This is a genomic window from Stenotrophomonas genospecies 3 (assembly GCF_054473855.1).
Genome location: NZ_JBTMUR010000006.1, coordinates 212032 through 266221, shown reverse-complemented (window position 1 = coordinate 266221; position 54190 = coordinate 212032). Strand labels below are relative to the sequence as shown.

Here is a 54190-nt window from a genome sequence, read left to right as displayed (position 1 = left end):
TGATACGGGACATAAGGGACCTCCAAGTGCGATCAAAGTATCGCTTCTTGGCGTCCGCTGACGGGGGGCCAGATCAGACACCCCCGCGAACCCACCCCGCCCGGCCTCTGACAGTTTCCGTGTGCGTCCACCCACGGAAGAGGAAAAAGAAAAGCAAGAGCGGAAGCGGGTCGCTTCGCTCGACGGCCATCGGGGTCAGATCCGTTTTCCGCAGGAAAACGGATCTGACCTCTTCGTTCTTCATCCGACACCACACACTGCTTGTGCCTTTGCCATCCGCTCCGCCTCATGAACCTTTCGAGGCCGGGTGGTGTGGGCTGGCAGGGGTATCCGCGCCATGGATGGCGCGGCTAAGCCTCCAGGGACGGATTCACGGCGTCCCCTGCCAGCCCTCACCACCCCGGCCCAGCCCCAGCATCACGAAGCGCCAGCGCTTTGGCCGTTGCCGTAGCTGTTGCAGTTGCTGTGCGCCTCTGCCTGCCGCAGGCATCGACCCCCCACCACCCGCACCCGATACAATGGCCGTCTGCCGCAGCCCGGCATCCCGTCCCTGAGCCAAAGAGTTGCCCATGTCCATCGTCCGCATGACCGACCTCGACCTCTCCGGCAAGCGCGTGCTGATCCGCCAGGATCTGAACGTGCCGATCGAGAATGGCCGCATCACCTCCGAACAGCGCATCACCGCTTCGCTGCCGACGCTCAAGCGCGCGCTGGAGCAGGGTGCGGCGGTGATGGTCACCTCGCACCTGGGGCGCCCGAAGGAAGGCGTGTGGAGCGAAGCCGATTCGCTGGCGCCGGTGGCCCAGCGCCTGTCCGAGCTGCTCGGTCGCGAGGTTCCGCTGGTGCGCGACTGGGTCGACGGTGTCGACGTGCAGCCGGGCCAGCTGGTGCTGCTGGAAAACTGCCGCATGAACCTCGGCGAGGGCAAGGACGATGAAGCCCTGTCGAAGAAGTACGCCGCCCTGTGCGATGTGTTCGTGATGGATGCCTTCGGTACCGCACACCGCGCGCAGGCCTCGACCCATGGCGTCATCCGCTTCGCCCCGGTCGCTGCCGGTGGCCCGCTGCTGATGGCCGAACTGGACGCGCTGGCGCAGGCGCTGGATGCACCGGCCAAGCCGCTGCTGGCCATCGTCGCCGGCAGCAAGGTCAGCACCAAGCTGGAACTGCTGGCCAACCTGGTCGGCAAAGTCGATCAGCTGATCGTCGGTGGTGGCATCGCCAACACCTTCATCGCTGCCGCCGGCTACAACGTCGGCAAGTCGCTGTACGAGCCGGACCTGCTGGACACCGCGAAGAAGATCGTGGCCGATGCCAAGGCGCGTGGCGCCGATATCCCGCTGCCGGTGGACGTGGTCACCGCCAAGCAGTTCATGCCGGACGCGCTTGCCGAAGTGAAGGCGGTCGACGCCGTTGCCGAAGACGACCTGATCCTGGACATCGGCCCGCAGACCGCGGCGCAGTACGCGCAACTGATCGGGAAGGCCGGTACCGTGGTCTGGAACGGTCCGGTCGGTGTGTTCGAATTCGAGGCCTTCAGCAAGGGCACCGAAGCGCTGGCCCGTGCCATCGCCAGTTCGCCGGCGTTCTCCATCGCCGGTGGCGGCGACACCCTGGCCGCGGTCGACAAGTTCGATATCGCCCAGCAGGTCAGCTACATCTCCACCGGTGGCGGTGCGTTCCTGGAATTCCTGGAAGGCAAGACCCTGCCGGCGGTGGCCGCACTCGACGCGCGCGGCGCATGAGTGCCGATCGCAGCAAGGATGTCCTGTTCTTCGACCTGGACGGCACGCTGATCGATTCGCAGGTGGGTATCACCGCCTGCATCGCCTATGCGCTGCAGAAGATGGACCATCCGGTGCCACCGCAGGAGACCCTGCTAGGCTGGATCGGTCCGTCGCTGCGCACCACCTTCGCGCCGCTGTTCGGTGAACCGGCGCGGGTGGAACAGGCGGTGGGCTACTACCGTGAGCGCTTCGACGTCGAGGGCTGGCGCGAGCACACGGTGTACCCGCAGGTGGAAGACACCCTTCGCACGCTGCATGGTCGTGGCCATCGCCTGGCGGTGGTCACTGCCAAGAATGAGCCGCACGCGCGCCGCATCCTTGCCCACCTGCCGTTCGGTGGGCTGTTCGAGGAGATCGTCGGCTCGACCCTGGATGGCTCGCGCAGCCACAAGCCGGAACTGGTCGGTGAGGCGCTGCGTCGGCTGCAGGTGCAGCCCGCGCAGTGCTGGATGATCGGCGACCGCCGCATGGACATTGAAGGCGCGCGTCACCATGGCCTGCGCAGCGTCGGTGTGTTGTGGGGCTTTGGCGGTGAGGCCGAACTCACCGAAGCCGGTGCCGGGCAGCTGGCCCGTGAGCCGGCGCAGCTGGAAACGCTGCTGGCCTAGTCCCCTGCAGAGCCGAGCCCATGCTCGGCTCTGCAGAACTCCCTGCGCCAGCGTATGTCCGGGTGATGTCCGTTCCATGACCCGCGAAGTCAGGCAGCACAAGGCTGTAACCGTATACATGCGGCGTGAAGGATGTGCTAATTTCCGTTCTTTATCGGGAGAGGCCCATCCACCATGTTCGAGCGTCAGCGTCGCACCAAGATCCTTGCCACCCTCGGTCCGGCCACTGATCCGCCGGGCGTGCTGGAGGATCTGTTCCGCGCCGGCGTCAACGTGGTGCGCCTGAACTTCAGCCATGGCGATCCCTCCGGCCAGGCCAAGCGTGCTGCCGAAGTGCGCGCTGCCGCGGCCCGCGTGGGCGTGGAAGTCGGCATCCTGGCCGACCTGCCGGGCCCGAAGATCCGCATCGAGCGCTTCGCCGAAGGCAAGGTACAGCTGAAGGCGGGCAACCGCTTCGACCTGATCGCCAGCACCAGCGCCGGCCCGGGTGACGCCACCCAGGTGGGCGTGAGCTACCTCGGCCTGCCGCAGGACGTGGGTCCGGGCGATGTGCTGCTGCTCGACGACGGCCTGATGCAGCTGCAGGTGGTGGAAGTGCAGGGCGAACGCATCATCAACACCGTACTGAACGACGGTGTGCTTTCCGACCGCAAGGGCCTGAACAAGCAGGGCGGTGGCTTGTCGCTGGGCGCGCTGACCGAGCGCGACAAGGAACTGATCGGCATCGTCGCCAAGATCGGTGTCGACTTCATCGCCGTGTCGTTCTGCCGCAATGCGCAGGACATGAACGACGCGCGTGAGATCGCCCGCTCGCACGGCTGCGATGCCGCGCTGGTGTCGAAGATCGAGCGCACCGAGGCCATCGAGAACCTGGAAGAGATCGTCGAGGCCAGCGACGTGGTGATGGTGGCCCGTGGCGACCTCGGCGTGGAAATCGGCGATGCCGAACTGCCGGGCCTGCAGAAGAAGATCATCAAGGCCTCGCTGGCGCAGAACAAGGTGGTGATCACCGCCACGCAGATGCTGCAGTCGATGGTCGAAAGCCCGATCCCGACCCGTGCCGAAGTGCTGGACGTGGCCAACTCGGTCATCGATGGCACGGACGCGGTGATGCTGTCGGCCGAGACCGCTGCCGGTGCCTGGCCGGTCAAGGCGGTGGAAGCGATGGCGCGCATCTGCCTGGGTGCAGAGCGCCAGTTCCAGACCGAGACCGACTTCAACGCTTCGCCGCGCAACCTGGAACGTGCCGACCAGGCCATTGCCATGGCCACCATGTTCCTGTCGCAGCACGTGGGCGTGCGCGCGATCGTGGCGATGACCGAATCCGGTGGCACCGCCCGCTACCTGTCGCGTTTCCGCGCCAAGGCGCCGGTGTTCGCGGTCACCCGCCACGACGGTGCACGCCGCCAGATGGCGCTGATGCGCGATGTCTACCCGATCAACTTCGACAGCCGTGGCCTGACCCCGCGTGAAGCCGCACGCGGCAGCATCCGCCTGCTGGTGGAAGCCGAACTGCTGCAGGCCGGTGATCGCGTCGTGTTCACCAGCGGTGAGCACATGGAAACCCTGGGCGCGACCAACACCCTGCGCCTGCTGGAAGTGGGCGAAGACGGCCGCGCCAGCGGCCTGGGCGATCTGTAAACCCAGGCGGCCCTGGGTCGGAGCCGCTGCGCGGGTCCGACCCGGGGTCAGATCCCTGAAGGGGTCGTGACCCGGCGCAACAGGACATCGTCTGTCCGGTGCGGACATTGGAATCGTTTCCAGACTGCCCTGCACGTCGGTGCAACGGGCGGCGGGGCTATACTTACGTTTTTCCCGCACCCGCCACAGGAAGTACATGAGCATCGAACAGCTGGCTGAAACCGCCCAGGCCATGGTTGCCCCGGGCAAGGGCATCATCGCGATCGACGAATCCACCGCTACCATCGCCAAGCGTTTCGCAGGCGTCGGTATCGAGAACACCGAGGAGAACCGTCGTGCCTACCGCGAACTGCTGCTGACCACGCCGAAGCTCAACGAGCACATTTCCGGCGCCATCCTGTTTGACGAAACCATCCGTCAGTCGACCAAGGACGGCGTGCCGTTCGCCAAGTACATGGCCGACCACGGCATGATTCCGGGCATCAAGGTGGACAAGGGTGCGCACCCGCTGGCCGGCTGCCCGGGCGAGCTGGTGACCGAAGGCCTGGACGGCCTGCGCGAGCGCCTGCAGGAGTACTACAAGCTGGGTGCGCGCTTCGCCAAGTGGCGTGCGGTGATCAACATCGGCGAAAGCATTCCGTCGGGCACCTGCATCGAGTCCAACGCCCACGCGCTGGCCCGCTATGCCGCCCTGTGCCAGGAATGCGGCCTGGTGCCGATGGTCGAGCCGGAAGTGATCATGGACGGCGACCACGACATCGAGACCTGCTACGAAGTCACCGAAGCCACCCTGCGTTCGCTGTTCGATGCCCTGTACCAGCAGAACGTGCTGCTGGAAGGCACCATCCTGAAGGCCTCGATGGTCATCTCCGGCAAGGGCTGCGATGAGCAGGCCGACGTCGAGGAAGTGGCCGAGTCGACCGTGATGTGCCTGAAGAGCACCGTGCCGGCCATCCTGCCGGGCGTGGTGTTCCTGTCCGGTGGCCAGAGCGACGAGCAGTCCACCGAGCATCTGAACGCGATGAACCAGCTGGGCAACCTGCCGTGGCCGCTGAGCTTCTCCTACGGCCGCGCCATGCAGCAGGCCGCGCTGAAGCTGTGGGCCAAGGACATGAAGGGCAACTACGCTGCCGCCCAGAAGACCGTGTACGAGCGCGCCAAGGACAACGGCCTGGCCGCGCTGGGCAAGTGGAACGGTTGATCCGTCCCATCGCAGGATGAACAGGGCAACGCCGGCATCACGCCGGCGTTTGCTTTTGCGGGTATCTTTTCCGCCCCCACGCACCGGGCCGGTGTGCGGGACATACATGGAAGGCCAAGGAGAAAAAACATGCGTTTGGCAGCAATCACACTGGCCGTCGCCACGGTCCTGATCGCCGGCGGTTGCAACCGCATCAGTGGCGGTGGTGACGCAGGCAAGGCCGCGTCGCTCGATTTCGACAAGCCGGTGTCCGGCGAGATCACCTCGCGCAGCGGCATCAACTTCAACGACGGCAGCCATCACCAGCTGTACCAGATCAAGCTGGAAGACAGGGAACTGGTCGGCCTGAAGCTCACCGGCGCACTGACCGGTTCGATCGCCGTGTTCAACAACGGCAGCCTGGTGTCCACCAGCAATACCGGTTACGAACGCGAAGGCGATGTCTCGCTGGCCTTCCGTGCCAACGGTGGCGGCACCTACCAGGTGGCGGTCAACGCCAACGGTCCGAGTGCCTTTGGTCCGTACCGCCTGCGCGCCGAGAAGCTGAAGCCGTACGACGGCAAGCCGCTGGTGGGCAGTGGTGAGATCGTCGACATGCTGGCCAGCAACTCGCAGGACTACACCCTGCAGGTGGAGAAGGCGGGCCTGTACGAGATCCGCCTGGTCTCGGATGTCTTCGATCCGGTGCTGAAGCTGTCCGGCCAGGGCGTGGATGCCGAGAACGATGATGGCGGCGACAGCACCAACTCGCGCCTGAACCTCTCGCTGAAGCCGGGCAAGTACACCCTGACTGCACGCGGCCTCGGCGACGGCGTCAATGGCATGTTCACCCTGTCGGCCACCCGCATTGAACTGCCAGGCAACCTGGTGGATCGCGATGGCACGGCACTGCCGAAGTCGGGCAGCGCGTACACCATGCTGGACAACGAAGGCCGCCGCCGCTTCCTGCTGACCCTGGATCGTCCGGCCGACGTGCGCCTGGATGCGATTTCCAGCCAGGTCGATACCGTGCTGCGCGTGGTCGGCGGCGCCGTCGAGCTGACCGACGACGACGGTGGCAATGGCACCAATGCACGCCTGGAAGAGACGCTGCCGGCCGGTCACTACACCGTCGACGTGTCCAGCCTGAACAACGGTGCGGGCCTGGTGGAAGTGCGCGTGCAGGTCGAAGGTGCTAGCGCCGACGGTGCTGCCGCCTCGGCCGCACGCGCCGCTGCGGATGCAGCTGCTGCCGTGGCCGATGACGCCGCTGCTGCGGTGGAAGCAGCCAGCCGTTGAGGTGATCCACACGTAGCGTGGATGACCTCAAGGCCGCAACGGGAAAGGCCGGGCAATGCCCGGCCTTTCCTTTTACCGGAAGCGCTGCGGTTCAGTGCGCAGCGGCGAAGCCCGCATCGCCCAGAGGCGGCAGCATCGACCCGCGCGGTTCGTTGTCCGTGCTTTGTCCCGCGGCGCTCAATGCCTGCTGGTAGGCCTTCGCCGTAGCAGTGTTGAACGCCACCAGCACGATGCGCATCGGCTGTGCATGGCTGCGCTGCCACGCCAGTGTTTCCGTCACTGCGATCTGCGCGGCCTGGTACAGCGGATAGCCATACACACCGCAGCTGATCGCCGGGAACGCGATCGACTTCACGCCCAGCGACTCGGCCAACTGCAGCGATTTCCAGTAGCAGTTGGCCAGCAATGCCGGTTCGTCGCGCTGGCCGTCGTGCCAGACCGGGCCCACCGTGTGCAGTACATGCCGCGCAGGCAATGCGTAAGCGTCGGTGGCGCGCACTTCGCCGGTTGGGCAACGCACGCCCGGACGCAGCTCCGGCAACTGCTCGCACTCGGCCAGCAATGCCGGCCCGGCAGCGCGATGGATCGCGCCGTCGACGCCGCCGCCGCCGAGCAGTGTTTCATTGGCCGCGTTGACGATCGCATCCACCGCCAGGGTCGTGATATCGCCCTGCCAAACTTCGATCTTCATGCGTCCGTCTCCTGCCTGTGAGGTGTTCCGCGCAGCATCTGCGCCGGCTGTTCCCACGGTAGGGGACAGGGCATCGATACTGCGTCATGACCGTCTCACGCGCTGCGATCCGACGGCCTTCACGCACGATGGCGGGCGACGCCTTCACGCAGGCTGAAGCAGAAAGGGGGAGGTGGCGAAACGGTAGCGCCGGGCCATGTCCGGCGGATGGTGAACGAAGCGAATGCCGGAAACAGCAACGCCGGGCATGGCCCGGCGCTACCTTGAACGAAAACGGGATCCGACCCTGAGCTCACGGCAGGCCGGCCAGCCAGTCGTCGTCGGAACCCTCATTCACATCGGCGAACAGCGGTGTGGAGAAATAGCGCTCGCCGGTATCGGGCAGCATTGCCAGGATCACCGAGCCCGGTTCAGCGCGGGCGGCCACGTCCAGCGCGCTCGCCACGGTGGCGCCGGCGGAAATGCCGACGAAGATGCCTTCCTCCGCAGCCAGGCGACGCGCGGTGGCGATCGCGCGGTCATCTTCGACCGAGACCAGTTCGTCCACCACATCGCGGTTGAGCACGTCCGGCACGAAGTCCGGGGTCCAGCCCTGGATCTTGTGCGGCTTCCAGTCATCGCCCTTCAGCAGCGCGGCGCCGGCCGGTTCGGTGGCGATGATGCGGGTCTGCGGGCGCGCGACCTTCAGCACTTCGCCCACGCCGGTAAGCGTGCCACCCGTGCCCCAGCCACTGACGAAGTAGTCCAGCCGCTTGCCGGCGAAGTCGCGCAGGATCTCGGCGGCGGTGGTGTTGCGGTGGTAGGCCGGGTTGGCCGGGTTGGCGAACTGGCTGGCCAGGAACCAGCCGTGCTGCTCGGCCAGTTCGGCCGCCTTGCGCACCATGCCGCTGCCGCGCTCGGCGGCCGGGGTCAGGATCACCTTGGCACCATAGGCGCGCATCAGCTTGCGGCGCTCCACCGAGAAGGTCTCGACCATGGTGGCCACGAACTTGTAGCCGCGCGCGGCGGCGACCATCGCCAGTGCCACGCCAGTGTTGCCCGAGGTGGCCTCGACGATGGTGTCGCCCGGCTTGAGCAGGCCACGCGCTTCGGCGTCGAGGATGATCGCCAGCGCCAGACGGTCCTTCACCGAACCGCCCGGGTTGAACGACTCGACCTTGGCGTAGACGCTGACCTGCGGGGGCGCCAGGCGCTGCAGCCTGACGATGGGGGTGTTGCCGACGGTATCGAGGATGGAGTCGTACAGGGCCATGGAAGCGCTCCGGAAACGGGGCCGCGCCGGGCTTCGGCGGGCGAAGGGGGAGGGCTGGCTGTTCAGGCCAGCGGCTGCCGGCTGACCGTAGCGCCGGCATATGACGCCCGGAAATGACCAGATACCTTTCTTAAACAACCTTTGGTTATAAGCTGGTGACGGCAATTGACCCTAGAGTGGACCTCCGCCCCACGCCGCCTGCCTCCCATGACGCTGACCCAGCTGCGCTACCTGGTTGCCATCGCCGACGCCGAGCTGAACATCACGCTGGCCGCCTCGCGCGTGCACGCCACCCAGCCCGGCCTGTCCAAGCAGCTCAAGCAGCTGGAGGACGAGCTGGGTTTCCTGTTGTTCGTGCGCAAGGGCCGCAGCCTGGAGTCGGTCACCCCGGCCGGCACCGAGGTCATCGCCCGCGCTCGTGCGGTGCTGGCCGAGGCCAACAACATCCGCACCTACGCGGCCAACCAGCGCCGCGAGAGCCAGGGCCAGCTGATCCTGACCACCACCCACACCCAGGCGCGCTTCGTGCTGCCGCCGGCGGTGGCAGCGATCAAGCAGGCCTATCCCCAGGTGAGCGTGCACCTGCAGCAGGCCGGCGAAGCCGACGCGCTGGACCGCTTGAACCAGGGTGATGCCGATATTGCGATCATCAGCACCGCTGGCGGTGAGCCCACCGATGGCATCGCGGTGCCGCTGTTCCGCTGGCGGCGCCTGGTGGTGGTACCGAAGGGCCACCCGCTGGACCGCGCCGGCCGCGCCCCAGACCTGGCCGCGCTTGCCCGCCAGCCATTGATCAGCTACGAATCTTCGACCCGGCCGAATTCCTCGTTGCAGCGCGCCTTCGCTGCGAACGGCCTGGTGCCGGATCTGGCGCTGACCGCACTCGATGCCGACCTGATCAAGACCTACGTACGTACCGGTCTGGGCGTGGGCCTGCTGGCGGAGATGGCGGTCAGTTCCAACGACGAAGACCTGAGGTCGTGGCCGGCCCCGGAGCCCATCACTGAGTGCATTGCCTGGGCGGTGCTGCCTCGCGATCGCGTGCTGCGTGATTACGCGCTGGAGCTGGTGCACGTGCTGGCACCGCAGATCGATCCGCGTGATCTGCGCAGGGTGCTGGATGGCAACCAGGCGGCGGCGTGGCCGGTGCCACCGACGTGGGAGTCACTGACCCAGACCATCACGGTGTGAGGGGTTGGTCGAGCAGGGCTTGCAGCCCTGCACCTGCTGCGGACAAAGGCAACAGCAACAGCAACAGCAGAAGCGGCATTCCGTGGGTTGGCGGGGCGGTGTCGGAGTGCGGGGACGCTGCAAGTACGTCCCTGTAAGCTTGGCAGCCGCATCCATGCGGCTGACACCCCGCACTCCGACACCGCCCCACCTCTGACAGATCCTGGCGGCTGTTGGTAGGTGTCGACCTTGGTCGACACGGTAGATCCACGCCATGCGTGGATGCATTTCGATTCCAATTCGAAATATTCGATTCCGATGGAGATTCATCCACGCATGGCGTGGATCTACTGCAGATCGCAGAAATCTGTCGAAGGCGGGGTGGGTCCGGTTGCGGGGGCGTGAGCCGCATGGATGCGGCGACCGAGCTTACATGGACGTACTTGCAGCGGCCCCCGCAACCGGACCCACCCCGCCTACCCACAGGAAGCCAGCTTTTGATGTTGCTTCGGCTCTTGCCGTGGACGTGGCCTCTGCGGGTGCAGGGCGCAGCCCTGCCGAAAAACCCCTCCTGCGACGGTTCGTCGCACGGGCAACCCTGGACCCGGCTCTACACTAGCGGGGTGACCCGCCTGTCCCGCCCGCAGCGCCTCCTGCTCCAGCTCGCCGTCCTGGCGACGCTGCTGATGGTGCTTGCGCCGCTGGTCAGCCGCGCGCTGCAGGCGCAGCCGATGGAGCATGCCGCGATGGCAGGCATGGACCACGCCGCCATGGGCCATGACATGCACGACATGGCCATGGCCGGGCATGATCAGCACGGCGCCGCGCCGGCCGCGCCCAGCCGCCCGCCCGACCCCCACGCCATGCACGGCGAAGCCTGCGAATACTGTGTGCTGGCCATGCGCCTGCTGCCGTGGCTGGCGGTGCTGGTGCTGCTGTTGCCGCTGCTGTGGCGGCCGCGGCTGGTGTTCCCGTGGTCGCAGCAGGTGCTGCCGGCGCTGCGTTGGCCGGCGCATGCCGCGCGCGGGCCGCCGCGCCTCTCCTTCGTCCGCTGATATCCCTATCGAATCTGCCGCACGACGCCTGACCGGGCGCCGTGCGCGCGTGCGTACTTTGGAGCTGTTCCGATGAAAATGACTTCCCGCCCCGCGGGCGCCTGCGCGCGCCTGCCGGTTGCCCTTGCCCTTGGCCTGGCCGTGGCCGCGTCACTGGCCCACGCTGCGCCTGCCGAAGAGGCACGTACCCTCGACACGATGGTGGTCACCGCCGCCGCACCGTCGTCCCCGCTGCACTGGGTGACCGACCCGCGCCTGCCGCGGCAGCCGGTGCCGGCCAGCGACGGTGCCGATTACCTGAAGACCGTTCCCGGTTTCTCCGCCATCCGCAACGGCGGCACCAACGGTGACCCGGTGCTGCGCGGCATGTTCGGTTCGCGCCTGAACATCCTCAGCAACGATGGCAACCTGATCGGTGCCTGCCCGTCGCGCATGGACAATCCGCTGTCCTACATCGCGCCGGAAAGCTTCGACCGGCTGACCATCATCAAGGGCCCGCAGAGCGTGCGCTGGGGGGCGGGCGCGTCGGCCGGCACCGTGCGTTTCGAGCGCGATACGCCGCGCTTCGAGGAGCCGGGCCTGCGTGCCGATGCCAGTGCGCTGGTCGGTTCGCGCAACCGCAACGACCAGGTGCTGGACCTGACCTTGGGCAACCCGACCGGCTACGTACGCGCCAGCGGCAACCGTTCCGAAGCCGATGACTACAAGGACGGCCACGGTGACGTGGTGCCGTCGAAGTGGCGCAAGTGGAACGGCGACGTGGCCATCGGCTGGACGCCGGATGCCGACACGCTGCTGGAAATTTCCGCCGGTGCCGGTGATGCGATCGCGCGTTACGCGGGCCGTGGCATGGACGGTGCCGCGTTCGAACGCACCAGCTACGCGGCGCGTTTCGAGAAGCGCAACCTGCCGGGGGCATGGGACACGTTGCAGGCCAACGTGTACTACAACAACGCCGACCATGTGATGGACAACTACACGCTGCGCACGCCGAACCCGAACAGCATGATGCCGATGCCGATGGCGTCGAACGTGGATCGCCGTACCCAGGGCGGCCGGGTCAGTTCCGAGTGGCGCTGGCAGGATGTGCAGCTGGTGGCGGGTATGGACGGCGAAGACAGCCGCCATCGTGGCCGCATGGGCATGGGCCGCGACACCTACCGCCAGGCCGCCTGGGAAACCGATGCCAACTTCCGCCGCTATGGCGTGTTCACCGAGTTGACCCTGGGTGCGGGCACCGACCAGCGCTGGATCAGCGGCCTGCGCATCGACCGCGCCAGCGTCCGCGATGAGCGGCAGTCGGTGCGCGGGATGATGGGCAACCGACCCAATCCCACGGCCGGGCAAACGCGCAAGGAATGGCTTGGCAGCGGCTTCCTGCGCTACGAGCAGGACCTGGCCGATGGCCTGACCTGGTACGCCGGCCTCGGCCACAGTGAACGCATGCCCGACTACTGGGAGCTGTTCTCGCCCAACCACGGCCCGGCCGGTGCGGTGAACGCGTTCACCGGCGTGCAGCCCGAGCGCACCACCCAGCTTGATGTGGGCATGCAATACAAGGGGCCCCGTGTGCGGGCCTGGGTCTCGGCGTACGCCGGGCAGATCCAGGACTACATTCTGTTCACCTACCACGGCAGCGGCATGATGGGCATGAGCCAGGCCCGCAACGTTGATGCACGTATCGCTGGTGCCGAGGCGGGCCTGGAAGTGAGCGTGGCCGAGCAGTGGAAGCTGGGCGGCACGCTGGCCTATGCCTGGGGCGAGAACCGCGACCAGCATCGCCCGTTGCCGCAGATGCCACCACTGGAAGCACGCCTGAGCGCGAACTGGGAAGGCCAGCGCTGGAGTGCCGGTGCGCTGCTGCGCGCGGTGACCCACCAGCATCGTGTCGCAAATGGCCAAGGCAATGTGGTCGCGCAGGACCTGGGGCCGAGTGCCGGCTTCGCCACCTTCGCGCTCAACGCTGCTTACCGCTTCAGTTCGCAGCTGCAGCTCAGCGCGGGCGTCGACAACCTGTTCGACCGTGCCTACAGCGAGCACCTGAATCTGGCCGGCAGCGCCGACTTCGGTTTTCCGGCTGACCCGGTGCGCATCAACGAGCCGGGCCGCAGCCTGTGGATGAAGGTGAACTACCGGTACTGATCCGCCGGGTGTAAAAAAAAAAACGGGGCCGGATCCCCGCCAGGATCCGCCCCCGCCCGACGCCCTCAGCCGGGCAGCTTCGACTCTACGATGGCAACGCCTGCGGTGCACGGCTGGATACACCTCGACACATGCCGACACCGCTGCGGTCAGCCTTGCACGGAACGGGTTCACGGCGCTATCGCGACGCCGGTTCCACGCCAGTAAACGCTTGGCACATATCGCTTCTGTGGGCGCTTGCCTACACTCGGCGGCCGTGGATCACTCAGGACCGTTCATGTTGGCTCGCATCGCTTCGACCCTGGCCCTTGGCCTCAGCCTGGCCGTGCTGGCCGGGTGCGCGGGCAAACAGGAGGCCGCCGCCCGTCGGCAGGGAGAAGCGGTGCCGGTCACCGCGCAGGTCGTGCAGTCCACGCAGTGGAATGACACGCTGCAGGCACTGGGTACGGCCAAGGCGCGCGAATCGATCAGCGTCACCGCCAAGGTCAGCGAGATCGTCGAGAAGGTGCACTTCGAAAGCGGCCAGCATGTTGCCGCTGGTGCGCCGATCGTGACGCTGCGCGGGCAGGCCCAGGAAGCGGCGCTGGTGCAGGCGCAGGCCACCTTCCACGAGGCCGACCAGTTGTACAAGCGCCAGCGCGAGCTGGCCTCCCAGCGGCTGGTGTCCAGCGCCACGCTGGATACGCAGAAGTCGATCCGTGATGCCGCCGAGGCGCGCGTGATGCAGATGCAGGCCGACATCGGTGATCGCCGTGTACGCGCACCGTTCGCCGGCGTGCTCGGCATCCGCCAGGTCAGCCCCGGCTCGCTGGTGACTCCGACCACGGTCATCGCCACGCTCGACGACATCGAGCACATGCACATCGATTTCCAGGTGCCGGAAGTGGAACTGGCCGCACTGGGCGTCGGTGACAAGGTCAGCGCCACCAGCGTGGCGTGGCCGGGCCGCACCTTCGAGGGCGTGGTCAGTACCATCGACGCACGCATCGACCCGGCGACCCGTGCGGTGACCGTACGTGCCGATTTCGCCAATGGTGACCATGCCCTGCGCCCGGGCATGCTGCTGGACGTGCGCCTGTTCCACCCTGAGCGCCCGGCGCTGGTGATTCCGGAAATCGCCGTGGTCCAGGTCGGTCGCGATACCTTCGTGTACCGCATCACCGCCGACGACAGCGTCGAGCGCGTGGATGTGGTCACCGGCGCGCGCCGTGCCGGCGTGGTCGAGATCAGGCAGGGCCTGGAAGCGGGCCAGCGCATCGTGGTCGATGGCACCGGCAAGCTGCGCCCGGGCCTGAAGGTCGCGGCCAAGGACGCGGCACCGGCCACGGGTGCCAAGCCGGCTGATGCACCGGCGCCGGTCGCGGCCGAGGGCCACGGCGGATGAAGCTGTCCGACATCTCCATCCAGCGGCCGGTGTTCGCCGTGGTGATGAGCCTGTTGCTGCTGGTGCTGGGCGTGATGTCCTTCACCCGCCTGACCCTGCGCGAACTGCCCGCCATCGATCCGCCGATCGTTTCGGTATCGGTGGATTACACCGGCGCTTCGGCCGCGGTCATCGAAAGCCGCATTACCCAGGTGCTGGAAGATGCGCTGGCCGGCATCGAAGGCATCGATACGATCAACGCGCGCAGCACCAACGGCCGCTCGCAGGTCAGCATCGAATTCACCTCCAACCGCGATATCGAAGCGGCGGCCAACGATGTGCGCGATGCGGTCAGCCGCGTCGCCGACCGCATGCCGGAGGAAGCGCGTCCGCCGGAGATCGCCAAGGTCGAGAGCGATGCCGACCCGATCATCTGGTTCAACATGGTCTCCTCGACCATGGACACGCTGGAGCTGAGCGACTACGCCGACCGCTACGTGGTCGATCGTTTCTCCAGCCTCGATGGCGTGGCCCAGGTCCGCATCGGCGGCCGCCAGCGCTATGCGATGCGGATCTGGCTGGACCGCGACCAGCTGGCGGCGCGCGGGCTGACCACCGGCGACGTGGAAACCGCGCTGCGCAACGAGAACGTGGAACTGCCGGCCGGCCGCATCGAGTCGACCGACCGCGATTTCACACTGCGCGTGGAGCGCAACTACATCAAGCCCGAAGACTTCGCGACCATCCCGCTGGGCAAGGGTCGTGACGGTTACGTGGTGCGCATGGGCGATGTGGCGAAGATCGAGCTGGCCTCGGCCGAGCGCCGCGCGTACTACCGCAGCAACGGCGAGCCGGGCATCGGCCTGGGCATCGTCAAGACCTCCACCGCCAACTCGCTGGGCGTGGCGCGTACTGCGCGCGCTGAAGCCGAACGGGTCGCGCTGACCCTGCCCAAGGGCACGCAGATCTTCGTTGCCTTCGACAACACCACCTTCATCGAAGCCGCGGTGGACCGCGTCTACGCCACGCTGGTGGAGGCGATGATCCTGGTGCTGGCAGTGATCTGGCTGTTCCTCGGCAGCTTCCGCGCTGCGTTGATTCCGGCGGTGACGGTGCCGGTCTGCCTGGTCGCGGCATTCATCGCGCTGTATGCGTTCGACTTCTCGATCAACCTGCTGACCCTGCTTGCCCTGGTGCTGTGCATCGGCCTGGTGGTGGACGATGCGATCGTGGTGGTGGAGAACGTGCAGCGCCGCATCGACCTGGGCGAACCCCCGCTGGTCGCCTCCAAACGCGGTACCACGCAGGTCGCCTTTGCGGTGATCGCCACCACCGCGGTGCTGGTGGCGGTGTTCCTGCCGGTCGGGTTCCTGGAAGGCAATACCGGGCGCCTGTTCCGCGAACTGGCGGTGGCGCTGGCGGCGGCGGTGGCGTTGTCCGCCTTTGTGGCGCTGACGCTGACGCCGATGATGGCCTCCAAATTGCTCAAGCCGCATACCGGGCAGGCACCGCGTGGCCTGCATGGCTTCATCAACCGCAACCTGGAACGCCTGGCCGGGGCCTATGGGCGGGTGCTCGACCACCACGTGGACCGCACCTGGATCTACCTGCTGGTGATGGTGGCCGCACTGGCCGCCAGCTGGGGCCTGCTCAAGCTGCTGCCGTCGGAACTGGCGCCGGCCGAAGACCGCGGTTCGTTCCAGATCATGATCGACGGCCCGGAAGGCGCCGGCTACGACTACACCGTGCAGCAGGTGCAGCAGGTGGAATCGATGCTGGCACCGCATGTTGGCCCGGACAAACCGATCGTGCGCGCCAACCCCCGCGTGCCCGGTGGTTGGGGTGCCAGCGAGGAAATGCACACCGGCCGCGTCAGCATCTTCCTGCAGCCGTGGCGCCAGCGCAGCGAAGGCACGCCGGAAGTGGCCAACGAACTGCAGAAGGAACTGGACACCATCCGCGGCGTGCGCGTGCGTACGCAGGTGGGCGGTGGCCTGGTGCGCAGCGGCGGGCAGCCGTTCCAGATCGTGCTGGGCGGCCCGGAATATGCCGAGATCGCGCAGTGGCGCGACCGTATCCTGCTGCGCATGGCCGACAACCCCGGCCTGGTCGGCCCGGACTCGGATTACAAGGAAACGCGGCCGCAGATGCGGGTCAACATCGACCGCCAGCGTGCGGCCGACCTCGGCGTGCCGGTCACCGCGATCGGTTCGGCACTGGAAACCATGATGGGCTCGCGCCGCGTCACCACCTTCGTCGACAACGGCGAAGAGTACGACGTGCTGGTGCAGGCCGGTCGCGATGGCCGTGCCAGCCCGGCCGCCCTTGCCGCGATCCGTGTGCGCGCCACCTCCGGCGAGCTGGTGCCGCTGTCCAACCTGGTCACGCTCAGCGAAGTGGCCGAGGCCGGCACCCTGAACCGCTTCAACCGCCTGCGCTCGATCACCATCAACGCGGGCCTGGCGCCGGGCTATCCGCTGGGTGAAGCCATTGCCTGGGCGCAGCAGGTCACGCGCGAGGAGCTGCCGCAGTACGCACAGGTGAACTGGAAGGGCGAATCGCGCGAATACCAGAGTGCCGGTGGCGCGGTGCTGCTGACCTTCGCCATGGCGCTGCTGGTGGTTTACCTGGTGCTGGCTGCGCAGTTCGAGAGCTTCATCCACCCGCTCACCATCATGCTGACCGTGCCGCTGGGCGTGCTCGGCGCGCTGGTCGGGTTGTGGGTGAGTGGCGGTACCGTGAACCTGTTCAGCCAGATCGGAATCGTCATGCTGGTCGGCCTGGCCGCGAAGAACGGCATCCTCATTGTTGAATTCGCCAACCAGCTGCGTGACGACGGAAGAACCGTGCGCGAGGCGATCATCGAATCGGCGATGGTGCGCCTGCGCCCGATCCTGATGACCTCGATCGCCACCGTGGTCGGTGCGATTCCGCTGGTGGTGGCCGGTGGCCCCGGTTCGGCCAGCCGTGGCACCATCGGCATCGTGATCATCTTCGGTGTGACCCTCTCGACGTTCCTGTCGCTGTTCGTGGTGCCGGCGTTCTACGCGCGGCTGGCGCCCTACACCCGCTCGCCGGAAGCGGTGAAGCGCGAGTTGGAGAAGCAGGAGGCGGAGTCGCCCTCGGTGGGTGGTCATGCCTGATCCGACCACCGTGCTGCGAGGCGACGGCTTCCAACTGCGCCCCTGGCGCCCGGATGATCTGGAATCGCTGCTGCGCCATGCCAACGACGCCGAGGTATCGCGGGGCCTGCGTGATCGTTTCCCTTACCCGTACACGCGCGAGGATGGCGAGGCCTTCCTCGCCGGTCGCGTGCTGGCCCCTGGCACCCTGAACCTGGCCATCGAGATCGACGGCCAGGCCTGCGGCAGCGTCGGGGCCCAGCAGGGCAGTGCCGAGCGCGGGCACATGGCGGAACTGGGCTACTGGCTGGGCCAGGCCTACTGGGGCCAGGGGCTGATGACCCGGGTGGTCGGCCTGTTCGCACCCTGGGTGATGGACGAGCTGCGCCTGTTCAGGCTGCAGGCCGGGGTGGTCGACTTCAACCTCGGCTCGGCCCGGGTGCTGGAAAAGAACGGTTTCCAGGAAGAAGGCGTGGACCGCTGCGCGGTCTACAAGCGCGGGGTGCTGCACGACCTGCGCCGCTTCGCCCGGGTGCGCACGCAGCTGCCCTGAACACGCGGGCCGGCCGCGGTAGAGCCGAGGCCGTGCTCGGCCGCCGTCATCACCACGCCGAGCATGGGCTCGGCTCTACAACACAGCGCTACCGCAGCGGCCTTCGATCAGGGAGAATCGACCGGTCCCCTCCAGCCGACGGGACGTCCTTACAACCCGCCGACTGGAGAGAGCGCGCGTGGAAGCTACCGTACATTTCATCAACAGCATCATCTGGAGCAAGGCACTGATCTTCGTGTGCCTGGGCGCCGGCCTGTTCTTCAGCCTGCGCACGCGCTTCATGCAGATCCGCGGCTTCCTCGAGATGTGCCGCCTCACCGTCAAGGGTGAGAAATCCGACGCCGGTGTGTCGTCCTTCCAGGCCCTGGCCATGTCGATGGCCGGGCGCATGGGTATCGGCAACATCGCCGGCGTGGCCACCGCCATCGCCTTCGGCGGCCCCGGTGCGATCTTCTGGATGTGGGTGATGGGCTTCCTCGGCGCCTCCACCTCGTACGTGGAATGTACGCTGGCACAGATCTACAAGACCAAGGATGCCGAAGGCCGCTACCGTGGTGGCCCGGCGTACTACATCGAAAAGGCCATGGGCCTGAAGTGGTACGCGCTGGTCTTCGCCATTGCCACGATCATTGCGGCCGGTTTCCTGATGCCCGGCGTGCAGGCCAACGCCATCGCCGACAGCATCATCAACGCCTGCCGTGGCACCGCGCTGTGTGGTCCGCTGGATGGCCAGACGATGGGCATGGAGTCGGTGCAGGCGCTGAAGCTGGGCATCGGCATCGTGGTGGCGCTGCTGCTGGGCGTGGTGATCTTCGGCGGCGTCAAGCGCATCGCCAACTTCGCCGAAGTGGTGGTGCCGTTCATGGCGGCAGCCTTCATCCTGACCGCCATCGTCATCATGATCATCAACTACGATCGCGTGCCGGAGATGTTCGGCATCATCTTCAGCAGCGCCTTCGGCACCCACGCCGCGTTCGGCGCGATGATGGGCCTGGCGGTGGAGTGGGGCATCAAGCGCGGCATCTACGCAAACGAAGCCGGCCAGGGCTCGGGCCCGCACGCGGCAGCCGCCTCGGAAGTCTCGCACCCGGCCAAGCAGGGCTACGTGCAGGCCTTCGCCATCTACTTCGACACCATGATGGTGTGCACCGCCACCGCGTTCCTGATCCTGGCCAGCGGCACCTACAACGTGTACTCGCCGGCAGGTGCCGGCGCCCCGCCGATCTTCCAGGGCCTGGCCGGCATTCCGGAAGGCGCGGGCTACGCCCAGGCGGGTGTGGAAGCCGTGCTGCCGGGCTGGGGCTCGGCGTTCGTGTCGATCGCGATCTTCTTCTTCGCCTTCACCACGATCATGGCCTATTACTACATGGCCGAAACCAACCTGACCTACGTCAACCACAACAAGAAGCGCCCGCTGACCGTGCTGGTGCTGCGCCTGGGCATCATCGGCATGGTGGTGTTCGGCGCGTTCCATAATGCAACCCTGGCCTGGGCGCTGGGTGACATCGGCGTGGGCCTGATGGCCTGGCTGAACATCATTGCCATCCTCATCATCCAGAAGCCGGCCATGCTGGCCCTGCGCGATTACGAGCGGCAGAAGAAGCTGGGCCTGGATCCGATTTTCGACCCCGATGCCCTGGGCATCAAGAACGCCGATTTCTGGCGTCAACGCAAGCTGGAGTTGTCCCGTAGTGAATGATCCCTGGAAGAATGCCCGCCGTCCGTCGTCGCGACCGCCGCGGGCCACCCCGCTGCCGCCGCGTGAGGGCGGCACCCCGCCACCGCCGGGGCGGGGCAACGACGAACTGCGCCTGTACGGCTGGAACGCCGTGCAGGCCCTGTTCGCCAAGCGCCCGCAGGCACTGCGCAAGCTGTACCTGGTGGATGCGCTGATTCCGCGCATGCAGCCTGTGTTGAAGTGGTGCGTGGCCAACCGTGTGGGCTACCGCGTGGTGGAGGAGGGCGACCTCAACAAGCTGGCCGCTACCACGCACCACGAAGGCCTGGTGGCCGACGTGCTGCGCGCGCCCGTCGTGCCGCTGGCGCAGTGGCTGGAGGATCTGGGCGAAGGCTCGGCGCTGGCGTTGTGGCTGGACGGTGTCGGCAATCCCCACAACTTCGGCGCAATCCTGCGCTCGGCCGCGCACTTCGGTGTCAAGGCGCTGCTGCTGCCGTCCGGCAGCACGCTGGCGTTGTCCGGTGCCGCCGCACGCGTGGCCGAGGGTGGTGCGGAGTCGGTGCCGCTGGTGCAGTTGCCGGAGACCGCCCAGGCGATGGCGCAGCTGCGTGCAGCCGGCTTCGGGCTGGCTGCGACCCTCGTTGATGGTGGCGACGACGTGTTCCGTGCGTCGCTGCCGGAACGGTTGGTGTACGTGATGGGCGCCGAAGGCGAGGGCATGGACCGCGGCCTGGCCAGTCAGTGTGACCAGCAGCTGTCGATTCCCGGCAGCGGCGCGGTGGAAAGCCTGAACGTGGCCTCGGCCACCGCCGTGCTGCTCGCGCAGTGGGCCAGTCGACGCATGAGGTGAGAACGGCAGGGGGCCAGGTCGAGTTGAGCTGAACCCTGGGCCGTTTGAAGTGTCTCGGCTCGGGAAGTGAACGAGCCGGGACGCTATTCCAGCAACGTACGGGCTAGAACTGCACTTTCGTCTGCCAGGAGGTTACGAGCTCCACGTTGGCGCTCAGCAACGCAAGAGCGCACGCCATCTCTCCAGCCTCGAAACATTGTCCGGGCTGGCAAGTGGTGTCGGCGGGATTATGCATGAGCTGGTTTCTCAGATTGCGCAGATAAGTGAGAGCTGGCTTATGCTGGTCGCTAAGCGGTCCTCCTTCACAAAGATTGTCGATGAGCTTCCAGGTTTTGGGAGATTCCGCGCTTCCCGGATTCTTCATCATCCAGTGCCATCGAAGGGAGGATTCGATGACGAACCACGACAGGACGAACGACATTCTGTAGTCGTTGTCGGAGTATGCAGTTTTGGCTTTGAGTAGATAAGAGAGCCAGGTAACGCGATGTTCGTCGCGTGCAATGAGCGCGAACTTCTGAAGCGCAAGACGCGCAACCTCCACGTCAACTACCTCGTGTGGAATCCTCCAGCCGGGTGCTTCGAGAGGAGACGGGGCCAGTGCGCCGTCGGAAACCCATCGCGACATTGCATGCATGACCGTCGTCAAGGTGCGGGCGCTGCCAAAACTGACGTTCACCGGGAAGCCATCGAGAAATCCGATCTTGCAGATGTCGTTAGCACGGGTTGCTGTAGCGGAAACTTCGTAGGAGTCCGGATGCTTTATCGACTCTGATTCCAGGCACAACTGCAGTGCGTTGGCGTAATCCAGATGTCGATCCATCCATAGCGCGGACTGATCAAAATCACCTGCAACGCTCATGTCTGGTGTGGTTCGAGAAAGGTGATGCACGTGCAAAAGCATTAGACCGTTGACGCAGATTGCCGCATCGAATTGATCGGTCTGAAGGCTTGCCCTCACCTCCGGAATAATGCCGCGCAGGCAATCATTCTGTTCGGGATCGTAGATGTCGATGCGTTCTCCCAGCCAGAATGGATGGGCGCTGTGGAATCCCAAGTGGAATTCCATTTTGTCGAGCATTTCGAAACCTTCCATGGGCATTTTCCTTGATGATGGGATGCCTTCATGCGGGAGGGCGGCAGATGAAAGGAAGAGGAGAAGACGCCAAACCTGAAAATTGGCGTCTTCCGTCGTCACCGCATCATTCGTTCGGCGGCGTGGTCGCCTTGGCTTCGCTGCCGAAGTTGCCATCGGCCTCTGCCGCCAGGTACGCGAACACGGTGTATGCAGCCACGTTCTGCGCCAGCGCCTTCGGGTCGATCTTGTCCAGCGTGTCGTCGGCGGTGTGGTGCAGGTGGAAGTAGTCCGAGCCGTCCTGCGCCAGCCATGCCCACGCGCCACCCTTGGCGGCCAACGGGCCGACGTCCGGGCCCGGGCCACCCTTATCGGCCTGGTACTCGATGCCCAGCGGCTTCATCACTTCGGCAATCTGCTTCGTCGCTTCGCGCGAGCCTTCCGGGTTCGGCGAACCGGTATTGAAGGCATAGATGCGGCCGGCACCGAAGTCACTCTCGGCCGCCAGCTGGTGCAGGGCCACGTCCTTGGCATGCGCCTCGGCGTAGGCCTTGCCGCCATACAGGCCCTGTTCTTCGTTGGCGAAGGCGATCACGCGGATGGTGCGCTTCGGCGCCTGCTTGAGCTGGCCGATCAGATGGCCCGCAGCCATGGTGATGCCCACGCCTGCGCCGTCATCCACCGCGCCGGTGCCCAGATCCCAGGAATCCAGGTGGCCGCCGATCACCACCACTTCCTTCGGCAGGCTGCGGCCGGTGATCTCACCGATCACGTTGTACGAGGTGGCGGTGCCATCCCAACCGCAGTCCAGCGCCACCTTCACCGTGGTGCTGCCACGTGCCAGCAGGCGGGCCAGCTGGTCGGCGTCGGGCACCGACAGTGCTGCAGACGGCACCGGGGTCAGGCCGTCGTCGAAGCGGGTGATGCCGGTGTGCGGCACGCGGTGCGAGTCGGTACCGGCCGAGCGCATCAGGAAACCGACCGCGCCCTTGCGGATTGCTTCGGACGGGCCCTTGCTGCGGATCGCGCCACCACGGCCATAGTCGCGGCCATCGCGGAACGGCAGCATCTGGTAATCGACGAACGCGATCTTGCCCTTCAGCGAACCGGCCGGTGCGGCCTGCAGTGCGGCCAGGTCGGCGAAGCGGACCACTTCGGCTTCAACGGTGCCGCCCGGGCTGCCACCCAGCGCCGTGATCTGCAGCGGCTGCGGGTTCCTGCCGGTCACCGCGGCGTGTTCACTGCGGCGCTCCCACTTCGGGAACGTCACCGGTTCCTTCCACACCTTGTCGAAGCCGAGGGCCTTGAACTTGGCTTCGGCCCAGGCCACGGCGCGGGCGTCGGCTTCGCTGCCGGCGATGCGCGGGCCGATTTCGGTGGTGAGCGATTCAACCACCTTCCAGCCGGTGTCATCGGCCAGCGCCTGGTCGCGCAGCTGTGCGGCGGTGGCCAGCGACGCCGGGGGCAGGGTGGTGGTATGCGGCGCCGCGAAGGCCGGGGCGGCCAGCAGGGCGAGGGAGGATGCGATGGCAAGGACGCGGCGACGCATGGACAGCTCCGGGAAGGGACCAAGCCTTGGAGCTTAACAGTCGTTCAGCCCGGCGCATGGGCGGGAGGTCATGGCTGGCGCGAACGCTGTTTTCCGCCATGTCCGGCAAAGCGAAAGCCCCGCCAGGGCGGGGCTTTCGCGCAGTTGCGGTAGTGCCGGCCGCTGGCCGGCTCCCGCATGTTCCGATGTTGCCGGCCAGCGGCCGGCACTACCGGTAGGCGGCCTTACTTCTTCAGGCTGTCGCGGATCTCGCGCAGCAGCACCACTTCCTCGGCCGGTGCGGCCGGGGCGGCTTCCTGCTTGCGCGACAGGCGGTTGATCGTCTTGACCACCAGGAAGATGGCGAAGGCCACGATCACGAACTGGATCAGCGTATTGATGAAGTCGCCGTAGCCGATCACCACGGCCGGGATTTCCTTGCCGTCGGCACCGATGCTGGCCGGTGACAACGTCCACGCCAGCTGCGAGAAATCCACCTTGCCGATCAGCATGCCCAGCGGCGGCATGATGATCTTCTCGACCAGTGCGGTCACGATCTTGCCGAAGGCCGCGCCGATCACCACGCCGACGGCGAGGTCGATGACGTTGCCGCGCATCGCGAATTCCTTGAACTCGGTGAGCATTCCCATTGTTGTTTTTCTCCGGTGGGGGAAGTGGACAGCGCGCAGGGTAGCGCAGGTGATGTCAGCCGGCGATCACGCCGTGGCGCTCGGCCACGTTTTCCAGGCGGGCACTGAAGCGGTCGCCGGGCTTCAGCGCGGCCACTCCGGACGGGGTACCCATGAACACCAGGTCGCCGGCACGCAGCTGCCACAGCTTGGACAGCTCATGCAGAATCTCCGGCACGTTCCAGATCATCTGGTCCAGCAGCGCCTGCTGGCGCACTTCGCCGTTGACCTCCAGCGACAGGTTCAGCGCGGCCAGGTCGCCGACTTCCTCGGCGTGGACGATTTCACTGATCGGCGCGGAAGCATCGAAGCCCTTGGCCGCATCCCACGGGTGGCCCTTGTCCTTGGCGGCGGCCTGCAGGTCGCGGCGGGTCAGGTCCAGTCCAACGGCATAGCCGTAGACCAGCGCCTCGGCGTCGGCCATGGCCAGCTCGCCCACGGGCGCGTCACGGCCGATCGCCACCACCAGCTCCACTTCGTGGTGCAGGTTGGCGGTTGCCGGGGGATAGGGAATGGCATCGTCGTGGCCGACCACGATCGCATCGGCCGGCTTGCTGAAGAACATCGGACGGCCGCGATCGTCGGCCGCCGGCACTGCTGCGCCCATTTCGCGGGCATGGTCGGCGAAGTTGCGGCCGACGCAGTAGATACGGTGCACGGGGAAACTGCCGCCACCGGCTACCGGCACACGCGGCAGGGCTACGGCAGGGATCACATCGGAGACATTGGACATGCGGGCATCCAGGAAGGGCGTGCCCGCAGTCTAGAACGCATGACGCCCGCCGTCAGCGGGCGCGTAGGGCGTGGATCAACGCGAGGCCGGCAGCACCGGCTTGCGCACCACGCGGTACTCGCCTTCGACCACGGTCGGATCGACCGGACGGGCAACGCCCGGCTTGCGCGAGGCCAGCAGCTTCCACGCCAGGCCGACCAGGATCATCGCCGCACCGACGAACACGCCGATGAACACCATCGCCGCCAGGATCGCCAGGCCGAGCAGGCCCACGGCAACGCGCACCAGCGGGTGACGCGGCTTGCGCGGCGCGAACAGGGTGCGAAACTGGTTGAAGGCGGATGCGCGATTGAACATGGCGGCTCGATAGGCTGGGATCAGCGAAACCAGAGTATCGGGAGGTGCCACTGTCATTGAGTGAAAAACTCGTTAAATATAGCCTGTGCTTATTACGAATCAATGACTTGTGTTCATGTTGCAGCCAGTCACCTGAGCGGGCGTGCGACAATGCGCGTTTACTGTCCGAGCCTTCGCCATGACTGCCGCCGCTGCCCTGATCGCCCTTGATGCCATTGCCGATGGCGCGTTTGCCGAGGTCGAAGCGGTGGTTGATGGCGATGCCGAATCGCTGGTGCTGTACCGCGATGGCGCGCAGGTGCGCGCGTTCCTGAACATCTGCCCGCACGCCGGCCGTCGCCTGGACTGGGCCCCGGGCCAGTTCCTGAAGAGCCGCGAGGGCCACCTGGTGTGCGCCGCCCACGGCGCTTCGTTCGCGCTGGACAGCGGCGACTGCATCGCCGGTCCCTGCAAGGGCGACCGCCTGCGCGCGGTGCCGGTAAACGTGCGCGACGGGCAAATCTACCTGGCCTGACCTATCGGTGTGCGGACCAACGGTCCGCACCCACCGGATCAACAGATATCCAGAGATCCATCCACGCATGGCGTGGATCTACCGTGTCGACCAAGGTTGACATCTACCAAAGCAGTGCAGGACGCCGTTCCGACAGATCGCAGAAATCTGTCGAAGGCGGGGTGGGTCCGGTTGCGGGGGCGTGAGCCGCATGGATGCGGCGACCGAGCTTACAGGGACGTACTCGCAGCGTCCCCCGCAACCGGACCCACCCCGCCATCCCACGGATAGCCCGCTGTTGCTGTTGCTTCGGCCGTTGCCGTTGCCTCTGCGGGTGCAGGGCGCAGCCCTGCCAACAAACCCAACCCTCAGAACATCAGGTTGATCATCAGCACCACCACGCAGGTGTAGATCAGCGACAGCGGGCCGCCGACCCGCCACATCTCGCGCGGGGTGTAGTTGGCCGGGCCGGTGATCATCGAAATCACCGGGTTGGAGGCCGTCATCAGGTTGTTGGACGCCGACAGCGCCACGATCAGCGCGAACGCCGTCGGGTTGCCGCCCGCCGCCAGCGCAAGGTTCACCGCAATGGGCACCATCACGATGGTGGCGCCCACATGGCTGATCACCAGCGAGAACGCCGTGGTCAGCAGCGCCAGCGCCACCTCCAGTACCCACACCGGGATGCCGGTGGGCAGCTTGTCGATGGTATGGCCGGCCACCCATGCCGCCGCACCACTGGAATCCATCGCCCAGCCGAGCGGGATCAGCCCGGCCATCATGAACACGGTCTTCCAGTTGATCGATGCATACGCCTCGTCCATGCGCAGCACGCCGGTCAGCAGCATGCCGGCCACGCCGGTCATCAGCGTCAGCGCCACCGGCAGCTTGCTGGTCAGCGCGATCAGGATGGTCAAGGCGAAGATCGCCATCGCGATCTTGAACTTGTGCGGGCGCTGCTCGCCGGTCGGGTAGTCGGTCACCACCACGAAGTCACGGCTGCGGGCGGCCTGCGCCAGGTCGGTCCAGATGCTGTGGAAGACCAGCATGTCGCCGGCGCGCAGCTGCATGTCGCGCACGTCCTCGCGGATCACCTGCTTGTCGCGGTTGATCGCCAGCAGGCTGATGCCGCGCTCCTTGCGCAGGCGCAGATCGGCCGCGCTCTTGCCGATCACGTTCGAGGTCGGTGGCACCACGGCCTCGGAAATGCCGGCGCGGCTGGGGTTGAACAGGTCGCCCAGGTGCTTCAGCCGCGAAGACATGCGCAGGAACTGGTTCTGCGCGAAATCGTTGATCTGCTCGCGCGGGCCCATCGCGCCGAGCACGCTGCCGACCCAGATGCGCATCTCCGCCGGTGGCGCCAGGCGGGTGTCATTGCCGGTTTTCAGGGCCAGCAGCAGCGGGGCATCGTGCAGGTTCTCGGCCTCGCCCAGGGTCATGCCCACCAGCGGGCTTTCGGCACTGACCACCAGCTCGAACACATCGCCTTCGATGCCATAGGTCTTGGCGAAGTAGCTCTCGGTGCGCGCGGGCGTGACCCCGTCGTTGACCAGGTTCTCTTCCTCGATCAGCTTGCGGTCGCCGTAGTAGCGGAAATACAGCAGCGAAGCGATCAGCAGCGCCACGCCGATCGGCAGCGGCGCGAACATGCGCAGCGGCTCGATCGTGGCCAGGCCGGAAGGCAGGTTGTTGTTGGCCGAGGCCAGCAGATCGTTCAGCAGGATCAACGGTGAATTGCCGACCATGGTCAGCGCACCACCCATCACGATTGCCGCCGAAATGGGCAGCAGCAGGCGCTGCAGGGTCAACCCGGTGCGCGCTGCCAGTCGCGAGGCGACCGGCAGGTACAGCGCCATCACCGACGGGTTCTGCATGAAAGAGGAATTCAGGCCGGCAATGGCCGTGGTCATCATCAGCAGCCGCTGCTCGACGCCATGGCCGCGCCGCAGCAGCCACGCGGCCAGCCGGTTCAGCGCCCCGGTGCGGTCCAGGCCCGCACCGAGGATGGTGGTGGCGATGATGCTCATCACCGCGTTACCGGAGAAGCCGCCGAAGATTTCCTCCGGCGCGATCAGCCCGGTGACACCGAGCACCACCAGGACCACCAGCGCGACCACGTCGGCGCGGATGCGCTCGAACAGGAACATCGCCATCGTGAAGCCGACCAGCCCGAGCACGAGCTTCATGTCGTTGGTCAGCGTCAGCGCGGTATCCATGTGGGGCGCGGTGTCCTCAGGCGATCGTCAGGTGCGGTCGTACAGCAGGTCCCAGACGCCGTGGCCGAGCTTCTGGCCGCGGGTCTCGAAGTGCGTCTGCGGCCGCCAGTCCGGGCGCGGCACGCTGCCACGCGGGCCGGCGCGGTTGACCAGGCCAGCGGTGGCGTCGAGCACGTCCCACATCTGCTCGGCGTAGTCTTCCCAGTCGGTGGCGCAGTGCAGGCGGCCGCCCGGGCGCAGCTTGCGCACCAGCAGCTCGGCAAATGCAGGCTGCAGCAGGCGGCGCTTGTTGTGGCGCTTCTTGTGCCACGGGTCCGGGAAGTAGATGCGCACTTCATCCAGCGCGCCATCGGCGATCTCGTTCTGCAGCACTTCCACCGCATCGTGGTGGTACAGGCGCACGTGGTCGGCGTTGTCGTCGGCCAGCGCGTTCAGCAGCCGGCCCACGCCGGGCGCGTGCACCTCGATGCCGATGTAGTCACGCGACGGATCATGCTGGGCGGCGAAGCGCAGCGCGGCACCGTTGCCGAAGCCGATTTCCAGCACCTTGTGCGCCGGGCGGCCGAAGGTGGCGTCCAGATCACGCGGCTGGCCGTTGTAGTCGATGCCGAAGCGCGGCCAGCGTTCGTCGAACGCGCGCTGCTGGGCGGGGGTGAAGCGGCCCTGGCGCAACACGAAGCTGCGTACCTCGCGGCGGCCCTCGCTCACGGTGAAGGGCTTGGGCGGGGCCTTGGAACCGGCGCTGTCGAAGGGATTGGTCATCAGCCGATCAACCCATCCACCGGGGAGGAGGCGCTGGCGTAGCGCTTGCGCGGGATGCGCCCGGCCAGGAAGGCCTCGCGGCCGGCCTCGACCGCCTTGCGCATGGCGCTGGCCATCAGCACCGGGCTGCGCGCACCGGCAATGGCGGTGTTCATCAGCACGCCGTCGCAGCCCAGCTCCATCGCGATCGCCGCATCCGATGCGGTGCCCACGCCGGCGTCGACGATGATCGGCACCTTGGCGTCTTCGATGATCTGCAGCAGGTTGTACTTGTTCTGGATGCCCAGGCCCGAACCGATCGGCGCAGCCAGCGGCATCACCGCAGCGCAGCCGATCTCTTCCAGGCGCTTGGCCAGGATCGGGTCGTCGGAGGTGTAGACCATCACCTCGAAGCCGTCCTTGACCAGCTGTTCGGCGGCCTTGAGGGTCTGCACCACGTCCGGGTACAGCGACTTCTGGTCGCCCAGCACTTCCAGCTTGGTCAGGTTGTGGCCGTCCAGCAGTTCGCGCGCCAGCCGGCAGGTGCGCACCGCGTCTTCGGCGGTGTAGCAGCCGGCGGTGTTGGGCAGGATGGTGTAGCGCTCCGGCGGCAGCACGTCGAGCAGGTTCGGCTCGCCCGGGTTCTGCCCGATGTTGGTGCGGCGGATGGCCACGGTGACGATCTGGGCGCCAGCGGCCTCGGTGGCCAGGCGGGTTTCTTCCAGATCCTTGAACTTGCCGGTGCCTGTGAGCAGCCGCGAGCCATAGGTCTTGCCGGCGATCACCAGCGAATCGGGGGAGACATGAACGTTCATGGCGCGATTATCGCTTATCCGCCTGAAGATGGGATCACGCAATGGCGTGCAGGCCGTGGATGGGTAGGGTTAGTGCCGGCCGCTGGCCGGCAGATGCAGGGTGCCTGACAGCGTCGGATTGCCGGCCAGCGGCCGGCACTACCCGGGACGGCCTCAGCCCCCACCCAGCGCGTGCACGATCTCCACCACGTCGCCTTCGGCCAGGACATGCTCGCCATGGCGGCTGCGGCTGACGATCTCGCCGTTGACCTCCACCGCCACCCGGCGCTGCAGCAGCTGCTCGGCCTCAAGCAGGTCGTGGAGGGTCGCCGAGGCGGGCAGGGTGCGGGGTTCGCCGTTGAGCTGGATGTTCATCCCTGCATTGTCGCTGATAGCCCGTCGGGATCGGAACGTTTGTAATTTGAACCGGGCGCCAGCTCCGGCACAGCAGGTTTCGACGTGGTCAGGCGACAATCCATGCGGCGGCGCAGCGTGAGCAAACGGCGGCGCGGTGAAACCATTGACCGTGCGCCGGCGTACGTGCGCCGGATTCCAACTTGTTTACCCCACAGGAGTTCCTAGATGCAGCTCAGCAAACACCCGATCCGCTCCCTCATGGCGGCTGCGATCGCACTGGCCGCGCTGCCGGCCATGGCAGGCGAAAATCCGTACTCCAAGGCGGTATTCTTCGGTGACAGCCTCACCGACGCCGGCTACTTCCGCCCGCTGCTGCCCGAGGCCACGCAGGGGCTCTCCGGCCAGTTCACCACCAACCCGGGCTGGGTGTGGTCGCAGCAGGTCGCCAATTACTACGGCCTCAACAAGGACCCCAACGGCAACGGCCAGAACGGCGACAACTACGCTGTCGGCGGCGCCCGCGTGTCGGTCGAAGGCAGCGGTGCCCTCGGCGCGATCCCGTCTCTGAAGTCGCAGGCGGCCCGCTACCTGGCGGCAAACGGTGGCAAGGCTGACCGTAACGCCCTGTATACCGTCTGGGGTGGCGCAAACGACCTGTTTGCCGCCGCCGGCGCTGCCGGTGCGGGTGCGCCGCCGGCCCAGGTGCAGGGCCTCATCGGCGCGGCGGTCACCGACCAGATCGCGCTGGTCGGTGCCCTGAAGCAGGCCGGTGCCCAGTACGTGCTGGTGCCGAACCTGCCGGACGTGGGCATCACCCCGCAGTTCCGCGGCCCCAATGCAGCGGCTGCCACCGCCATGTCGGTCGGCTACAACAAGGCGCTGTATGGCGGCCTGAAGCAGGCGGGCATCGAGTTCATTCCGCTCGATACCTTCAGCATCCTGCGTGAAGTGACCGCCAACCCGGGCATGTACGGTTTCACCAACGTCACCAGCACCGCCTGCAAGATCAACCCGGCCAACACCACGGGCAGCATCATCGGCTGCAACCCGACCACCTACGTCAGCCCCGATGCGTACCAGACCTATCTGTTCGCTGATGGCGTGCATCCGACCGTTACCGGTCACCAGCTGCTGGGCCAGTACGCCGTCTCGGTGCTGGAGGCTCCGCGCCTGCAGCAGGTGCTGAGCCACTCGGCACAGACCGTCGGCCGTTCGCGTGCCGACCAGGTCAGCAACCACTTCGGCGCCCGTCCGGCCGATGGCCTGTCGTGGTGGGGTGGCGTGCGCGGTGACCTGCAGCGCTATGACCACGCCGACCTGTACGACGGCGTGGCGCCGGCCGGCCTGTTCGGTGTCGACTGGGCACGCAACGGTGTGGTGGTCGGCGGCTTCGCCGGCTTCGGTCGCATGAGTGCCGACTTCGGCAACAGCCGTGGCGACTTCACCCAGAAGGACACCACCGCCGGCCTGTTCGCTGCCTGGTATGGCGACCGCGTCTGGGTCAACGGCCAGGTCAGCTACACCTGGTTGTCGTATGACGTGAACCGCAAGGTCCAGCTGGGCCCGGCTACCCGCGAACACGGTGGCTCGCCGGACGGCAGCAACCTGACCGCTGCACTGAATGCCGGTTACGAGTTCGGCACCGAAGGTGGCTTCCGCCACGGCCCGATCGCTGCGGTGATCTGGCAGAAGGTCAAGATCGATGGTTACAGCGAAAGCGCTGCTGCGGGCACGCTGGCCACCGCCCTGGGCTACGACCGCCAGAACGTCGACTCGACCGTCGGCCGCATCGGCTGGCAGGCCCGCTTCGATGGCGGCACCGTCAAGCCGTACGTGCAGGTGACCTACGACCACGAGTTCGAGGACACCAAGCAGGCCAGCGCGTGGCTGCAGACCCTGCCGGAACTGGGCAGCTACCGCGTGCCGGGCCTGGACTTCGACAAGAACTACGCCACCGCTGTTCTGGGTGCGCGCATGGACCTGTTCGGCCTGCAGGGCAACGTTGGCCTGAGCACCACGGCCGCGCAGAAGCGCGCCCGTGACGCGACGATCTTCGCCACCGTGGGTGGCAGCTTCTGATGAATGCAACATCCCGGGCACCGCAAGGTGCCTGGGATGCCTGCACGGCAGCGCCGGGTCATGCCCGGCGGGTGCGGCGGCCACCATTGCGCAACACCGGCCGCTCCGCATAGACTTTCATCCGCAATGCGGGCGTAGCTCAATGGTAGAGCTGTAGCTTCCCAAGCTACTGACGTGGGTTCGATTCCCATCGCCCGCTCCATGTCTCCAGGGTATTCACCCCAGGCAGACGCGGCGCACTCGTTGAACCACACCCCAGTCCAGCGTGTGGCAACGGCGCCAGAACCTCATTCTTCAATGCGTCGGGCTGTGGCTCTTCCGAACCACAGCCCGGATGGCTTATGCGCCCGCTTGCGCAGCCGCGTCCTTGGCCGCGGCAGTGACGGAACTCCCGAAACCGGTATAGGTCGATCCGTTGCAGTGCAGGTATGCGCGGAAGACGACGCCATTCAACTCGGCGTTGTCAAAATAGCAGTGCGTACCGGTCTTGGATGATTTCTTCACAAGCCGCATTGCCATTGCGTTTGAATCGTCGACGCTGGAGCCAAGACCGGCAACGCTCCAGGACTGGCCCGGGCGGTTGCAGGTGTAGGGATACTTATAGCCATGCGCCGACCCATAGTAGTAGTCGACATTGCACCAGGCCTGCGTCGCCGCCAGGTTGATGGCCAGCTCAAGCACGTTCTGTCCCGCAGTGGTGGTCGTCATGCCGTAGGCGGAAAGCGGAGAGGAACTGCATTCCGCTTTGATGCCAACACCCGGTGCCGGGATGCTGACATAGGGATCGCGTGCGAAGACACTGCAGACGGGGCCTTCCTCGGCGACGGCAAGGAAGCCATTGGCGTTGGCCGTCGCAGCATCGATATTGCTGCCAACGCCAGCGACCGTTCCATTCGTGCCGCAGCGCCGGATCACCACCCCTCCGCCGTTCGGCAGCATGTCCATGCCGGGGTCGCAGATGCCAGGCCCGATCGAGGATGCCCCTGCCGGTCCTGTGTAATCACGTTCGGCGTTTGCGGCCATCGGGGCCTGCGCGGAAAGCAGTGCAAGCATCAGCGGAAAAGAAATCGCAGCCATTCAAAACCTCGAATCCATGAGTGAGTCGTGACGCTAGCAGAGGCACCATTCTGGAAAACTGGAATTCGACCAATCCGCCACTGCTGCAAGCCAGTGATCCGATTCAGAATGCCCACGCCTATGGAAATGTGCGGTAGTTCGCGCTGCGTCTCTGGCTGCGCGGCTGCCGCGGCGGGCTCCTGCAATCTCCGCTGTCTGCCGGGCCCGCCGGGCCGCAGGGTTCAGTTGGTGCTGGGCTTGGGGATGCTAAAAGATCGTTAACCCTTGCCTCCCATCGTCCGCTGCCCGGAGCGCGAATGATCCCCGCACTTTTGCCCCTCAGGCGTTGCTTTGATTTTTCAGGGCGATCCAACCGGAAGGAGTTCTGGTCGTACTCCCTGTCTGCTGCCCTTGTGGTGGCAGTGGGCTACACCTTGATGGACGGCGGATACTGGCTGACGGGCACCGTGCTGCTCGACTGGGAGGCCTTCGAGCCATTCCGGACGCTGGGGTGGGTCATGACGGTCTGCGCGGTCATCGTCCTCCTTCCGCCCATGCTGGCCCTGGCCGTTCGACGACTGCACGACATCGACGAGTCCGGCTGGTACGTCGTGATCGCCTTCATCCCGTTGGGTGTGTTCGTCCTCTTCCCGGTCATGCTTCTGCCGGGCAACGAGGAAGAGAATCGATTCGGCGGTGTTTCCGGCCTGCCGGGTGCCTGACTCAACGCCGGGCGAAGTCCACCAGATCGGAAGGGTAGTGGGGGCAGGTGCGCAGCGTGGCGTCGTCACCGCCATACAGCACCACCAGCGCAGCCACTTCAAATGCCCAGTAGCCCCACGCGTTCGGCCCGATCAGGCGCCGGGTCCGCTTCTGAGCCTTTGGCGGCAGCAGGAAGAAGTCGCGGTACTGCACCTGCAGGTAGCCGGCCAGCAGTGAAGGGTCGAACGCTTCACCGTCGCGCAGCGGCGCGAACAGCTCAGCGAACGGTCGCGGATGAAAGACCTCATCACTGGCTTCCACCAGGCCCAGCGCCGGCGCGCTGAGGTAGTCCAGCACGCGGTCGGTGTCGAAACAGAGCACCTTCTCCACCAGCGCCGGCAGGCGTTCCTGCGCATCCAGCAGCACGCCCAGTGACAACAGCTGCAGTGCGTATTCGTAGTGCTGCGTTGTACGCGATTGCAACGACGCAGCCAGCGCGATGTCGTGGCCTTGCTGTTGCAGGCTGTCCCGGGCAAGGGCCAGCAAACGCGCATGCTCGAGCCAGAGATCTGCTACGTCGGCATGCATCTGCTGCAACGCCGTGGGGGCGAAGCCGCGGTCAACGCCTTTCAGCAGCAGGTTGCTGCCGGTCTGTGCAACCGTCTCCCAGCCGTAGGCATGCTCCAGGGCCGCATGTCCCTGCAGCGGTTCCTCCGCAGATTCACCGCCATTGCGCGCATGGCGTGCAAGCAAGGCCATGCCTGCGTTCCAGTCCGCCTGCCAATCCGGCAGGCGAAGCGTGCGGCGCGGCTGGCCCGGGGCCTTGGCCAGTGCTCTCCATCGCGGCAGCATGTCCTGCAGCAGATTCCGGCGATTCGCGGCAGTCATCGATTCCATCATCAGCGAGAGTCTAGCGGCATTGCCGGTTCGAACCCCATTGCCTGGCACAGCGTTGAAGGTTTGAATGGTGCACAGTCGCCGCCACCAAGCCTGCATGACCGTTGATCGAATCGCCCTCCGCCGTTTCACCCAGTGGCTGCCGTTCCTGATATGGGTAGCGATCTGCGTGGTGTGGTGGTCGCCTTGGGGTGTGGTCGTTGGCCTGGCCGCATGTCTTGCCCTGGGCGGCGTGCTGCAGCACTTCGATCTGGTCGGCGATGCCGTAGGGGGCGCACTGCTGCGCTCGCGGGCGAAGCTGCCCTTCGCCACCCGGCCGCCCACGCATGATGTGCTGTTGGATTGGGGCGAGCTGGGCATGGGCGGGCCGGCCTACGGCACCCTGATGCTGCGCGATGGCGCCATTGTCGAGGGCGTATCCACCGCAGGCAGCCACGATGCCAGCGGCGAGTGGCTGGCGCTGGCGGGCAGCGCGCTGCGTGTGGCCAGTGGCTACAGTGATCGCAGCGAAGCGGTGATCGTCTACGACGAAGCGGACAAGAGGGTGATGCACCTGCTGGCGATTGTTCCCAGCCTGTTCTGGCAGGAACTGCACGAGCGCCGGCAGCTTGGCGGGGATGCAGAAGCCGCGATGTGGTTGCGGGATATTCCCAGTCGATCGACCACGCTGCGCCCCTGCCGGGGTCTATGGCTGGAACAGGAGCATCCGGCGCTGGCCGCCGGGGTGCCGCAGGTGTTGCGGCATGTCCTGCCTGATGCCCGGGTGCTGAAGGCCATCCCGCTGCTTCCCGACGACCTGCGCCTGACTGCGCATCCGACCTTGTTCGCGCGCATCTGCCCGTACGCGCTCTGTCTTGATGGCGCGCCCAGTGACCGTCACGCCTGCGATCTGGAGACGGTCATTGCCAGCCCGTCCGGTCGATGCGTGGTGGTGGCGGGCAGCGTGCTTGATGGGGATCTGCGTCCCATCGAGGGCGTATGGCTCGTCCACTGGCAGGGGCGTTGGCAGGCCATTGGCCGCCGTGCGATGGGCGGCACTGGCAAGACCCGGAGTGGGGCCTGGATCGATGTCATCGCGGTCGGCGATGACGGAACGCTTCGCTGCGAAGCCTATGAGGAACACTGGACGTTCGAGGCGATCACACGCGTCCCCACGCCACATACGGCATTGGCGCTGCCTGTGGAATGGCGGGAAACCGCATTGGCCGTGCGTGTCCGCGATGGGGGCTTTTCGCTGCGCCTGCCCCGTGCGGATCAGCGGCCCTCAGTCACAGGTTAGACTGCGTCGAATCAAACAGGGAGGTTCCGGCATGCGTCGTCGATGCAGGCCGGGAAAGCGCTGGAAAAGCTGAAGAAATGGGCTGCGGGCAGTACCGGGTGCGGATGACCGGACTTCCGTAGGGCTCATGCGCCTGCCGCCTGCACCTGTTGCGCATACTCCTCGGTAAACAGCCCTGACAATGCCCGGCGCTGCTCTGCATCGATGGCGCGCGAGGCGTTGGTTGTGTAGTCGAAATGCACCATCACGCAGCGCCCGCTGGCCACCAGGGCCTCGAACTGGAACGCCTGCTGCACGATCGACAGCGAGGAGCGGCCGATGTTTTCGATGCGGGTCTCGATGCGCACTTCGTGTCCCGGCTGTATCTGCTGCAGGAAGTCGATCTCGTAGCGGCGCAGGATCAGCGTCAGGTCGCGCATGCTGGCCTCGCGGCTGAAATGGCGGAAGATCTCCTGGCGACCTTCCTCGAACCAGACGGGCAGGGCGGTGTTGGTGACGTGGCCGAGTACATCCACTTCGGAGAAACGCGGAAGGATCGTCAACGGCATGAAGTCTCCGGGGTGTAGTGGGTGGGGTCTCCGGCGACGATGCTGCCATCGCCGGAGACAGTGCGGCGACTACCGGCTGTCAGTCTGAGTAGAAGCCGTTGCCGAGGGTGCCGGGCAGGCCGGGTTCCGGCCACGGCATCAGTGACGTGCAGGCGTCGTACAGCGTGCAGAAGTCCTGCCGCAGTTGTGCAGGCACCCAGCTGCCATAGGAAACGTCGGTCGAGTCGCCCTGGCAGGCGTAGGAAACATCGATCCAGCGGGTATTGGCGTGTGAGGCAACGCCCTGGTGCTGTGTTTTGCCCGTGCAGTAGCGCAGGCCCTGGCCGATCAGGGTGTTGTTGGCATCGAAGTAGAGCCGGGAGACTGCATGGGTTGGCGCAGCCTGTACGTGTGCGGCGCTCCCCATCAGGCCAAACAGCAACAACAGCGGAATTCCCATTCGCATCTGTGGTTCTCCTTGGGTTGTGTAAGCCGGCCGTGTCCTGTCCTGTAGCCGGCAACAGCCATCTTCGCACAGCCCCGGCAGGCACGCAGATGCGGCGGTCTGCAGGGCATCATCCGCCCGCCACACGCCCGCGCTATGCTGCGCGCCTGCCGCCCGATCCTGCCGCGATGAAGCTCGCCATCCTGTCCCGCAACAGCTCCCTGTACTCCACCCGCCGGCTGGTCGAGGCGGCCCGCGCGCGCGGCCACACCGTTCGCATCCTCGACCCGCTGCGCTGCTACATGCGCATCGCCGCCGATGGTTTTTCGATGCACTACAAGGGCCGGCCGATGACCGGCGTGGACATGGTCATCCCGCGCATCGGCGCCTCGATCACCCGCTATGGCACCGCCGTGCTGCGCCAGTTCGAGCTGATGGGCGCGCGCACTCCCAACCCGTCCGATGCGATCCTGCGTTCGCGCGACAAGCTGCGCGCGCACCAGTTGCTGGCAGCCAAGGGCATCGACATGCCGGTCACCGTGTTCGGCGACAACCCCGATGACACCGTCGACCTGCTGTCGATGCTCGGTCCGCCGCCGCACGTAGTGAAGCTCAACGAGGGCACCCAGGGAAGGGGCGTGATCCTCACCGAGAAGGCCAGCGCTTCGCGTGGCATCGTCGAGGCCCTGCGGGGCCTGTACGCCAACTTCCTGATGCAGGAGTTCATCGGCGAAGCCAAGGGCGCCGACCTGCGCTGCTTCGTGGTCGGTGACCAGGTGGTGGCGTCGATGCAGCGCCAGGCGCCGGAAGGTGACTTCCGCTCCAACCTGCATGCCGGCGGCACCGCGGTGGCGGCTAAGGCCAGCCGCGCCGAACAGCAGGTGGCGGTGCGTTCGGCCAAGGCGCTGGGCTTGTCGGTCTGTGGCGTGGACCTGATCCGCTCCGCGCGTGGCCCGCTGGTGCTGGAGGTCAACTCCACGCCAGGGCTGGAGGGCATCGAAGCCGCCTGCGGGGTGGATGTGGCCACGCGTATCATCGAGCACGTCGAGAAGATCAAAAAGCCATGATTAATCAATGGCTTGAAATTCTCATGAGCAAATGAGGCCAGCTTTAACGCGCCTTTAATCGGCGCCGGCGTAGCCTTCAGCGAACCGCAGCTCTGCCTCTCAGCAGGATCGGTATCGGGATACGACTTCAGACCCAGGCGGGGCACCGTCTGGGTCTTTTTTATGCCGCCGGAAGTCCCTTGTGGAGGCAGCGTGACGGCCGTAGAGTGGCGCCCATCGTTCCTGGATGGATCCGGAGGCTGGCGATGTACCGCATCACGATGATCGCGTTGTTGCTGGGGCTGTCTGGTGCTGTCTCCGCCAAGCCGGAGAAGACCGCCATACAGATGGATGGGCAGGCCCCGGTGGCCGAGCAGGTCCGGCGGGTTGAGAAGGCCCTCGATGACGGCGAGTACAGCGAGATTTCCGCCGATGACCGCGCCCAGGTGCAGCAGGCACTGGCGCGCATCACCCAGCGCATGGGCGACCACCGCACGCTTCAGGAGCTCCCGCCGCAGGTCCAGGCGGAGGTGTTCAACGACCAGGAGCGTATCAATACCGTTCTTGTCCGCGCCCACGAGGACAGCCGCCAGATCTGCCAGCACACCCGCACCACCGGCAGCAACATGCCTAAAAGCCGCTGCCTGACCGTGGCCGAGCGCCGCCGGATCGAAGAAAAGGGCAAGGCCCTGCTCAACGACCAGCGCACCTTCAACAACTTCAACCCTGCCACCAACCACTAGGCCGTCCGATGCCCCTGCGCATGGCACTTGCTGGCGTGAAGGTGGTGCGAATACAGTCAACACTCAACTCAAACAAGGATTCGTTTGTCATGAAGTCCCTCCTGATGTCGGCGGTCCTGATCTCGGGCCTGACCCTGGCCACCGCCGCCTCTGCATCGAACCAGTCCGGTGAGGTCTTTATCCCCGGCAAGCCGCTGCAGCAGCAGATCGAGCGCATCGAAATCGAACTCAACGATGGCGAGACCTACAGCGAACTGAAGCAGGCCGACCGCAGCCGTGTACGCGAGGCGCTGGTGCGCATGCGCACGGCTGTCGAGCAGCATCCTGACCGCGATTCCATGCCTGAACAGGTACGAACCGATGTCTTCAACGACCAGCAGATCGTGAACACGGTTTTGACACAGGCACGTGAAGATAGTCGTCTAATATGCCAACGTGAAAAGGCCACGGGTTCGAACCGGTCCACGACGCAGTGCACTACCGTTGCCGAGCGCGCCCGGCGGAAGGACAAGGCACAGCGTGATATGGGCCAGGCCCAGCGCATCGGCAAATTCGTAAATTAGAGGTGACAGTGAGAATCCTGGTAATCGAAGACAACAGCGACATTGCGGCCAACCTGGGCGACTACCTGGAGGACCGGGGCCACACCGTGGACTTCGCGGCTGACGGGGTTACCGGTCTGCACCTGGCCGTGGTGCACGAGTTCGACGCGATCGTGCTGGATCTCAATCTGCCAGGCATGGACGGCATCGAGGTCTGCCGCAAGTTGCGCAATGAAGCGCGCAAGCAGACCCCGGTACTGATGCTCACCGCCCGCGATTCGCTGGACAACAAGCTGGCCGGCTTCGATTCCGGCGCGGACGACTACCTGATCAAGCCGTTCGCGCTGCAGGAAGTGGAAGTGCGTCTGAACGCCCTGTCGCGACGCGGCAAGGGCGTTCAGACCCGCGTGCTGGAAACCGGCGATCTGGAATACAACCTGGATACGCTGGAAGTGCGCCGCCAGGGCAAGCTGCTGCAGCTCAACCCGACCGCGCTGAAGATCCTGCAGGCGCTGATGGAAGCGGCCCCGGCCGTGGTGACCCGCCAGGAGCTGGAAACCCGTGTGTGGGGTGAAGAACTGCCCGATTCGGATTCCCTGCGCGTGCACATCCATGGCCTGCGCGCGGTGGTCGACAAGCCGTTTGAAGTGCCGCTGATCCAGACCCGCCATGGCATCGGATACCGCATCGCCACCCCGGAAGCCTGATTCGGTGGCAACCAAGGGGGAGCGCCGGCGCACGCCTTATCGGCGGCGCCTGCGCAGCCGCATCATCGTTTCGTTCGTGTTGTTGGGCTTCTGCCTGACGACACTGTTCGCGTTCGCCACCAACTGGGCCCGCCTGCGCGTGGAAAACCAGCTGGTGGAAGAGCTGATGAACCGCAACATCGACGAGTATGCGCGCCGCTATTACGAGCACCCCGGGCATAACCCGGACGCACCGGTACTGCAGATCAAGGCCTATGCCTATTCGAAGGACAAGTTCGACCGGGTGCGCGAAGAGCGCGCGCAGTGGGCGGGCTTCTCCGATGGCATTCACAGCGTCAGCGGCGATGAGCACGGCGAGCCGTACTCCTACAAGCTGGCCGTACGCAAGACGCCCGACGCCTGGTTCTTCCTCGCCTATGACATGACCGACAGCGTGCGCGGTGGCAAGCAGCTCAATCGCGCGCTGGTGCTGTCGGTGCTGGTGTTCAGCGTGCTGTCGCTGGTGCTGGGCTGGTGGTCGGCCTCGAAGGTGATGAAGCCGGTGTCGGATCTGGCCGCGCGGCTGCGTGCCTATCGCGGCGGCACCAGTGATCCCGAGCCGTTGGCGCCACGCTTCCCCGACGACGAAGTGGGGCAGCTGGCCCAGGCGCTGGACGACTATTCCTCGCGGCTGACCGAAGTGGTGCAGCGCGACCGTGAATTCAATGCAGACGTCAGCCATGAGCTGCGTACGCCGCTGGCAGTGATCCGTGGCGCCACCGAGCTGCTGCTGACCCGGCCCGGCCTGGACGAGAAGGTGCTGCAGCGCCTGCAGCGCATCCAGCGCGCCGAACAGCAGTGCAGCGATCTGATCGGCGCGCTGCTGCTGCTGTCGCGCAACGAGCGCGGGCAGGGCACCAGCAACGTCGCCCGCGTGGCCGAGCAGCTGCTGGACGCACACCGTGCGCAGCTGGGTGGCAAGCCGCTGGAGCTGCTGCTGGAAGGTGAGCGCAATCTGGTGATCGACGCGCCCGAGGCGGCGTTGTCGGTGGCACTGGGCAACCTGATCGGCAACGCCGTGAAGTACTCGCAGGACGGCGAGGTGCGCGTGTTCGTCGGCACCAACTCGGTGTCGGTAACCGACAGTGGCCCGGGCCTGAGCGAGGAAGACGCGGCCAAGCTGTTCCAGCGTGGCTACCGCGGCACGCATGCCGGCCACTCGCAGGGCGGCGGCATCGGCCTGTCGATCGTCAGCCGCCTGTGCGACCTGTACGGCTGGCAGGTAAGCGTGCGCCCCGGCGGCCAGCGTGGCGTGATCGCCACCCTGACGTTCTCGCCGAAGCCGTTGTAAGGGCCCCTACTTTGGTGGGTGCCGACCTTGGTCGGCACGAACCCCGCCGACCTTGCATCGCGCCCTGTGTCGCTTGTGCCACCACCGTGATCGCTGCCGCGCCCCGCGCGTGTAGATCCACGCCATGCGTGGATGCACTTCGGTAGTGCCGGCCGCTGGCCGGCAACCAGGCCTCAACCCCCGGCCAACCCCAGATACCGCGCATGCAGCTGTTCCACCTGCACCTGCAGGTCCTCCGGCTGCCCATCATTGACCACCACGTCATCGGCCAGCGCCAACCGCTGTGCGCGGCTGGCCTGCGCAGCAATCATCCGGTCGGCCAGCGCGGCATCAATGCCATCGCGCTGCATCAGCCGCGCGTGTTGCACGGCTTCGGGCGCATCCACCAGCAACACCCGGTCCAGCCACGGGTAGGCTTTCTGCCCGCCCACCTCGGTCAGCAGCGGAATCGCGGCAATCGCATAGGGGCTCTCAGCCTGCTCGCACTGCTGCTGCATCAGCAGGCGGATGGCGGGGTGGGTGATGGCTTCCAGCGCCGTCCGCTCGGCCGGGTCGGCAAACACGTGGGCGCGCAGGCGCCCCCGGTCCAGGCTGCCATCGGCCAGCAGCATGTCGGCGCCGAAACGCTCGGCAATACGGGCCAGCGCCGGGCTGCCGGCAGCCACCACTGCACGTGCGGCCAGATCAGCGTCGGCCACCACGATCCCCAGCGCCTCGAAGCGCCGGGTCACCTCACTCTTGCCGGAGGCGATGCCGCCGGTCAGGCCAACCACATAGCGGCTCATGGGGACTCCCCTCAGCGCAGCCCGCTCATCACCAGGTACTGCTCCACCAGTGGCGCACCCCACATGAAGTACAGCCAGCCGGCGATGGCCAGGTACGGCCCGAACGGGATGGGCGTGGCGCGGTCACGGCCCCGGCTGTACAGCCAGATCGAGCCGATGATGGCGCCCAGCACCGACGACAGCAGGATGATCGGCAGGATGCCCTTCAGACCACACCAAGCGCCCAGTGCCGCCAGCAGCTTGAAGTCGCCGTGGCCCATGCCTTCCTTGCCGGTCAGTTGCTTGAACAGCCACCAGACCGTCCACAGCGACAGGTAACCCACCGCCGCGCCCACCAGGGCGGGCTTGGCCGGCATGTAGAGGTTGTCGATGCTGCCTATCAGCCCCAGCCACATCAGCGGCAGGGTCAACTGGTCGGGCAGCAGCTGCGTTCGCAGGTCGATACCGGACAGGGCGATCAGGAAGCAGGTCAGCACGATGGCGCCGAAGCCCTGCCAGCCGAAGCCGAATTGCCAGACGCAGGCCAGCACCAGCACCGAGGTCAGCGCCTCCACCAGCGGGTACTGCAGCGAGATCGGCGCCTTGCAGTGCCGGCACTTGCCGCCCTGGATGATCCAGCTGAACAGCGGGATGTTCTCGTACCAGCTCAGCTTGTGCTTGCAGTGCGGGCAATGCGACGGCTCCACCACGATCCCCGGTGGGGGTGGTTCATAGAAGTCCGGTTCCTCCAGGACTTCGCGCGCATCGCGCTTCCACTGCCACTCCAGCCGCTTGGGCAGTCGCAGGATGACCACGTTCAGGAAACTGCCCAGCAGCAGTCCCAGGGCGGCCGCGGCGGGGTAGCCGAGGCCGGGGTGCTGGTCGAGAAATGCCATGTATGTTTTATCCGACGACAGAAGCGAGCTTGAAGATCGGCAGGTACATGCCGACGACCATGCCGCCCACGACCACACCAATGAACACCATGATCATCGGTTCGAGCAGGCTGCTCAAGGCGTCAACGGCATTGTTGACCTCCTGCTCATAATACTCGGCAACCTTGAACAGCATGGTATCCAACGCGCCCGCCTCTTCGCCGATGCCGGTCATCTGGATGACCATGTGCGGGAACAGGTTGGTCTGCTTCATGGCCATGTTGACCGGGAAGCCCACCGAGACGTCGTCCCGCATCCGCAGCACAGCCTCTTCATAGACCTTATTGCCGGTCGCGCCAGCCACGATGCCCAGGGCCTCCACCAGCGGGACGCCAGCCTTGAAGGTCACGGCGGTGGTCCGCGCGAAGCGGGCAATCGAGCTGTTGTGCATGATCTGGCCGATTACCGGCACCTTCAGTATCAGCCGATCCATTTTGTGCTGCATGGCTGGTGAGCGCTTGTAGGCCGTCACGAAGCCGACGATGCTGCCGACAACAATGATCGCAATCAGCCACCACCACGAGACCATGAAACGCGAGCAGGACACGATGATCTGGGTGAAAGCCGGCAGATCGGCGCCGAAACTCTTGAACACGTCTTCGAACTGCGGCACCACGAAGATCAGCAGGATCGCGCTGACCAGCAGCGCCACCGCGATGACCATTGCCGGGTAGAACAGGGCCTTCTTGATCTTGCCCTTCAGCGCTTCGATGTTCTCCTTGTAGTTGGCCACCGTGTCCAGCACGGTCTCCAGTACGCCGGCGCCTTCACCTGCCCGCACCAGGTTGCGATACAGCTCATCGAACTGTACCGGGTGCTTGCTGATCGCCTCGTGCAGCGATGAGCCGCCTTCGATGTCGGTGCGCACGCCATCGACCATCTTCTTCATGCGCGGGTTCTTGTGCCCGCTGCCGATGATCTCCAGCGCCGAGACGATCGGCACACCGGATTTCATCATCGTGGCCATCTGCCGGCTGAAGAAGGCGATGTCCTTGGTGCTGATCGCCTTGCCGGCCGCGCCGAACAGCGGTTTAGGCTTCGGTTTCACCTGGCCGGGATTGATGCCCTGCCGGCGTAACTCGGCCCTGAGCAGATTGGCATTCTTGGCCAACTGCTCGCCCTTCATCTTCACGCCCCGCTTGTCGGTCCCCTCCCAGACAAACGGCTGCAGTTCCATCGTGGCGCGGGCCACGGGCTCCTTCTTGATCGCACTGCGACTGACAGACATGTTGGCTCCCCAAGACCCGCCATCCCCAGGCGGGTAACTAGCCATCGATGGTAGCGGGTTCAAGGCCGGATGGGCAGTTGGTAGGCGGCCCAGCGTGCGATTTCGTGCCAGGTGCCGACCAAAGGTGACGCACTGCGTCACATTGCCGCGTCCATCGCAGATTCGGATGCGGGGGGTTCCCATCCGCGAAATTGCTGCCATCATGGGCGCGGGGAAATCCAGGGGGAGGCGTGCCGGGGTTGGCACGCAACCTGCGTTGATCCACCCGCAGGGTGCAGGACCCGCTCAACCGGTCGATGGCCGGCCCGATCCTGTGCGCTGACTCAACCACCACTTATCTTGGGGATGTATCAAATGAAGAACCAGAAGGGCTTCACCCTTATCGAACTGATGATCGTTGTTGCGATCATTGCCATCCTGGCCGCCATCGCGCTGCCGCAGTACAAGAACTACACAGCCCGCGCCAAGATCACCCAGGCCGTCGCCGCTGTCGCCGGCGAGAAGATCAAGGTTGCCGAGAACTATGCTTCGGAAGCCACCGACCTGTGCGCGAGCGTTTCCGGCTGCACCGGCGGCACCGGCGCCACCGGCCTGGCCGCTCTGAAGCTGACCGGCAAGTCGAAGGACAACACCGCCACCATCGAACTGACCACCGGCGTCCCGGCCAACGACAAGGATCCGCTGCAGTGGACCTGCACCGTGACTGCTTCTTCGGTCACCACCTATAAGGACAAGCCGTGCGATGACCTGAACAAGTCATCCTAATCGCGGCGTGATGGCTGGCACCGAGTGTCGGCCCTGCAGCACCGGATGCCCGCGAGAAATCGCGGGCATCTGCATTTGTAATGGGCGCTCCAGGCGCCTATAACCTGCTCACCCCTCCCAGAACCACCACCATGAACGCAGTCACCACCGCCAATCTGGTTGGCATCACCGGGCTGGCCCGCCGCCTGGTCCAGGATGGGGCGCTGGACGAAGCCAGTGCCCGCGACGCGATGGCCAAGGCCGCCGCTGCCCGCCAGCCGCTGCCCACCTGGTTCGCCCAGAACAAGCTGGTCAATGCCGCGCAGCTCGCTGCCGCCAACGCGGTCGAGTTCGGCATGCCGCTGTTCGACGTGTCCACCTTCGACGCCAGTCAGAACGCGATGAATCTGGTGAGCGAGGAACTGCTGCGCAAACACAACGTGCTACCGCTATTCAAACGGGGTGGCAAGCTGTTCGTCGGCACCAGCAATCCGACCCACTCGCTGGATGAAATCAAGTTCCACACCAATCTTGTGGTGGAGCCGATCCTGGTCGACGAAGACCAGATCCGACGCACCCTGGAGCAGTGGCATACCAGCCATGACAGCCTGGGCGACTCGCTGGGTGGGGACGATGAAGGGCTCGCTAACCTGGATATATCCAGCGGCGACGAAGACAACGCAGGGGGCGACTCCGGCATCGACGCCAAGGGCGACGACACCCCGGTGGTCAAGTTCGTCAACAAGGTGCTGGTCGATGCCATCCGCAAGGGCGCATCGGACATCCACTTCGAGCCTTACGAAGACGACTACCGCGTGCGCCTGCGCATCGACGGCCTGCTGAAGATGGTGGCGCGCGCACCGGTGAAGTTGAACCAGCGCATCGCTGCGCGCCTGAAGGTGATGGCGCAGCTGGATATCGCCGAGAAGCGCGTGCCGCAGGACGGCCGCATCAAGCTCAACCTGTCCAAGAGCAAGCAGATCGACTTCCGCGTCAGCACGCTGCCGACCCTGTTCGGTGAAAAGGTGGTTCTGCGTATCCTGGATGGCAGCGCGGCCAAGCTGGGCATCGACAAGCTGGGCTACGAGCCGGACCAGCAGAAGCTGTTCCACGACGCCATCCACAAGCCGTACGGCATGGTGCTGGTGACCGGCCCAACCGGCTCCGGCAAGACGGTGTCGCTGTATACCGCGCTGGGCATCCTCAACGATGAGACGCGCAACATCTCCACCGCCGAAGACCCGGTGGAAATTCGCTTGCCCGGCGTCAACCAGGTGCAGCAGAACAACAAGCGCGGCATGACCTTCGCTGCAGCGCTGCGCTCGTTCCTGCGACAGGATCCGGACATCATCATGGTTGGCGAAATCCGCGACCTGGAGACGGCTGAGATTGCGATCAAGGCGGCGCAGACCGGCCACATGGTGCTGTCCACGCTGCATACCAACGATGCACCGCAGACCATCGCGCGTCTGATGAACATGGGCATCGCGCCGTACAACATCACCAGCTCGGTGACGCTGGTGATCGCGCAGCGCCTGGCGCGCCGGTTGTGCGGCAACTGCAAGCGCCCGGCCAATCTGCCGGAGCATGCGTTGCTGGCCGAGGGCTTCACCCAGGCGCAGCTGGATGCGGGCATCCAGTTGTACGAGGCGGTGGGCTGCGATGAGTGCACCGAGGGCTACAAGGGCCGAACCGGTATCTACCAGGTGATGCCGATGACCGATGAGATCGCCACCATCGTGCTGGCCGGCGGCAACGCGCTGCAGATTGCCGAGGCGGCGCAGCAGATCGGGGTGAATGACCTGCGGCAGTCGGCGTTGAAGAAGGCGGCAGCGGGTGTGACCAGCCTAGCCGAGATCAATCGCGTTACCAAGGATTGAGGTAAATCCACGCCATGCGTGGATGGTGCGATGCATGAGGTTGCCGGCCAGCGGCCGGCACTACCACGTTGGTGGGTAGATCCACGCCATGCGTGGATGACGCGATGCATGAGGTTGCCGGCCAGCGGCCGGCACTACCGCGTTGGTGGGTAGATCCACACCATGCGTGGATGACGCGGTGCATGAGGTTGCCGGCCAGCGGCCGGCACTACCGCGTTGGTGGGTAGATCCACGCCGTGTGTTGATGGCGAGATGCATGGGGGTTGCCGGCCAGCGGCCGGCACTACCGCGTTGGTGGGTGGATCCACGCCATGCGTGGATGGCGCGGCGGCGCACGCCAACCAAGGTTGGCGCCTACCAGGGCCGTTCGGCCCTTACTCCATCCCCAGCTTCTTCAGCTTGTAGCGCAGCGCGCGGAAGGTAATCCCCAGCTGCGCAGCCGTGCGGGTCTTGTTCCAGCGGTTCTCTTCCAGCGCGCGCTGGATGGCGCTGCGCTCCAGCTGCTCGATGTACGAGGGCAGGGCGGCACCGCCCGGCTGCAGGTCGGCCACGGCTTCGGCGGGAGCGGCGCCGCCGGGCGCACGCGGGGCGTGCTGCGGCAGGCGCAGGTCGTCGGCACCGATGCGGTCTTCTTCGGCCAGTGCCAGCGCGCGCTCCAGAATGTTCTCCAGCTCGCGCACATTGCCCGGGAACGCGTAGTGGGCCAGCGCTTCCAGCGCGGACGGCGCCAGCAGCGGTGTGGCACGGCCGTGGCTGCGGGCCAGCCGCGCCAGCACGGCGGCAGCCAGTTCCGGCAGGTCCTGGCGGCGCTCGCGCAGCGGCGGCACCTTCAGTTCAATCACGTTGATGCGGTAGTACAGGTCGTGGCGGAAGCGCCCGTCCTCGACCAGCTCGGCCAGGTCACGGTGCGTGGCCGAGAGAATGCGCACGTCCACCGGTTCTTCGTTGGCCGCACCGACCGCACGCACCGACTTTTCCTGGATGGCGCGCAGCAGCTTCACCTGCATCTGCAGCGGCAGCTCGGCCACTTCGTCCAGGAACAGGGTGCCGCCGTGTGCAGCCTGGAACAGGCCCGGCTTGTCGGCATGGGCGCCGCTGAAGCTGCCTTTGCGGTGGCCGAAGAACTCGCTCTCCATTAGCTCGCCAGGAATGGCACCGCAGTTGACCGGTACGAACGGACCAGCCGCACGCGCGCCTTGGGCGTGGATGGTGCGCGCGACCAGTTCCTTGCCCACGCCCGATTCACCGAGGATGTAGACCGGCGCCTGGCTGCGCGCGACCTTGCCGATGGTGGTGCGCAACACGTCCATGGCCGGCGAAGCGCCCAGCAGGCGTGCAGCCTGTTCGGTGGCGGGGCCGGGCGCAGGGCGTTCGGTGTTGTTGAGTTCCAGCGCGTGCTTGACCAGGCCGCGCAGCACCGAGATGTCCACCGGCTTGCTGACGAAGTCGAAGGCGCCGGCCTTCAGCGCTTCCACGGCCAGGTCCATGCTGCCGAATGCGGTGATCATCGCCACCGGTGTGCGCGGGTAGTGCTGGGCGATCTCGCTGACCAGCTCGATGCCGTTGCCATCCGGAAGGCGCATGTCGGTGATGCACAGGTCGTACGGGTTGCTGGCCAGCAGCTCGCGCGCTTCGGCCAGGTTGGCGGCAGTACTGATGCGCAGCCCCATGCGGCCGAGGGTCAGTACCAGCAGTTCGCGGATGTCGCGTTCATCGTCGACGACGAGGGCGCTGCGGGTTTCGTTCATGGGCGTGAAAGATAAACGAGGGGGCTGGAAGCGACAAATGTTTGACGCACAGAATTGGAATCAAGTGGGCAACAGCGTGTGCGGGCCAGGCAGCACCAGGCGGAAGCAGGAGCCGCCGGCGGGCACCGGGATGTAGTCGAGCCGTGCCTGGTTGGCGCGGCACAACTCGCGGGCGATATACAGGCCCAGCCCGGTGCCGTGCTCGGAGGTGGTGAAGAACGGGCGGAACAGCTGTGCGGCCACGCTCTCGGGAATGCCGGGGCCACGGTCCATCACGTCGATCACCGCGCTGCGCTCGTGCTGCGCCACGCGCAGGCGCACGCGTGCCGGCTGCTGGCCGATGCGGCCGTATTTCAGTGCGTTGTGCACCAGCACGGTGAGCACCTGGTACAGGTGTTTGCTGTCGACCTGCGCCATCACCGCCGTGTCGCTGATGATCGGTTCGATGCTGTCGGTTTCCAGCGTCTGGCCCTGCTTGTACTCCAGCACGAAGCGGCGCACGAAGGCGACCAGGTCGACGTTCTCGGGTGTGGCGCGCTCGCGCCGTGCCAGCCCCAGCACGCTCTCGACGATGCCGTTGGTGCGCTGGCATTGCTGGCGGATGATCTGCAGCAGGCGGCGGTCGCTTTCGTTGAAACCGGTGCCTTCCTCCAGCAGCTGCACGGCGTAGTTGATCGCCGCCAGCGGATTGCGGATTTCATGGGCGAGGCTGGCCGAGAAGCGGCCCATCGCCGACAGGGTGAGCGATTCGGCGCGCCGCGAGACCACGCTGGAGTCGTCCAGGAATACCAGCGCCAGTTCGCTGCCGGCCAGCAGGCGGGCGAAGCGCGGTTGCACTTCCGGCTGGTCGGGGTTGAGCTGCAGCGGCAGTTCGTCCTGGGCCCAGCCGTTGCGCCAGCGCTGCAGGCGGCGCGCCAGTTCCGGCGCGGCACTGGCCAGATCCAGGCGTCCCGTCTCACCGATGCCGTCGTTGTCGCCGAGCAGCATCGAGGCCGCTTCATTGGCCAGGGTGATGCGGTTGTCGGCGTCCACCACCAGCACGCCGGTGCGCATGCGGCGGATGATCAGTTCGTTGATCTGGAACAGGTTGGCCACTTCGTCGCCGCGCTGGTTGGCCAGCTGCTGGTTGCGGCGCGCGCGGTTGCCCACCTGGTAGCTGATGAAGGCCAGCGCCAGGTAGCTGGTGGCGAACATGGCCAGCTCGGCCAGCGTGCGGGTGGGGTCACCGCCTTCGAGCACCTTCCAGAGGTATTCGATGCCGGTGGCCAGGCTGGCAGCAACCGCCAGGCCCAGGCCCCAGCTCAGCGGCAGCAGGGTGGCGGCGGCGATGTTGAACAGCAGCGACATCGAGATGCCGGCGCTGGCACCGGGCAGGGCATGCGCCAGCAGGGTGGCGGCGATGATGTCCACCAGCACGCTGCTGACCACGATCGGGCGCAGCCAGCGTTCGTTGCGGCCGATCGCCAGGGCCAGCAGCGACAGCAGCAGATAGATCGCCGCGACGGTATCGGCCAGACGCGGGTGATGGGCCTCGCCGACCATGCCGGACAGGGGGCTGTAGAGCAGGCCGGCGATGACCGCGGCGATCAGCACCCGGTACAGCGCGAAGAAGTACAGCTCACGCCGCGGAATCGATTCGATGCGGTCGATCAATGAAGCACTGGGTGACACGCCGGAACTCCCCTTCTGGCTGCCTGGGTCTGGAATCTGCGGCGGCCCTGCCTGGCATCCCCTGAAGCCGGGCGGGTTCGTCGCTTCTATGTGGCCTACGGCGGAAGCCGCCGGGCAAGCCCGACACTACACACCTTGGTTGACCAGTATAGGGCCCCCGGCAGGACGCCGCCGGAGCCGCCCGGATCGCGCATTTGGCCTGCCGTGGATACCGGTGGTCAGCGCCGGCCCGGGCGCAACTGCCTGAATGGCGGTGGAAATCTGGCCGGGTGTGGCGTTTTGTACAGACTTCTTTGCGCCCCGGCGCTGGCTCGGCCACAATAGTGGGCCCGCCGCGGTCCATGCCGGCGCCCCGCCGGGGCCCTGAGGAATTGCGTGCGGTCGTTCCTATTCCCACGGTGACGCATGAATTTCCACGAATACCAGTCAAAACAACTGCTTGCCGAGTACGGCATCCCGGTCCCGGCCGGCAAGGTCGCTGCGACCCCGGACGAAGCGGTTGCCGCTGCCAACTCCCTGGGCCAGGGCCCCTGGATGGTCAAGGCGCAGATCCACGCTGGCGGCCGCGGCAAGGCTGGCGGCGTCAAGTTCTGCAAGACCACCGACGACGTGAAGGCCGCTGCGGCCAAGATGCTCGGCACCAAGATGGCCACCTACCAGACCGCTGGCGTTGAACTGCCGGTCAACCTGGTGCTGGTGACCACCGCCGGCGAGATCGTCAAGGAACTGTACCTGTCGGTGCTGGTCGACCGTGGCACCAAGACCATCACCTACATCGCCTCTTCGGAAGGCGGCGTGGAGATCGAGCAGGTCGCTGCTGAAACCCCGGAGCTGATCCACTCGCTGAACGTCGACTTCGTCGAAGGCGTGCAGGGTTACCACGGCCGTGATTTCGGCTTCAAGCTGGGCCTGACCGCCAAGCAGGCCGGCCAGTTCGCCAGCATCATGGTGAACCTGTACCGCCTGTTCAACGAAAAGGACCTGGCACTGGTTGAAATCAACCCGCTGGCCATCCTGGACGACGGCAACCTGTACGCGCTGGACGGCAAGTTCGACAGCGACGACAACGCCGCCTTCCGCCAGAAGGCCCTGGTCGCCATGCGCGACAAGACCCAGGAAGATCCGACCGAAGTGATCGCTTCGGAGCTGGACATCAACTACGTCACCATGGACGGCAACATCGGCTGCATGGTCAACGGCGCAGGCCTGGCCATGGCCACCATGGACGTCATCAAGCTCAACGGCGGCGAGCCGGCGAACTTCTTGGACGTGGGTGGCGGTGCCAACAAGCAGCGCGTCATCGAAGCGTTCAAGCTGATCCTGTCCTCGGACAAGGTTGAAGGCATCTTCGTCAACATCTTCGGCGGCATCGTCCGCTGCGACATGATTGCCGAAGGCATCATCGCCGCCGTGAAGGAAGTGGGCGTCAAGGTTCCGGTCGTGGTGCGCCTGGAAGGCACCAACGTGGAAGAAGGCAAGCAGCTGCTGCGTGACAGCGGCATGGCCATCATCCCGGCTGACAACATCAACGATGGCGCCAAGAAGATCGTTGAAGCTGTCAAGAACGCTGCCTGATTCGACACCAAGGAATTCCCATGTCTGTTTTGATTAACAAGAACACCAAGGTGATCGTGCAGGGCTTCACCGGCCAGCAGGGCACCTTCCACGCCACTCAGATGATCGAGTACGGCACCCAGGTTGTTGGCGGCGTGACCCCGGGCAAGGGTGGCACCACCCACATCGACCTGCCGGTCTTCAACACCGTTGCCGACGCCGTGCAGAGCACCGGTGCCAACGCTTCGGTCATCTACGTGCCGCCGCCGTACGCGGCCGACGCGATCCTGGAAGCCGCTGCTGCCGGCATCAAGGTCATCGTCTGCATCACCGAAGGCATCCCGGTGCTGGACATGCTGCGCGTCAAGAACGTGCTGACCCGTTCGCATCCGGACACCGTGCTGATCGGGCCGAACTGCCCGGGCGTCATCACCCCGGGTGAGTGCAAGATCGGCATCATGCCGGGCCACATCCACCAGCCGGGCAAGATCGGCATCGTGTCGCGTTCGGGCACCCTGACCTATGAAGCGGTCAAGCAGACCACTGAAGTCGGCCTGGGCCAGTCCACCTGTATCGGCATCGGTGGTGACCCGATCAACGGCCTGAACTTCGTCGACTGCCTGAAGCTGTTCAACGAAGACCCGCAGACCGAAGGCATCATCATGGTTGGCGAAATCGGCGGTGACGCTGAAGAAGCCGGCGCCGAGTACATCAAGAACCACGTGAAGAAGCCGGTCGTCGGTTTCATCGCCGGTGCGTCGGCTCCGGCCGGCAAGCGCATGGGCCACGCCGGTGCGATCGCCTCGGGCGGCAAGGGCACTGCCGAAGGCAAGTTCGCCGCCATGGAAGCTGCCGGTGTTGTCACCGTCCGCTCGCCGGGCGACCTGGGCGCTGCCATCGCCAAGCTGGTGAAATAAGACCGCTTGTGTAGAGTCGAGCCATGCTCGACTGACGCTCTTGCTTCAAACAGAAGGGCCGCCTCCGGGCGGCCTTTCTGCGTCTGGTGCCCTGACCATCCCGGTAACCCCATCCACGCATGGCGTGGATCTACTGAGCCGGGGCTGTCCACGCAGTGAGCGCGCCCGGCGCGCGCATGGCGCAGCGCTACAATGGGCACATTGCAACCACAGGCTGGATTCCCATGGCTTCGATCCGCATCGCGATGGCGCAGTTCGACTTCCCGGTCGGCGATGTCGCCGGCAACACCGAGCGCATCATCGAGATGATCGGCCAGGCGCGCGACGAGTACGGCGCCGAGCTGGTGATGTTCCCCGAGCTGGCGGTGAGTGGTTATCCGCCGGAAGACCTGCTGCTGCGCCCGGGCTTCCTGTACGAGTGCGAGCAGGCGATGGCCCGCATCGCTGCTGCCTGCCGTGGCATCACCGCCGTGGTTGGTTGGCCGCAGGCGGCCGGTGCGGTGGTCTACAACGCAGCCAGCGTGCTGCGTGACGGCCTGGTCGAGCAGACCTATCGCAAGCGCGAGCTGCCCAACTATGCGGTGTTCGACGAGCGCCGCTACTTCGATGTCGATCCGGATGGCGGCAGCTGCGTGTTCGAGGTCAACGGCATTCCGGTCGGCCTGCTGATCTGCGAGGACTTGTGGTTCGCCGAGCCGCTGGCCGATACCGTGCGCGCCGGTGCGCAGCTGGTGGTGGTGCCGAATGCCTCGCCCTATGAGCGTGGCAAGCATGCCCAGCGCGATGCAGTGCTGGCCGCACGCACCCGTGAGAGCGGGGCGGCGATCGCCTACCTCAACGTGGTCGGTGGGCAGGACGCGCTGGTGTTCGACGGCGCCTCGGTGGTGGCCGATGGCGACGGCACCGTGCACCCGGCCGCCGCCGCCTTCGTCGACCAGTGGCTGGTGGTGGAGTACGAGGGTGAAACCCGCCGCTTCATGCCGCACGTGTGGATGGACGACGGCGACGAGAGCATGGACGCGCTGGCCTGGCGTGCGGTGACCCGTGGCATCCAGGACTACTGCCGCAAGAACGGCTTCAAGAAGGTGTGGCTGGGCTTGTCCGGCGGCATCGATTCGGCGCTGGTGCTGGCCATGGCCGTGGACGCGATGGGCGCGGAAAACGTCACCGCTGTGCGGTTGCCGTCGCGCTATACCGCGGGCCTGTCCAACGACCTGGCCGCCGAACAGTGCCAGGCACTGGGCGTGAAGCTGGAGGCGGTATCGATCGAGCCGGCGTTCAAGGGCCTGATGGAATCGCTGGCGCCGATGTTCGAAGGCACTGCGCCGGACGTGACCGAAGAGAACCTGCAGTCGCGCAGCCGTGGCGTGATCCTGATGGCGCTGGCCAACAAGTTCGGTGGCCTGCTGCTGACCACCGGCAACAAAAGCGAATACGCGGTCGGTTACGCCACCATCTACGGCGACATGTGCGGTGGCTATGCGCCGCTGAAGGACCTGTACAAGACCGAAGTGTTCGGGCTGTCCAAGTGGCGCAACACCGTGGGCGGCGCGCCGGTGATCCCGCCGGCCGTGATCAGCCGCCCGCCGTCGGCCGAGCTGCGCGAGAACCAGCTGGACCAGGATTCGCTGCCGGCCTATGACGTGCTGGACGGCATCCTGTATCGCTACATCGACCAGGAGCAGTCGCGCACGGAGATCGTTGCGGCCGGCTACGACGCGGCCGTGGTCGACCGGGTGCTGCGCCTGGTGCGCATCAGCGAGTGGAAGCGGCACCAGGCCGCGCCGGGGCCGAAGGTCTCGCGCCGGGCATTTGGCCGCGAGCGTCGTTACCCGATCAGCAACGGCTACAAGGGCTGAAGCTGCGGTTGGCGGGTAGTGCCGGCCGCTGGCCGGCAACCCGTATACCGCGCATCCACGCATGGCGTGGCTCTACTGCGTTCGGTAGTGCCGGCCGCTGGCCGGCAACCCCGTATACCGCGTATCCACGCATGGCGTGGCTCTACTGCGTTCGGTAGTGCCGGCC

General features: G+C 66.0%; 47 protein-coding genes and 1 tRNA gene. 28 read left to right on the top strand and 20 right to left on the bottom strand.

Going from position 1 to position 54190, the window contains the following annotated elements; genetic code table 11:
* Positions 1-569 precede the first annotated feature (569 nt).
* From ACX9OT_RS10550 to ACX9OT_RS10530, 5 genes are all read left to right on the top strand, one after another.
* Positions 570-1745 carry a phosphoglycerate kinase gene (locus ACX9OT_RS10550; protein WP_049463105.1) on the top strand — a complete coding sequence of 392 codons (1176 nt, stop codon included), beginning with the start codon at positions 570-572 and terminating at the stop codon, positions 1743-1745.
* Positions 1742-2395 carry an HAD hydrolase-like protein gene (locus tag ACX9OT_RS10545; RefSeq protein WP_049463104.1) on the top strand — a complete coding sequence of 218 codons (654 nt, stop codon included), beginning with the start codon at positions 1742-1744 and terminating at the stop codon, positions 2393-2395. Before ACX9OT_RS10550 ends, ACX9OT_RS10545 begins: the two co-directional genes overlap by 4 nt.
* Positions 2396-2569: 174 nt before the next feature.
* Complete coding sequence (pyk, locus tag ACX9OT_RS10540; protein WP_032127871.1) at positions 2570-4036, top strand: pyruvate kinase; 1467 nt, start codon at positions 2570-2572, stop codon at positions 4034-4036.
* Between the two features lie 196 nt (positions 4037-4232).
* A complete protein-coding gene (locus ACX9OT_RS10535; RefSeq protein ID WP_010481439.1) occupies positions 4233-5237 on the top strand; it encodes a class I fructose-bisphosphate aldolase in 1005 nt (334 codons plus the stop codon).
* 129 nt (positions 5238-5366) lie between these two features.
* A complete protein-coding gene (locus tag ACX9OT_RS10530; RefSeq protein WP_459001982.1) occupies positions 5367-6515 on the top strand; it encodes an ABC transporter substrate-binding protein in 1149 nt (382 codons plus the stop codon).
* Between the two features lie 91 nt (positions 6516-6606).
* On the opposite strand, the gene ACX9OT_RS10525 is transcribed toward ACX9OT_RS10530, so the two are convergent.
* Positions 6607-7206 carry an O-acetyl-ADP-ribose deacetylase gene (locus tag ACX9OT_RS10525; RefSeq protein ID WP_032127873.1) on the bottom strand — a complete coding sequence of 200 codons (600 nt, stop codon included), beginning with the start codon at positions 7204-7206 and terminating at the stop codon, positions 6607-6609.
* Positions 7207-7498: 292 nt separating this feature from the next.
* Positions 7499-8458 carry a cysteine synthase A gene (gene cysK, locus ACX9OT_RS10520; RefSeq protein WP_014038293.1) on the bottom strand — a complete coding sequence of 320 codons (960 nt, stop codon included), beginning with the start codon at positions 8456-8458 and terminating at the stop codon, positions 7499-7501.
* A gap of 207 nt (positions 8459-8665) precedes the next feature.
* Here cysK and ACX9OT_RS10515 point away from each other — a divergent pair, with 207 nt between their 5' ends.
* The 8 genes from ACX9OT_RS10515 (at position 8666) to ACX9OT_RS10480 (ending at position 20391) form a co-directional block, all read left to right on the top strand.
* The gene (locus tag ACX9OT_RS10515; protein ID WP_043403003.1) at positions 8666-9649 is read left to right on the top strand and encodes a LysR family transcriptional regulator; all 984 of its coding nucleotides are present in this window, start codon (positions 8666-8668) and stop codon (positions 9647-9649) included.
* Positions 9650-10251: 602 nt separating this feature from the next.
* Positions 10252-10683 (top strand): DUF2946 domain-containing protein, encoded by a 432-nt coding sequence (locus tag ACX9OT_RS10510; protein WP_032130216.1) that lies wholly within the window; start codon positions 10252-10254, stop codon positions 10681-10683.
* 72 nt (positions 10684-10755) lie between these two features.
* Positions 10756-12825 carry a TonB-dependent copper receptor gene (locus ACX9OT_RS10505; protein WP_459001979.1) on the top strand — a complete coding sequence of 690 codons (2070 nt, stop codon included), beginning with the start codon at positions 10756-10758 and terminating at the stop codon, positions 12823-12825.
* 277 nt (positions 12826-13102) lie between these two features.
* The gene (locus tag ACX9OT_RS10500) at positions 13103-14209 is read left to right on the top strand and encodes an efflux RND transporter periplasmic adaptor subunit (RefSeq protein ID WP_459001977.1); all 1107 of its coding nucleotides are present in this window, start codon (positions 13103-13105) and stop codon (positions 14207-14209) included.
* The gene (locus ACX9OT_RS10495; protein WP_459001975.1) at positions 14206-17331 is read left to right on the top strand and encodes an efflux RND transporter permease subunit; all 3126 of its coding nucleotides are present in this window, start codon (positions 14206-14208) and stop codon (positions 17329-17331) included. Before ACX9OT_RS10500 ends, ACX9OT_RS10495 begins: the two co-directional genes overlap by 4 nt.
* On the top strand, positions 17324-17863 hold the full coding sequence (locus ACX9OT_RS10490) for a GNAT family N-acetyltransferase (RefSeq protein WP_107432154.1): 540 nt from the start codon (positions 17324-17326) through the stop codon (positions 17861-17863). The genes ACX9OT_RS10495 and ACX9OT_RS10490 overlap by 8 nt, the downstream gene beginning before the upstream one ends.
* A 178-nt stretch (positions 17864-18041) precedes the next feature.
* A complete protein-coding gene (locus tag ACX9OT_RS10485) occupies positions 18042-19562 on the top strand; it encodes an alanine/glycine:cation symporter family protein (RefSeq protein WP_071228526.1) in 1521 nt (506 codons plus the stop codon).
* Positions 19555-20391: a TrmH family RNA methyltransferase gene (locus ACX9OT_RS10480; RefSeq protein WP_180844999.1), complete on the top strand. Its 837-nt coding sequence runs from the start codon at positions 19555-19557 to the stop codon at positions 20389-20391. The genes ACX9OT_RS10485 and ACX9OT_RS10480 overlap by 8 nt, the downstream gene beginning before the upstream one ends.
* Before the next feature lie 103 nt (positions 20392-20494).
* On the opposite strand, the gene ACX9OT_RS10475 is transcribed toward ACX9OT_RS10480, so the two are convergent.
* The 5 genes from ACX9OT_RS10475 to ACX9OT_RS10455 all read right to left on the bottom strand — a co-directional run bounded on the left by ACX9OT_RS10475 (position 20495) and on the right by ACX9OT_RS10455 (position 24770).
* Positions 20495-21484 carry a hypothetical protein gene (locus ACX9OT_RS10475; RefSeq protein WP_071228528.1) on the bottom strand — a complete coding sequence of 330 codons (990 nt, stop codon included), beginning with the start codon at positions 21482-21484 and terminating at the stop codon, positions 20495-20497.
* 106 nt (positions 21485-21590) lie between these two features.
* Positions 21591-23012 (bottom strand): M28 family peptidase, encoded by a 1422-nt coding sequence (locus tag ACX9OT_RS10470; RefSeq protein WP_459001971.1) that lies wholly within the window; start codon positions 23010-23012, stop codon positions 21591-21593.
* Positions 23013-23236: 224 nt separating this feature from the next.
* Entirely contained in the window at positions 23237-23641 is a 405-nt protein-coding gene (gene mscL / locus ACX9OT_RS10465) for a large-conductance mechanosensitive channel protein MscL (protein WP_032130206.1), read from the bottom strand.
* A gap of 55 nt (positions 23642-23696) precedes the next feature.
* Positions 23697-24413 (bottom strand): fumarylacetoacetate hydrolase family protein, encoded by a 717-nt coding sequence (locus ACX9OT_RS10460; RefSeq protein ID WP_459001969.1) that lies wholly within the window; start codon positions 24411-24413, stop codon positions 23697-23699.
* 75 nt (positions 24414-24488) lie between these two features.
* Positions 24489-24770 (bottom strand): hypothetical protein, encoded by a 282-nt coding sequence (locus ACX9OT_RS10455; RefSeq protein WP_005410817.1) that lies wholly within the window; start codon positions 24768-24770, stop codon positions 24489-24491.
* Between the two features lie 178 nt (positions 24771-24948).
* On the opposite strand from ACX9OT_RS10455, the gene ACX9OT_RS10450 reads away from it, so the two are divergent.
* Positions 24949-25284 (top strand): Rieske (2Fe-2S) protein, encoded by a 336-nt coding sequence (locus ACX9OT_RS10450; RefSeq protein ID WP_180844997.1) that lies wholly within the window; start codon positions 24949-24951, stop codon positions 25282-25284.
* Positions 25285-25631: 347 nt separating this feature from the next.
* Here ACX9OT_RS10450 and ACX9OT_RS10445 read toward each other — a convergent pair whose 3' ends face one another.
* The 4 genes from ACX9OT_RS10445 to thiS all read right to left on the bottom strand — a co-directional run bounded on the left by ACX9OT_RS10445 (position 25632) and on the right by thiS (position 29389).
* On the bottom strand, positions 25632-27479 hold the full coding sequence (locus ACX9OT_RS10445) for an SLC13 family permease (protein WP_071229636.1): 1848 nt from the start codon (positions 27477-27479) through the stop codon (positions 25632-25634).
* A 27-nt stretch (positions 27480-27506) separates the two neighbouring features.
* Entirely contained in the window at positions 27507-28241 is a 735-nt protein-coding gene (gene trmB, locus ACX9OT_RS10440) for a tRNA (guanosine(46)-N7)-methyltransferase TrmB (RefSeq protein ID WP_010481468.1), read from the bottom strand.
* Positions 28241-29035, bottom strand: a complete 795-nt coding sequence (locus ACX9OT_RS10435; protein WP_010481470.1) for a thiazole synthase — start codon at positions 29033-29035, stop codon at positions 28241-28243. Before ACX9OT_RS10435 ends, trmB begins: the two co-directional genes overlap by 1 nt.
* 153 nt (positions 29036-29188) lie before the next feature.
* A complete protein-coding gene (thiS, locus tag ACX9OT_RS10430) occupies positions 29189-29389 on the bottom strand; it encodes a sulfur carrier protein ThiS (RefSeq protein WP_008265079.1) in 201 nt (66 codons plus the stop codon).
* Between the two features lie 207 nt (positions 29390-29596).
* Between thiS and ACX9OT_RS10425 the strand changes: the two genes are divergently transcribed.
* Complete coding sequence (locus ACX9OT_RS10425) at positions 29597-31450, top strand: autotransporter outer membrane beta-barrel domain-containing protein (protein ID WP_459001965.1); 1854 nt, start codon at positions 29597-29599, stop codon at positions 31448-31450.
* A 128-nt stretch (positions 31451-31578) separates the two neighbouring features.
* Positions 31579-31652 (top strand) — tRNA-Gly (locus ACX9OT_RS10420).
* 137 nt (positions 31653-31789) lie between these two features.
* Here the strand turns inward: ACX9OT_RS10420 and ACX9OT_RS10415 are convergent.
* Positions 31790-32527: a hypothetical protein gene (locus ACX9OT_RS10415; protein WP_071229639.1), complete on the bottom strand. Its 738-nt coding sequence runs from the start codon at positions 32525-32527 to the stop codon at positions 31790-31792.
* Positions 32528-32823: 296 nt separating this feature from the next.
* Between ACX9OT_RS10415 and ACX9OT_RS10410 the strand changes: the two genes are divergently transcribed.
* Positions 32824-33228 carry a DUF805 domain-containing protein gene (locus ACX9OT_RS10410; RefSeq protein ID WP_107432145.1) on the top strand — a complete coding sequence of 135 codons (405 nt, stop codon included), beginning with the start codon at positions 32824-32826 and terminating at the stop codon, positions 33226-33228.
* Between the two features lies 1 nt (position 33229).
* On the opposite strand, the gene ACX9OT_RS10405 is transcribed toward ACX9OT_RS10410, so the two are convergent.
* Positions 33230-34096 carry a DUF1911 domain-containing protein gene (locus ACX9OT_RS10405; RefSeq protein ID WP_258014113.1) on the bottom strand — a complete coding sequence of 289 codons (867 nt, stop codon included), beginning with the start codon at positions 34094-34096 and terminating at the stop codon, positions 33230-33232.
* A gap of 106 nt (positions 34097-34202) precedes the next feature.
* Between ACX9OT_RS10405 and ACX9OT_RS10400 the strand changes: the two genes are divergently transcribed.
* Positions 34203-35384, top strand: a complete 1182-nt coding sequence (locus ACX9OT_RS10400; protein ID WP_459001963.1) for a hypothetical protein — start codon at positions 34203-34205, stop codon at positions 35382-35384.
* 125 nt (positions 35385-35509) lie between these two features.
* Here ACX9OT_RS10400 and ACX9OT_RS10395 read toward each other — a convergent pair whose 3' ends face one another.
* Together ACX9OT_RS10395 and ACX9OT_RS10390 are read right to left on the bottom strand one after the other, a co-directional pair.
* Positions 35510-35932 carry an acyl-CoA thioesterase gene (locus ACX9OT_RS10395; RefSeq protein WP_032128832.1) on the bottom strand — a complete coding sequence of 141 codons (423 nt, stop codon included), beginning with the start codon at positions 35930-35932 and terminating at the stop codon, positions 35510-35512.
* A 79-nt stretch (positions 35933-36011) separates the two neighbouring features.
* Positions 36012-36377, bottom strand: coding sequence for a hypothetical protein (locus ACX9OT_RS10390; RefSeq protein WP_223224661.1), 366 nt, complete (start codon positions 36375-36377; stop codon positions 36012-36014).
* Positions 36378-36544: 167 nt separating this feature from the next.
* Here ACX9OT_RS10390 and rimK point away from each other — a divergent pair, with 167 nt between their 5' ends.
* The 5 genes from rimK to ACX9OT_RS10365 all read left to right on the top strand — a co-directional run bounded on the left by rimK (position 36545) and on the right by ACX9OT_RS10365 (position 40724).
* Positions 36545-37423 carry a 30S ribosomal protein S6--L-glutamate ligase gene (gene rimK / locus ACX9OT_RS10385; protein ID WP_005418651.1) on the top strand — a complete coding sequence of 293 codons (879 nt, stop codon included), beginning with the start codon at positions 36545-36547 and terminating at the stop codon, positions 37421-37423.
* 245 nt (positions 37424-37668) lie between these two features.
* Complete coding sequence (locus ACX9OT_RS10380; protein ID WP_010481495.1) at positions 37669-38145, top strand: hypothetical protein; 477 nt, start codon at positions 37669-37671, stop codon at positions 38143-38145.
* 89 nt (positions 38146-38234) lie between these two features.
* Entirely contained in the window at positions 38235-38708 is a 474-nt protein-coding gene (locus tag ACX9OT_RS10375) for a hypothetical protein (RefSeq protein WP_049425106.1), read from the top strand.
* Between the two features lie 8 nt (positions 38709-38716).
* Positions 38717-39394 (top strand): response regulator transcription factor, encoded by a 678-nt coding sequence (locus ACX9OT_RS10370; RefSeq protein WP_005410804.1) that lies wholly within the window; start codon positions 38717-38719, stop codon positions 39392-39394.
* Positions 39357-40724 carry a sensor histidine kinase gene (locus ACX9OT_RS10365; protein ID WP_032128829.1) on the top strand — a complete coding sequence of 456 codons (1368 nt, stop codon included), beginning with the start codon at positions 39357-39359 and terminating at the stop codon, positions 40722-40724. Before ACX9OT_RS10370 ends, ACX9OT_RS10365 begins: the two co-directional genes overlap by 38 nt.
* Positions 40725-40897: 173 nt before the next feature.
* Here ACX9OT_RS10365 and coaE read toward each other — a convergent pair whose 3' ends face one another.
* Genes coaE through ACX9OT_RS10350 form a run of 3 tightly spaced genes read right to left on the bottom strand, consistent with a single transcriptional unit; the run spans position 40898 to position 43651 of the window.
* Positions 40898-41509 (bottom strand): dephospho-CoA kinase, encoded by a 612-nt coding sequence (coaE, locus tag ACX9OT_RS10360; protein ID WP_346484935.1) that lies wholly within the window; start codon positions 41507-41509, stop codon positions 40898-40900.
* An 11-nt stretch (positions 41510-41520) separates the two neighbouring features.
* Positions 41521-42384, bottom strand: a complete 864-nt coding sequence (locus ACX9OT_RS10355) for a prepilin peptidase (protein ID WP_032128827.1) — start codon at positions 42382-42384, stop codon at positions 41521-41523.
* 7 nt (positions 42385-42391) lie between these two features.
* Positions 42392-43651 (bottom strand): type II secretion system F family protein, encoded by a 1260-nt coding sequence (locus tag ACX9OT_RS10350; protein ID WP_459001986.1) that lies wholly within the window; start codon positions 43649-43651, stop codon positions 42392-42394.
* Between the two features lie 354 nt (positions 43652-44005).
* Here ACX9OT_RS10350 and ACX9OT_RS10345 point away from each other — a divergent pair, with 354 nt between their 5' ends.
* A complete protein-coding gene (locus ACX9OT_RS10345) occupies positions 44006-44416 on the top strand; it encodes a prepilin-type N-terminal cleavage/methylation domain-containing protein (RefSeq protein WP_459001958.1) in 411 nt (136 codons plus the stop codon).
* A gap of 131 nt (positions 44417-44547) precedes the next feature.
* Positions 44548-46275: a type IV-A pilus assembly ATPase PilB gene (pilB, locus tag ACX9OT_RS10340; protein WP_329811435.1), complete on the top strand. Its 1728-nt coding sequence runs from the start codon at positions 44548-44550 to the stop codon at positions 46273-46275.
* A gap of 374 nt (positions 46276-46649) precedes the next feature.
* On the opposite strand, the gene ACX9OT_RS10335 is transcribed toward pilB, so the two are convergent.
* Together ACX9OT_RS10335 and ACX9OT_RS10330 are read right to left on the bottom strand one after the other, a co-directional pair.
* Positions 46650-48023, bottom strand: coding sequence for a sigma-54-dependent transcriptional regulator (locus ACX9OT_RS10335; protein ID WP_032128822.1), 1374 nt, complete (start codon positions 48021-48023; stop codon positions 46650-46652).
* 60 nt (positions 48024-48083) lie between these two features.
* Entirely contained in the window at positions 48084-49694 is a 1611-nt protein-coding gene (locus ACX9OT_RS10330) for a sensor histidine kinase (RefSeq protein WP_459001955.1), read from the bottom strand.
* 405 nt (positions 49695-50099) lie between these two features.
* On the opposite strand from ACX9OT_RS10330, the gene sucC reads away from it, so the two are divergent.
* From sucC to ACX9OT_RS10315, 3 genes are all read left to right on the top strand, one after another.
* Complete coding sequence (gene sucC / locus ACX9OT_RS10325; RefSeq protein WP_004154430.1) at positions 50100-51269, top strand: ADP-forming succinate--CoA ligase subunit beta; 1170 nt, start codon at positions 50100-50102, stop codon at positions 51267-51269.
* Positions 51270-51289: 20 nt separating this feature from the next.
* On the top strand, positions 51290-52165 hold the full coding sequence (gene sucD, locus ACX9OT_RS10320; RefSeq protein WP_005410793.1) for a succinate--CoA ligase subunit alpha: 876 nt from the start codon (positions 51290-51292) through the stop codon (positions 52163-52165).
* A gap of 224 nt (positions 52166-52389) precedes the next feature.
* The gene (locus ACX9OT_RS10315) at positions 52390-54024 is read left to right on the top strand and encodes an NAD+ synthase (RefSeq protein ID WP_182266598.1); all 1635 of its coding nucleotides are present in this window, start codon (positions 52390-52392) and stop codon (positions 54022-54024) included.
* The last annotated feature ends 166 nt before the right edge of the window (positions 54025-54190 follow it).

Excerpts from the sequence above, each read along its gene's own strand:
- ACX9OT_RS10535 (WP_010481439.1), top strand. The coding sequence starts at position 4,233 with ATGAGCATCGAACAGCTGGCTGAAACCGCCCAGGCCATGGTTGCCCCG.
- ACX9OT_RS10350 (WP_459001986.1), bottom strand. The coding sequence starts at position 43,651 with ATGTCTGTCAGTCGCAGTGCGATCAAGAAGGAGCCCGTGGCCCGCGCC.
- ACX9OT_RS10495 (WP_459001975.1), top strand. The coding sequence starts at position 14,206 with ATGAAGCTGTCCGACATCTCCATCCAGCGGCCGGTGTTCGCCGTGGTG.
- ACX9OT_RS10380 (WP_010481495.1), top strand. The coding sequence starts at position 37,669 with ATGTACCGCATCACGATGATCGCGTTGTTGCTGGGGCTGTCTGGTGCT.
- ACX9OT_RS10470 (WP_459001971.1), bottom strand. The coding sequence starts at position 23,012 with ATGCGTCGCCGCGTCCTTGCCATCGCATCCTCCCTCGCCCTGCTGGCC.
- thiS (WP_008265079.1), bottom strand. The coding sequence starts at position 29,389 with ATGAACATCCAGCTCAACGGCGAACCCCGCACCCTGCCCGCCTCGGCG.
- ACX9OT_RS10315 (WP_182266598.1), top strand. The coding sequence starts at position 52,390 with ATGGCTTCGATCCGCATCGCGATGGCGCAGTTCGACTTCCCGGTCGGC.
- ACX9OT_RS10515 (WP_043403003.1), top strand. The coding sequence starts at position 8,666 with ATGACGCTGACCCAGCTGCGCTACCTGGTTGCCATCGCCGACGCCGAG.
- ACX9OT_RS10505 (WP_459001979.1), top strand. The coding sequence starts at position 10,756 with ATGAAAATGACTTCCCGCCCCGCGGGCGCCTGCGCGCGCCTGCCGGTT.
- pyk (WP_032127871.1), top strand. The coding sequence starts at position 2,570 with ATGTTCGAGCGTCAGCGTCGCACCAAGATCCTTGCCACCCTCGGTCCG.
- ACX9OT_RS10525 (WP_032127873.1), bottom strand. The coding sequence starts at position 7,206 with ATGAAGATCGAAGTTTGGCAGGGCGATATCACGACCCTGGCGGTGGAT.
- trmB (WP_010481468.1), bottom strand. The coding sequence starts at position 28,241 with ATGACCAATCCCTTCGACAGCGCCGGTTCCAAGGCCCCGCCCAAGCCC.
- sucD (WP_005410793.1), top strand. The coding sequence starts at position 51,290 with ATGTCTGTTTTGATTAACAAGAACACCAAGGTGATCGTGCAGGGCTTC.
- sucC (WP_004154430.1), top strand. The coding sequence starts at position 50,100 with ATGAATTTCCACGAATACCAGTCAAAACAACTGCTTGCCGAGTACGGC.
- ACX9OT_RS10460 (WP_459001969.1), bottom strand. The coding sequence starts at position 24,413 with ATGTCCAATGTCTCCGATGTGATCCCTGCCGTAGCCCTGCCGCGTGTG.
- ACX9OT_RS10545 (WP_049463104.1), top strand. The coding sequence starts at position 1,742 with ATGAGTGCCGATCGCAGCAAGGATGTCCTGTTCTTCGACCTGGACGGC.
- ACX9OT_RS10445 (WP_071229636.1), bottom strand. The coding sequence starts at position 27,479 with ATGGATACCGCGCTGACGCTGACCAACGACATGAAGCTCGTGCTCGGG.
- ACX9OT_RS10375 (WP_049425106.1), top strand. The coding sequence starts at position 38,235 with ATGAAGTCCCTCCTGATGTCGGCGGTCCTGATCTCGGGCCTGACCCTG.
- ACX9OT_RS10390 (WP_223224661.1), bottom strand. The coding sequence starts at position 36,377 with ATGCGAATGGGAATTCCGCTGTTGTTGCTGTTTGGCCTGATGGGGAGC.
- ACX9OT_RS10475 (WP_071228528.1), bottom strand. The coding sequence starts at position 21,484 with ATGGAAGGTTTCGAAATGCTCGACAAAATGGAATTCCACTTGGGATTC.
- ACX9OT_RS10450 (WP_180844997.1), top strand. The coding sequence starts at position 24,949 with ATGACTGCCGCCGCTGCCCTGATCGCCCTTGATGCCATTGCCGATGGC.
- ACX9OT_RS10345 (WP_459001958.1), top strand. The coding sequence starts at position 44,006 with ATGAAGAACCAGAAGGGCTTCACCCTTATCGAACTGATGATCGTTGTT.
- ACX9OT_RS10455 (WP_005410817.1), bottom strand. The coding sequence starts at position 24,770 with ATGTTCAATCGCGCATCCGCCTTCAACCAGTTTCGCACCCTGTTCGCG.
- ACX9OT_RS10405 (WP_258014113.1), bottom strand. The coding sequence starts at position 34,096 with ATGACTGCCGCGAATCGCCGGAATCTGCTGCAGGACATGCTGCCGCGA.
- ACX9OT_RS10365 (WP_032128829.1), top strand. The coding sequence starts at position 39,357 with ATGGCATCGGATACCGCATCGCCACCCCGGAAGCCTGATTCGGTGGCA.
- ACX9OT_RS10425 (WP_459001965.1), top strand. The coding sequence starts at position 29,597 with ATGCAGCTCAGCAAACACCCGATCCGCTCCCTCATGGCGGCTGCGATC.
- ACX9OT_RS10550 (WP_049463105.1), top strand. The coding sequence starts at position 570 with ATGTCCATCGTCCGCATGACCGACCTCGACCTCTCCGGCAAGCGCGTG.
- ACX9OT_RS10400 (WP_459001963.1), top strand. The coding sequence starts at position 34,203 with ATGACCGTTGATCGAATCGCCCTCCGCCGTTTCACCCAGTGGCTGCCG.
- ACX9OT_RS10410 (WP_107432145.1), top strand. The coding sequence starts at position 32,824 with ATGATCCCCGCACTTTTGCCCCTCAGGCGTTGCTTTGATTTTTCAGGG.
- ACX9OT_RS10530 (WP_459001982.1), top strand. The coding sequence starts at position 5,367 with ATGCGTTTGGCAGCAATCACACTGGCCGTCGCCACGGTCCTGATCGCC.
- ACX9OT_RS10415 (WP_071229639.1), bottom strand. The coding sequence starts at position 32,527 with ATGGCTGCGATTTCTTTTCCGCTGATGCTTGCACTGCTTTCCGCGCAG.
- ACX9OT_RS10490 (WP_107432154.1), top strand. The coding sequence starts at position 17,324 with ATGCCTGATCCGACCACCGTGCTGCGAGGCGACGGCTTCCAACTGCGC.
- coaE (WP_346484935.1), bottom strand. The coding sequence starts at position 41,509 with ATGAGCCGCTATGTGGTTGGCCTGACCGGCGGCATCGCCTCCGGCAAG.
- mscL (WP_032130206.1), bottom strand. The coding sequence starts at position 23,641 with ATGGGAATGCTCACCGAGTTCAAGGAATTCGCGATGCGCGGCAACGTC.
- ACX9OT_RS10355 (WP_032128827.1), bottom strand. The coding sequence starts at position 42,384 with ATGGCATTTCTCGACCAGCACCCCGGCCTCGGCTACCCCGCCGCGGCC.
- ACX9OT_RS10500 (WP_459001977.1), top strand. The coding sequence starts at position 13,103 with ATGTTGGCTCGCATCGCTTCGACCCTGGCCCTTGGCCTCAGCCTGGCC.
- rimK (WP_005418651.1), top strand. The coding sequence starts at position 36,545 with ATGAAGCTCGCCATCCTGTCCCGCAACAGCTCCCTGTACTCCACCCGC.
- ACX9OT_RS10335 (WP_032128822.1), bottom strand. The coding sequence starts at position 48,023 with ATGAACGAAACCCGCAGCGCCCTCGTCGTCGACGATGAACGCGACATC.
- cysK (WP_014038293.1), bottom strand. The coding sequence starts at position 8,458 with ATGGCCCTGTACGACTCCATCCTCGATACCGTCGGCAACACCCCCATC.
- ACX9OT_RS10395 (WP_032128832.1), bottom strand. The coding sequence starts at position 35,932 with ATGCCGTTGACGATCCTTCCGCGTTTCTCCGAAGTGGATGTACTCGGC.
- ACX9OT_RS10435 (WP_010481470.1), bottom strand. The coding sequence starts at position 29,035 with ATGAACGTTCATGTCTCCCCCGATTCGCTGGTGATCGCCGGCAAGACC.
- pilB (WP_329811435.1), top strand. The coding sequence starts at position 44,548 with ATGAACGCAGTCACCACCGCCAATCTGGTTGGCATCACCGGGCTGGCC.